A 57,671-nucleotide genomic window follows, 5' to 3' on the forward strand; every position below is an offset into this window, starting at 1 on the left:
GTTGTTTTGACCTGGACTTGCCATGCTCTCGCGTTACTTTAGCACTGCTCTTACCCTAACGAGTACTCGGACAGTACTCAGGCAGTACCCGGCCGATATAGATCTGTTATTTAGCTGTTTTGAATTTATTTACTAACAGCCCGCCCTTGTTTCCCCTGTTTAGCGTGTCAAAGATTTATGCTTAAAAAGAGCATCCTCCACAAGTTTATGACTTGATCCACCTGATCCTGATTAATGTGTATTTTGAAATATCCCCTAAACAAAAAAAGCTTGCAATCATGTGATCTGCAAGCTTTTACGTAATTTTGATACTATTCTCTGTGATCCCGCTGGGATTCGAACCTAGTGCGAAAAGCGGGGTTTGTTCGTTATCCGGGAGGTTTTTGGATTGGTACTCACCTAATGACTCACCTTTATTTTGTACGTTTTTGCTGTAAATGCTATATCATAAATATATTAAATTTAGTGGACTTTATTGCGATTCGTTCTTTATAAAGAGTTAATTTTGAAACAACAGGGAGTAATAGGTTCTCTAAAAATCATATAATATTATTTCTACTTTTTCCTGTGGGCATCTAAAATTTTATTAAGTGCGTCAACTACATCTTCTTGTTCTTGTTCTGATTGATCTGGTTTCAGCTCATCTAACTCAGAACTTGCAGCATCAAATTTCTGTTGTAGCTCAACGTTCTTATCTTTAAGCTCTTTGAAATTAATAAATAATGGTGATAAATAGTAACTATAATATATCCACAATATCAAAAGAAAAATAGCTATTCCACCTGTAATTACGAAATAGTTGTTTTCATCTCTCTTAGTAATGTGTTTTATTTCTTTAACTCCTTGATTATCTATATATTTTATAATCAAACTTCCAGGTTTTTCCCTGAACCAAAACTGACATAGTACGTCTGCTCCTTTAACTAGCCGGGGAGTTTTAATCTTCATTATTCCACCGTCGATTTTAATTTCAAAAGCATCTTCTATTGAGGATGCTTTTGAATTCATGATTTTAGCATTAGTGTTTACAAATATTTTCAAATCTGAAGCTGAGGTAGTTTTAATATTCATTATCGTAACTTCTCTGTAAAACTTGAAAGAAGAGTCCTGAAGTTCTTTTGATATCTTTCTAAAAGAATCCTTAGGATATTGGATTTCAACATCTTGGGAGCTATAAAATAGTTCTGCTTTTTGCCATCTTTCCAAAAAATTATTTCCAAATAGCATTGCAACTAATGATATAAAAATACCTATTAAAGTGAGATAATTAGCCTTGGTAAAATCCTTAAACATATCGCAGATTTTTTGTAGTATCAAATACAATTTCACTTTTTTCAAATCCAAAACTGCTATTTGAGAATTCTATATATTGAAGATCATACTCTTGTACCATATGATCTAAAAAAGTTCTGAATTGCAAATTTCTATGGTTATCAAAGTGTAATAATCCTGAATCATTTATTATCAGTCCGATCCCATTTGTTAAGTTAGAACTAGATTGGATAATAATTTCGAAAATTAGCGCTAGCAAGATTGTCTCTCCATAACTATTTCCTTTATAATTTCCCTCGAACAAGTCTTTCATCGAAGCTCTATCATCTATTATAAAGTTTCTTGCATACTTGGTGAAAATAGGTTCAAGGTGGTTCATTTTTTCTTGAAAAAGCCAGTCATTTTCTCTAATTATTTTTGCGAGAAATATTTTCGATTCATTATAAATTGCTGATAGATCAGTGAACTGCTCTTTATACTTTGTTAAAGTGCCATTCAGTATTTCCTGAATTGTATTTTTTTTCTCTGGAAATTCTCTGTCAAGAATAAAGGATATATCTTTTCGATATGCATCAATTTCGGCAAATGCTCCTTTTTTCTGTTTAATCTGTGCTTCAAGTTCCTTTATATAAATTTTAATTTTCTTAGGATAACTAGCATTGATCCCCATTAATAAGAGCTTATTTTCTTTTTGGGAACTGCTTTGCAAGTTTAGATTGTTATTATTATCACTGATAAAACTTTCTCTAAGTAATGATGCTAAATAACTTTTTTCAATCTCGAAATTATACTGAGGTTGAAAAATCTTAATAAGATAATTATCAAATGTAGAGCTTCCAACTATAAATAGTAGATCTTCTCCCATTGCAGAGATAATAATCTCTTGATCAATAAGATCTCTTTGAAAAATATAAGGGACATCATCAATGGTTATTTCAAGAGATACTTTGTCTTGTTTAATAAAAGAGCTAAAAAAACCTAAGTCCTTCCTAATTCCTAATATATGCTGAATAAGATTGAATATAGTCGTTTTGCCGCTAGCGTTGGCTCCTATAATGTAATTAATACCATTTTTGAAGTCTATTGTATGATTATCGAACTTTAGCCTTTTTAACTTGATTTTTTTCATATAAGTGTTTAGTATTATTACTAACGCAATTTTAAATTAATGTCCCTAAAAATTAGTAAAAGTACATATAATACTCCTTTAGAAACTTAGGATCTTCAGGCTATATTAGGTCATTCTTTTGTAGCTAATTCCGTAAATTTGTCTACTTTTTATCATCTTTTGGAATAGTTCTTTTGAGGTTTTTGCTCTTATGTTTCAAAGCCTCGGATTGAAACAAGTTTTCTATGATATCTAATACTCCCATGATTTCTTCCTTTTCAGCCTGGTAGCCCCTATGAATAGCCGCATGGCCATATTCAAGTGCAATTTCTAATAGTTCAATCGCTGAATCAGAAATAAACTTATCTTCTGCGAGTTTTTTTAGTTTGCGCTGAAAGGGCCCAATGTCACCGATCTTTTCTACCATAAACATATCTAATAATGTCCTTGCACCCATTAGTGGCAAACGAACATGTCCGGAATTAAAGGAACTGTAGATTTCAATAAAAAGTTCCATATAGCGTACGTTTAGATATGAGACCCAGTGCGGCATGTCCCTAATCTGTTTTTTGGGAAACTGATGCATTAGAATATCTGTTTGTTTGGGATCAAAACGTCTAATTACATTGAAATTAGTTTTTTCGCACCCTTGGCATTCCGAAATCTTCCATAACATAAATTCCACAGTCCATACACTCTGGCCACGGTTTCCCTCTTTATCGTAGCCGAAAATTTCAGGTATCATCACCTCATGTTTATCGAATAGTATTTTTTGTTTGGTTTCGCATTGACAGTTATAACAGAATATTTTTATAATTTCATCCATATTTGGGCGGTTAACAGGAGAGTAAATTTCACTTTATTTATTAATTATGGAGTATCTTGATTCTAAGATTGTAAAACAAATTATATGGCCAAACTATTTAACTGTTAATTATTTGTTTGCATTTGATGCTGTAAAACCGAATATCAGTGTAACCCTCCCTTTTTTCGAACCGTTTAGGAGGGGTTACAAGGAATAAGCAATTAGCGCATATTATAGGTAGGATTTTGATGTGAAAATAGGAACTCATTAATTGGTACAGATTAATCAAATATTTAAACTTTTAAAGTTTTATTACCTTGGTGATATTCAAAGCCTACACATAGTGAGGTGTTATTTAATTCATCAGAAACCATAGAAGTAGTGAAAATTATTTGATGAGTAGTTTCTATTCTTGCTGATATTTCAGCTATTACATTTTGAAAGTTTTGTGTACGTTCCTTTTCCATCCCTTTATCTTCCATATTATCGCATAGAATAAATTTTGGGTACCGCATAAATCCTAAATCTAGACTAGCAAAAAATATGGCAAAATGGATCGCATTTTTGAAGTATATGTTGGAGCTAGCAGAAAAACTATTGTTTCCATCAAGTGAAAATGTGTCTCTAGCAAAATCTATATCAACTTTTCTACTAGTTTTAAATTCTTCTTGCCTGTCAAGATCTCTTTTTAAAATTTCCAAAGTATAACTTTGTATTTTGTTAACAACAGAATTATAATTTTGTTGTTGTTTTTGCATTTTATTAGAAATATCTAATCTAAGGGTGTCAATTGACATTGATAAATCCGACAATTCTTTTCTTAAACTTTCAAGTAGGGCTACATTTTTAAGTTGTTGAGCCAAAAACTCTAATTTTTTAACTACTCCACCTTTCTCTACTAACATTTGATCAATCCTATCATCTCTTGTAGATTGTGTTTCAGCAATCGCAATATCTAGTTGTTTCTGAAGGCCACGTGCAATTTGAGTGCGTTCATCCAATTTCACTTTAAGTTCTTCAGCTTTTCTCTTTTTATTAACTAACAGACTTTTGGATTCCTTTGCTTGTAGAGCAAGTTCTTGTCTCATTCTTGACGCATAAGTTGCCTCAGATTCCTTTGAAAGAACTTGTTTACATAGACTACAGTTAGCCTCAGTATGAATATTATCTAAAAGACTGTGACACTGAGGACAGTGACTTAACTCTAGTTCGGAAAATATTTTTTTTGTTACAATAGCATTTTCTAACTCATATATTCTTTTTTCAAGCATTTCGATAAACTGACTGGAATCAAAAATATCATAATCTATATCTTCTATTTGGTTCTTCAGAACCTCTACTTCTTTTCTGGCCGGTATTAATTGATCTTGAATCCGTTCTGTCTCAAGTTGCGTATTTACTGAAGTTCGTACTCTAGCTTGTGCTTTTAATGTTTGAACTAAGGAGTCGATTTTTATAATATCTCCTTTAGACTTCTCAATTTCTTTATTTACACTAATTATACTTGTTTCATTTCCGGCATGACCATATACTTTACTTATTGCTTCAAATTGCTTTTTTTTCTCCTCATGAGTTTTGAGATTTTCACGAAGAGACATTCTGTCATTATAAAGTGAATCATCATAATATCCTAACAGGACTTCTGCGACTGTTAGTCTTGTTAATGGAATATCAAATCTTTCAAATCTAAATAGACTTTGAGCAGGTGAATCTTGATCAACGTAAATAAGACGTAATATTTGATGCATAGTAATATTACTATCGGTTTCAGTTTTTATCTCCGGAAAATTTAATGCATTAAATATTGCTCTTGTGAAACTGATTTTATTTTCGGTTTGTTTGTATGGAAATGTTTTCCAATTTAAATTGTCCGTTTTAGCTTTTTCATAGTCACCCCAATAAAGACTTAAGGGCTGTTGATTATTTTCGGATATTACTCTCTTGACAGTAATTGTAGCACCATTAATGTTTAATTCTGCATAGACATCACTACAAAATAAAGCTTGTTTAGTCCAATTGTTGAAATCTCCTCCTAAGGCGAAAAAAATGAAATTAGAAATAGTTGATTTACCAGAACTATTTTTCCCTCGTATAATATTAACTCCAGAATGAAATTTCTCATCATATGCAATAGCTCCTGTGTGTGTCACAAGTACTAATCTATTTACAAATAGGAATGGTTTACTTATAATCATATTTAAAATCAATCAATTTCGTTCTATACTTTAAGCCCCTGTCCCCATATAGAGGAAGATCTACAAATCCAGTAACTAGCTTTATAATATTTTGTCTTTCATCTTTTACATCATTAATTCTTTTCTTTAGTTCTTCAGGAATTTCTTTATCTGTCCGTTTTACGAAATTATTTTCTAAAGCTTCTGGTTCTATGAATCCATATGAGATGAGTGTTTTAATAGCCGTAATTTGAAAGGGTTTCATGCGCTCAAAAATTCTTCTGGAGTCTATTAGATCTTCGTAAGAATTAGGTTTGTCCTTGAAAATCTTTTTTAGTGCTAAAAGGTCAGAGGGAAAACTAATATGCCTTGCTTCATTTGGAAAGGTTAAATAGAAATCCCATATTCTTAGGCGTTCAATTTCAATCTCGTCATCTTTTAAGTTTGATAAGAGTTGAAGCAAACGAAATATACAATTGTAAAAATCAAAAGCAGGGTGATATATTAACATCTATTTTGTCCATTTAATATGGCAATTGCCAGTGAGAAAATAAAGCATTCCATTTATATCCTGCGCACTAAATCCTAGTGTATTATCTTCTAATTCAGAAAGTAAAGGTTGTACAATTCTTTCGCTAATTAAAGCATTAATAACTGTGGATTCTTTATTTTCACAGATTAAGGGATATACCTCGTTCATATAATATGACTGAACAAGCGCTAACAAATGTAGGTTTATCTTTTGTGCAGCTTCAGAAAATTGATGTTTATACAATTTTCTGTGATACCTGTCTTTTACATCTTTTGCGTATTCAATTAAATTAGTTCGGTTTCCAGCTATAAGTTTATTATCTAAACCAATGACAGTTTCATTCTGTTTTGGAGTATTAAAATAATCTAAATCGTCAATAAATTCAGTTAATTGTTTACTGCCGACTTGTTCTTCTTTAAGCTTATTAAGCAGGGTTTTCATTTGAGAAAACTTTTGCCCACTTAAATGTAAGTGACTGGATTTATCTATATCTCTTCCAGCAATATCACCACCTACTTCATTGTCTGAAATTCCTATCTTATCCATTAAGATTATTTTTTAATATCTCTACCCGCAATGTCTCCTTTCGCCTTGTTCTTTGAAATAGTTGTATTATTGGAATTATCATTGCCATTTGTTTTTTTTGAGTCTTTGTTTCTTATAATTTTTACGCCAAGGGTGATGCCTACGGCTGCAATTAGGGCAATAATAGCAAGAATAATTTGAGTGAAATTGTGACTTAAATTCATAAGATGAGCATTAATTAATGCGTAATATATAATTTAATTTCTATAATTAATAAGCCACCTATGATAATATATTTTGTTTAATAAATTACCATATATTAATAAATCGATATAGTTTTAATTATCAAATGATTTAAGGATTAAAATCTATATGAATACAGCATATTACTTATTGAAGGATTTACTATTAATTTTTAAAAAACTGATCACACTTAAAATATAAATAAATTTTACTACCAATTATATTAGTGCATTTTAAAATGGATTAATTAATGGAAACAAATACCATATAATAACGAATTGAAAATCACTTGAAATTATAATAATTTAATTAACTTTTGATATATTTGGACTATTAACGCACTCCAACAATGAGCCTTACCGAAAAACAAAGCGAAGCATTTGATAAAATAAAAGAGAAAAGTGACGATGATTATGAGAAAAACATAGTTTACATAGCTGCTGGTACTTTAGTATTATCAATGACATTTCTGGAAAAAATAATCAAGGTAGAGGTATCAACTGGAGTTTGGTTTTTAATTTTAAGTTGGATATTATTAGCATTAACCCTATTAGGAAACTTAGTTTCTCATCAGTTATCAAGTGTATTTCATGAAACTTGTAGAGATTTATATGAGCAGTGTGGTAAATTATCTGAAGATGCTTCAGAAGAAGATGAGAACGATTTTAAAACTAAATTGGATATAGCAGAAAAAAAGTTTAGCTGGTGTAATAATACGATGCGTAATTTAAATTGGGCTACTACTTTTTCACTTTTTATAGGTATATCCTTAATGGTAGTATTTTGCTCAGTTAATGCATTAAATGCCTCTAAAACTGTTGATAATACAAATAATCAAAAAAATACAATTATGTCAAAACAAATTAAACCTCAGACACAAAGTACTGATATCTCTAAAGGTAGAACTATGTCTTCTTCCGTAAAGCCAGGTACACAATCAGTAAATACTAATACTAGCAGTGCAACTCAAAATAATAATACAAATTCCGGCAGTAATCAATCAAGTAATAAATAGTCATGAATAATAAGCCTAAACCTAACAAAGAAAATACAAAAACTTTGAATGAAGGACGAACTATGTCAAAAGTAATAATACCAAAACCTAAGAAACAAAATAACAATGGCAACGGAAAAAACAAAACTGATGGTTGAAAAGCCATCTGATAAACAACCTGCAAAGCCAGGTCTGATAATAAAAACAGAAAAATTAGGGCGCACAATTAGTAAGCCAATTAACATTAACAAACCAAAGTAAACGTATTTCAGGAAGAGTCAATTTAGCGAGCGGAAGTTGGACAGTTGCCCTACTTTCTTAACCTATGCGCTGCAAATGGGGTTATAAGGATACTCCGGGTATCCTTTATGCCGCTGGCAATACTAAGATAAAGGAAACTGGTATACTGTTGGGTATACTCTAAGATATTGAGGGAGCAAGTTAATGTATTTGCTATACAAATACTCTTTTGTTTCTCCCGTTGGTCGGCTATATAGTTACTTTAATATATAGATGCATAGGCCTACGCGCATCTGCGGCCTGCGAAAACCTCCTGCCTGCTTTGGCCATTTGGTTTTCGCTTGGGTGTTTACGGAAAAGTTTCTGACTGTAAACACCGTCCTGTAGAGGAATACCCAATGCTGATATGTCCAACTTCATAGGCTGTCTGTCAGGTATTCTGCCCGTTTACTGAGTACTGCTTTATACCATTGCCTCATGATTTTTCTGGCTTCCTCTTCTTTTTTTACCACATCTTTCCGGTCAATTTCCAATAACCGTAGCAGTGTTTGTGTCAGGGTGCGTAAGTACTGCTCTTCCAGTTCTTCATCAACCTGGTAACAGGAATCATGCAGCTCTAAAAGGTTTACAAAAAATAAGGTTGCCCAGCGGTCATTTCCTGTGGTATTGCTATAATAAAAAGGAAAGGAGACTTTATCAACAAATAGCTGAACAAGGGTTTCAGGTTTGATCTGGTAAATGGTACAGAGGATGCTCAAATCCTCTGGTATATTGATGTTCATTTGCATTTCCATAATTCATAGGTTTAAGGTTGTTGGATCAGTTGATAATAATAGTCCAGATAAAACTCCCGAAGAATAGCTGTACGTTGGGCGAGGTCACGAATGGGGTAAAGTTCCAGTCGCATTTCCTGCATCCGGTCATAAAAATCCATTTCCAGATCAGTCAGTGTTGCAACGGTCGAAATGTCCCTTTCAAAACCATCTGCGATTAAAAAGTATAGTGCATAACAGGAATCTGGCTGTTCAATATTTAAGGCTTTCCGTGAATGGGCATCGGCCAGAGAAATTTTATTCATAAAGTATTCCAGATATTCTTTGGGATAACAGTTGTGTACCTCACATAAGACACAGAAATCTTTGGTCAATTCCAGTGGGGAATCTTCATCAAGGTAGAGTTTGTCTTTCGGGGCATATACCCGTTTCATGGTTTCAAAAAGCAGGGTAACCGGGGTACGGCATTGCCTTCTTTTAGTCAATGCTTGACCTGTTTTTTTTCTGCCCAGCCCGACAATCATGGAAAGGCAACTGGTCGCAGTGTCCTTACATTTGGCAAAAGCTTTGCTGGGTGCAGGATTGAGCTCTTTAGCCAGAATGTAATGGGTAATGGTAGTGACCGCTTCGGTATAACCCTGACTGTAAATCCTGCTAGTGGAATCAAAGACGGTAGCATGGTTGATAAAAATCTGTAAGACTTCCTGTACACTGATCATATAGATTCTACAGGCTACCTTAAATTCCAAGGGAACAGTGATGAGCTGGTGGTTGATCTTTTTCATCTGAGCAGGTTTAATCGACTAGGTTTAAATCTTGTTTCAACTCTTGATATACAGCTGCCTCAATACCCAGCTTTTCTATTTTATCATTGCACAGGGTTTTTGTCATCACTAAAAAGGAGGAAACTTTGGCAAAAAGCATAGTCGCATCTTTTTCAGCTACCGAAAAAGCAGAAGCGTAACGAGCGCCGGAGTAGCTTCTGAGCAATAGCTCAAAAAGCCTTTGATTTTCGGGATTACCAACCAGAAATAACTGATAAGGCTTTTCAGAAAAGGCACGACATAAACTCAGCATGCGTTTGAGGTTATGGATTTCAGAGCGGTAAGCCAGATGCACCCTAATTAAAGTAATGCAACATTGTTCTACCACCTGATGCAGCATAAAGGTAGAAACGGCAAATTGTCCTTTAGCTAAACATTCCCCGGCACCATTTAAAAACCCTTCTGCAAGCAGTATCCGGTGAGAGAAATGTTTGATTGCTTTGGTAGCCGCATGGGTAGGAATAAAAGGAGTGGAATAGTCCTGAACGGTCATTCCATCATGGCTATAGATCAATTGCCCTGTATTACAGGCGGTAATAAAAAACCGATTGTTGGCTTTGATAGCATGCAAGATGCTTTCTTTACCATGACAGAGAACAGTAATGCTGCCCTGCTGGTAATGGAAGTTAGAAAAGTCCTGCACCTCATGATCAATCCGGGTCAGGCTTTCCGTAATTAAAAGGAGGCAATAATTACAGTTATACTGTGTTTGATGATCTAAAAAGCACCCTTTAGTGTTAGCTAATACTGTGCCTTTAGAGATACAATAAATCTGTAAGGGCTGATATTTCAGTACAAGGGATTGAATGAATGTTTTAAAATAGCTGTTGTGGGCATCTACTGCCGAAAGAATCTGCATTTCCATATATTGATCTCATTTACTTTACAAAGTCAATGAGCCAAAAAGAATGTGGATAGCCCCCAAAGAGGGGGCTGGTCGCTCACAAACTAATTGCAAAAGAGGCTCTGGTAAGCCCACCTACACCTAAAATCAGATTTTAGTTTCAGCTTTACCGTTTCTTTCGAGACGGATAATCGTGCAAAAAATAAGCAAGCGCCAGCCCCACCTTTTATAGTACGGCCTACAAATGTAGTTATTTGGCGCTCCACTCACACTCGCACGATTAAAATTTACCAGATTCCTTTCGCGAGGCTCGTTATTCAAATTTGGATTTATCCTATAAATCCAATTATTTACGCATCCTATTTTTTATAATAACCTAATGTACGTATAGTTTCTTAATATTCCAAATTTGGAATATTTAATTCTGATTAAATACACTCTTTTTGTTGATATGGCAGAACAATACATTGACAAAGAATCTCTAAAAGCAATACGAACCAAGTTATGGGCAATTTCCAAAGAGAAACGTATTGGCTTAGAAGATATCGAAGACCGCACTGGATTTAGTTATAGTCAGGTTTATAGAATTGTCAGAGGGACAAACAATATATCGGTAAGCGGACTGATTGCTGTTTGTAAGGCTTTAGAGATACAGCCTGTAGAGGTATTTGATTTCAAAGTAACGATACCTAAGTATTCACCTACGAGGAAGAATTTTAAATAAAGCTTTTACATCCAGAATAAAAAAGGGCACAGCCAATCTCCGATCAGTTGTGCCCTTCTAATTAACGCTCTCAGTAACTAAAGCGTTGAAGAAAGCCAATTATTGTGTTACTGCATATTTTTTTCTTAGCAATGCCATATCTTCCCCAACTTTAATATCCAGTATTTTTGCATAGTGTTGCGTGGTTCTGATATTGGTATGTCCCAGCATCTTCGATACACTTTCAATCGGCACACCATTTAACAGTGTCACAGTGGTTGCAAAAGTATGTCTGGCAATATGAGAGGTCAGTTTTTTATCAATCCCGCAGAGATCAGCAATTTCCTTTAAATACTCATTTGTCTTCTGATTGCTGGGTACAGGCAGTAATGTTCCTTTATTCAGGCAAACTGGATGATTGGCATATCGTTCAATGATTTCACTAGCTGTAGGTAATAAAGGGATTGCGGAACGGGTTTTCGTTTTCTGGCGATGTGTATAAATCCATTGTTCTCCGTCATTGCCTTGACGGACATGCGAAGCTGTCAGTTTAAATACATCAACATACGCCAGTCCTGTAAAGCAGCAGAACAAAAATACATCCCTGACCTGTCCCAGTCGTTCAGTAACGAATACCTTATCTATTAATAACTGTATTTCCTGTTGACTGAGGTAATAACGGTCTACATTTTTTGATTTCCCCGTATAGCCTAAAAACGGGTCTGTTAAAATCCATCCATTGACCAGCGCAATATGAATGATCTTGCCTAAATTCTTTAGGTTTTTGACCACATAGTTATTTGCGCAGTTTTTATCGGAGCGCAGGTAGTAATCAAAATCACTAATAAAAGACTGGTCTACCTGCCTGATGTTCATATCCGATTGGCCATACTTGCAAAGCATAAAAGCACCAATGTGCCTTTCTAATACTAAATAACGGTTTAAAGTGCCCTGTACATAATCTTTACCGACCAGTACTTTCATCTTCTGATTGTGATCTTTAATCGCTTCTAGTAAAGAATGTGAAATAACCTCTTTACCCAGAAAACCGTTTTTAATGGCCTCGGCAGTGATATTTTCACCCGCAGCGCTTAGAGATTGTTGTGCCTGGTAAACCTGAGTTTGCAATCCATCAAGATAGGTGTTGAGTATTTTAAACTCTTCCCTTGAACCGATTGCCCTGCCAGCTCTGGCATTCCAGCGCAAAGGCTCACAATCCCTGCCGCTGGTTACCTCTGCACGTTTTCCATTAACTGTAATGCGCATGTAGATAGGGGCATTGCCGCTGATGTAGTTCTTTTGCTTTTTCAGATAGAAAAGCAAGCTAAAATTAGTTTTCATAATGTCAGGCATTAAGGGTGAAACAAAATTAGCATTGCAGAAAGACGTACACAAGATGTTCAATGACTGAACTTGTTGTATAACAATATGTTATACGTTATTCGGTGAGTCATTCAAATTTCAAAACTACTCACCGAATCGCTCACTTTTTATATGAGAAATCCTGCAAGTTTTGACACTCCCGTAAAAGTAAAAAGGCCGTTAATCATGCGATTAACAGCCTTTTGTACGTTTTGATATTGAATCTTGTGATCCCGCTGGGATTCGAACCCAGGACCACTACATTAAAAGTGTAATGCTCTACCAGCTGAGCTACGGAATCAATTCCCTTTTTGAAGGACTGCAAAGGTAGAAATTTAATATTAACATGCAAATCCTTATGAAAATAAAACGCCTCTAATTAGTCAACAAGCTGTTTTTCAATAGAATTAATTTTAACACCCTTACTTTAAAACTAAAGCAGGGCAGGGATAATCATACCCCTGCCCTGCTTTTTTTATCCTAATTAAATCTATTTTGCTGGTTTACTGCTCATATAAAACGTTAGTTTTCCACCCGCAGTGATCTCACCATGCTTAATCGTGTGTGTAGTTATCGCCTTACCATTCAGTAAAACCTTTTGTACATACACATTTTTATCACTCTGATTAATCGCATCCACAGTAAACGTTTTTCCATTCTCCAGTTTCAATACTGCAGATTTTACTGCAGGGCTGCCTAAAGAATATTCATCAGACCCAGGTGCTACTGGATAGAAACCCAGTGAAGAGAATATGTACCACGCACTCATCTGTCCGCAATCATCATTTCCACCCAGACCATCAGGTGCATTTTTATATTGCATTTTCAAGATCATTCTTATCCTGGATTGAGTTTTCCAAGGTTGATCAGTCCAATTATATAAATAAGCAACGTGATGTGCCGGCTCATTACCATGTACATAACCTCCAACAATCCCTTCTCTGGTAATATCTTCGGTATCGGCAAAAAACTCATCAGGTAAATGCATTGTAAACAACGTATCCAATCTGTTTGCAAATTTCTGCTTCCCTCCCATGCGTTCAATCAGCAATTTCGGATTCTGTGGAACAAAGAAACTATAGTTCCATGAATTACCTTCAATAAAACCCTGACCATGTGTACTCATCACATCAAATTTCTTCTGAAAAGTACCATCAGCCATTTTAGCGCGCATAAATCCTGTTGAAGAATCAAAATTATTCTCCCAGTTTCCAGAACGTTTCATGTATTCCTGGTAAATATCCTGTTTATTCAATTTCTTGGCTAATTGGGCGATACACCAATCATCATAAGCATATTCCAATGTATTTGAAATGGAAACACCACTCTTCTCAGCAGGAATATATCCTTTATCAATATAATCTCCTATCCCTTCATAATCCCTGTGGTTAGAAGTTACGATACAAGCCGCAAGTGCTGCTTCAGGGTCACCATTATAAACACCCTTAATAATCGCATCAGTAACTACAGATACACTATGATAACCACTCATACACCAGTTATCATTTGCATAATGCGACCAGATAGGCAACATCTTCAATGAATTCTGATCATAATGTGCCATCATAGACTTTACCATATCATTGTTACGTGAAGGCTGGATCAGGTTAAAAAATGGATGTAAAGCTCTATAGGTATCCCATAAAGAGAAAGTTGTATAATTCGTAAAACCTTTCGCTTCATGAATCCCCTGATCCAGTCCTTTATACTGACCATTTACATCTGTATAAACTGTTGGATTGATAAAAGCATGATACATCGCAGTATAAAAGTTCACTTTATCATCTTCTGATGTATTGACAGTAATCTTATTCAATTCTTTATTCCATTCCTCTTTTGCTTGTTTTTTAACCTGCTCAAAATCCCATCCCGGTATTTCAGCATGCATATTTTCCAAAGCATTTTCCTGACTTACCGGAGATAATGCAAACTTGATCTTCACTTTTTCCTGATCCTCAGTTTTGAAGTCAAAATACATTCTTATCTGTTTACCAGCAATTTCAGGGAAGTTCTTTGTCTGGTCAAACTTGCCCCAGAATCCTTTATATGCCTGTTTGCGGTCATAGTTTTTCTGGCCATATTTCACAAATGGCTTAGAGAATGACATCGCAAAATAAACTGTTCTCGTTCTTGCCCAGCCATTAGTCTGACGATAACCAGTCACTAAAGAATCATTGACTACGCGTACATAAGTCCATACATTCTTATCTTCATAGTTATAAATACCAGCTATCAGATCCAGAATAATATGTGACTGATCAGATTTTGGAAAAGTATACTGATGCATACCCACTCTTTTTGTAGCCGTCAGCTCTGCAAGAATGTTATCATCGTCTAATTTAACTTTGTAATACCCCGCTTCTGCAACTTCATTCTGATGTGAAAAAGCAGACCTGAATCCACCTTTAGGATCAGAAGCCACACCCGGATTTAACTGCAATTTCCCCTGCGTAGGCATAATCAGGAAATCCCCAAGATCTGAGTGACCGGATCCGCTGAAATGCGTATGACTAAATCCGACTATTGTTTTATCTTCATAACGGTAACCTGCACAATATTTATACACATCACCATTATATTTCCCGTTCAGTTCGTACGATAATGTATCCGTTTCCGGACTTAGCTGAACAGCACCGAAAGGCACTACTGCCCCCGGATAAGTATGCCCCATTTTCTGCGTTCCTATAATTGGCTTCACATATTTAGCCAGGTCTTGCTGCGCATTACCGATAAAGGGAATAAATAAAATACTGTAAAATAGAAATTTCTTCATCAATTAGTCTGTTTTGGTTTGTTTTTTATCAAAGCACTAATATATCACATAAGATTGTAAAACGCTGTATCATATGTGCTATATCGTTTAATCATAGTTTTCATTTACCTTTTTACAAGGATCTGACTCCTTAAAAAATGAATCTTTAACTAAAATCAGTTATTTTTGTCTCATATTAAAATACTAATGAGTAAAAGGGGTAGAATTCTGGTAGCCATGAGTGGCGGTGTAGATAGTTCAGTAGCAGCAGTAATGTTACACGAACAAGGGTATGAAGTTATCGGTTTAACGATGAAGACCTGGGACTATGCCACATCAGGAAGCAGTAGTAAAGAAACCGGTTGCTGTAGTCTGGACAGTATCAATGATGCCCGTACCTTAGCAGTAAACTATGGCTTTCCACATTATATATTAGACATCAGAGAAGAATTTGGTGATTATGTAATTGATAATTTTGTTGACGAATATCTTGCAGGCCGCACACCAAATCCGTGCGTGTTATGTAATACCCATATCAAATGGGAAGCATTGCTGAAACGTGCAAACAAACTGGATTGTGAATTTATAGCAACTGGTCACTATGCAAATGTCAGACAACATGAAAACGGCAGACATGTAATTTCTAAAGGACTGGATGAAAATAAAGATCAGTCTTATGTTTTATGGGGTGTTTCTCAGGAAAACCTTGCACGTACACAATTTCCGTTAGGATCTTTCGCCAAAGCTGATATCAGACAAATGGCATTGGATATGGGACAGGAAGAACTGGCGAAAAAAAGTGAGAGTTATGAAATCTGTTTCGTACCTGAAAACGATTACCGTTCTTTCTTAAAACATAAGGTAGAAGATCTGGAAGACCGTGTTGCAGGTGGAAATTTCATTACCAGCGATGGGATGATCGTTGGACAGCATAAAGGATATCCTTTTTATACTATCGGACAGCGTAAGGGATTAGGTATCGCTTTTGGTGAGCCTATGTTTGTAACGCAAATCCTCCCGGAAAGTAATACGGTTATGCTGGGCAGAGCCGAAGAACTGGAAAGAAGCGAAGCCATGGTACGTAACATTAACCTGATTAAATATGACAATATTTTTGAACCAATGGATAATGTGATTACCAAAATACGTTATAAAGATGCAGGGATGTTAAGTACCATTGTTCAGGAAAAAGATAGAATGCGTGTCGTATTTGACCACAATGTATCTGCGATTGCACCTGGACAATCGGCTGTTTTCTATGAAGGAAACGACCTTTTAGGAGGCGGCTTCCTTGTCTAAATTTAATTAGCTACCAGCTTGACATTAATAATTAGCTATCCAGCTGATCTGAAATCATATAGGGAGAAGAAGTTAACAATTTCTTCCCTCTGTATGCTTCAAAATAATAATCAATACGTCCTAAGTTTATTCCCGCAAAACCAACCTGATTGATCGTTGTGATCCTTCCGGCTCTGTTTTTCACATCCTGAGGTTTGTCCATAAAAGTATGCGTATGTCCTCCAATGATTAAATCAATATAATCATTATTCTCCGCTAAAGTCTGATCTGATACTTTATTCTCTGAATATTTATAACCTAAATGAGACAGACAAATAATTAAATCACATTTATAGTCATTTTTAAGTAGTGAAGCAGTTTCGTTAGCTTTTAAAACCGGATCCTGATAAATCGTGTTCCCATAGTTCTTCTCTCCCACCAATCCTTTCAACTCAATACCAATTCCAAAAACACCGATCTTCAAACCACCTTTATTAAAGATTTTAAAAGGCTGGGTAGATTTGTGCATAATGGTATCAGAGAAATCATAGTTACTGACCAGGATCGGGAAATTAGCATGTGGTAACTGCTTATAGAAACCTTCCACTCCATTGTCAAAATCATGATTTCCCATTGTCGCGGCATCATATCCCATCTCACTCATCAGTTTAATTTCAAGCTCTCCACCATATAAATTAAAATATGGAGTGCCCTGAAAAATATCACCAGCATCTAATAAAAGTACATGCTGTTGTTCTGCTCTTATCTTTTTAATCAAAGCTGATCTTCTCGCTACTCCACCTAAACCTTGATTCCGGCCACCATCCATGGCAAAAGGTTCGATCTGGCTATGTACATCGTTCGTGTGTAAAATAGTCAGATGTTTTAGTTCTCCATTTGCCAGCGCATCTAAAGAATGTATACTCAAAGCGGTTGCAGCTGCCGCAATACCACCAGTTTTTATAAATTTTCTACGATTAATCATTAGTCATCCTCCCATCTAATTTTGAACTGATTTTTACTCCTTTATTCTTAGTTTCCTTAATATATTGAATTAAAGCATCGCGGATTTTAAGTCCCAATACTTTGCTGGAAACCGGATTTTTGAAGCTGCTGATCCCATCAGCACCACCTGCAATATAATCAGAAGTCAATACGCTATAATTTTTTAAAGGATCAAAAGGCTTACCGCCAACTAATACGTCTGCCGGTTTCTTTTCTTTAATTTTCATCGTTAAACCACCTATGGGTTGTCCGCCAGTACGCGCAATATAATCCAGTAAAGTCTGAACATCTGAGCCTTTCAGTTCAAAAACAATCAATTCATTTTCAAACGGCATGAGCTGAAAAATATTAGACAAGGTAATCGCTCCTGAAGGTAAATCGTTACGTAACCCTCCATTTCCGCTAGGCATAGTGAAATCTATTTGCGGAATAGTTTTACGCGCTTCAAATAAAGAGGCATCAGCTAAGAAATTCCCTAAAGAAGATTCTCCGTTAACCATTTTTTTAGTAAGCTCATGCTCCGAATAACCTAAAACTTCATTCATCTGTGAATCGAGCTTTAATTTATAAGGTTGATAAGTACGGATAATTGCGCTATCGACCGAGGCCTCTTCCGATACTTTATATTCTCCCCGATTAGATTTAACGACCTGATAAGTACTGCTGCAGGAGCCTAAAAAAAAAGAGCCCAGGAGAAAACTGAGCATCCGGAGCTTTGGTGAATTTTGCATAGTTGAAATTAAGTTGCAAATGTAAATCAATCCCCCAATTTTCAGGTTAAAAAAAAGAGAAATCCCTGTTAAGGAATTTCTCTGATTCATGCTTTAATGCCTTTTAAATGCTTTGTATAGCAATTGTTACAAGTTCTTAGTCAGTTCAGGGCTCATTGGTGTAACCTTAGAACGGAAACGGTGAACCAGCTCTCCTTTTTCATTAATCAGGAATTTTTCGAAATTCCATTTGATATCTCCGGTAAAATCAGAATTACTGGCCGAAGTCAGGTATTTGAAAATCGGATTAATGTCATTTCCCTTTACGCTTACTTTTTCACTCAATAAAAAAGTAACGCCAAAATTCTTTTTACAGAAATCTTGTATCTCTGTATTTGTAGCCAGTTCCTGTCCACCGAAATTACCCGCCGGAAAACCAATCAGCACTACATCTTTACCATACTTCTGGTGTAATTTTTCCAGGTCTTCATACTGTGGCGTATACCCGCATTTTGAAGCTGTATTTACAATAAGGATTTTTTTACCCTTGAACTTTGAAAGCTTAATCTCTTTACCATCAATTGTTTTCATGGTAAAATCGTAAATGCTTTGCGGCGGGGTAAATAACAAGCTGAATAAAATAAGTAGGGTGTTCATAGTTTTAAATTTTATGTTACAACGAATATATGGACAAATTATTTACACGTATATAATAGGAAGGTAAACTTAATCGGTTCCTATTCATTATACGTATCAATTAAGGCTTCAGATTTAAGAAATGAGCAATAATTTCAACGTCCAAATCATAGTTTTTGAGATTTATTCTTAGTAGAATTTTGATTTTAGGCTTATTTATAGTTTTATTTGCAGAAAAACCTTCTAGATGGCCAAAAATTTATTAATAGTTGAATCACCTGCAAAAGCGAAAACAATAGAAGGGTATTTGGGTAAAGATTTCATTGTTAAATCGAGTTACGGACACATCCGCGATTTAATTAAAGGAGATATGGGAATTGATACGAATAATGATTTCGCCCAAACCTATGAAGTACCCGCCGATAAAAAGCAAGTGGTAGCTGAACTTAAGAAATTAGCAAAGGAAGCCGAGATGGTATGGCTCGCATCCGATGAGGACCGCGAAGGGGAAGCAATTTCCTGGCACCTGTTTGAGACGCTGGGATTGAAAGAAAACAAGACTAAACGTATTGTTTTCCACGAAATCACCAAGCCTGCAATTTTAAAAGCGATTGAATCTCCAAGAACAATTGATTATAACCTGGTTAATGCACAACAAGCAAGACGCGTGTTAGACCGCCTGGTAGGTTTCGAACTTTCTCCCGTTTTATGGAAAAAAGTGAAACCTTCTTTATCGGCTGGCCGTGTACAATCAGTAGCGGTACGTCTTATTGTAGACAGAGAACGTGAAGTAAATAAGTTTAACGCGGCCGCTGCCTATAAAATTACAGCGCGGTTCAGCACAGGAAAAGCAAGGGAGTTTGTGAAAGCAGAGTTACCTCAGCGATTTGAACAGGAAGCCGAAGCAGAGAAATTTGTCCGTGACTGTGTCAATGCCGGTTTTAAAATCAGCAGCCTGGAAACTAAACCAGCTAAACGTAATCCTGCAGCACCCTTTACGACTTCTACCCTGCAACAAGAAGCTTCCCGGAAACTGGGCTTCCCGGTATCACGTACCATGCAGGTTGCACAACGTTTATATGAAAGTGGAAAGATCACTTACATGAGAACGGATTCGGTAAACTTATCTGAAACAGCTTTAACAGCTGCAGCAAATGAGATCAATTCTGCCTATGGACAGAAATATCATCAGCTGAGAACTTATAAAACTAAATCCGCGGGGGCTCAGGAAGCGCATGAGGCCATCCGCCCTACTTACTTTGATCAGCATACCGTAACTGGCGATAGTTCTGAACAACGCTTGTATGAGCTAATTTGGAAACGTGCGATTGCTTCTCAAATGAGTGAAGCCCTGTTTGAAAAAACAACGGCGCAAATTGCAGTGAGTACACGCAGTGAAAGTCTGGTCGCTGAAGGTGAAGTCATGAAATTTGATGGTTTCCTGAAAGTTTACCTGGAATCCAGTGACGATGAAGATGCAGAAGACAAAGACAATGAAAATATCCTGCCTCCTTTAGCTAAAGGTCAGGATCTTTTATTGACTGTGATGAATGCAACAGAACGCTTCTCCCGTCCACCTGCAAGATATACAGAGGCAAGTTTGGTTAAGAAACTGGAAGAGCTTGGTATTGGCCGTCCATCTACTTATGCACCTACTATTTCTACGATCCAGAATCGTGGTTATGTAGTGAAAGAAGATCGTGATGGTCGCAGCCGTTCATTTGGTTCGATTATTCTTGAAAATGGCGAAGTAACTAAGGCCATTAAAACTGAAATTACCGGTGCGGAAAAATCTAAATTATTTCCAACTGATATAGGTGAAGTTGTCAATGACTTCTTAGTAGAACATTTTAAAGGTATTGTTGATTTTAACTTTACGGCCAAAGTAGAAAAGGAATTTGATGAGATTGCCCAGGGCTTACAGAACTGGACAAAGATGCTTCATGCTTTTTATACCCCTTTCCATAAAGAGGTTGAAGTGACTACTGAAACTGCCGACAGAGCAAATGGTGAGCGCCTATTGGGTATTGATCCTGTGAGTGGTAAAAACGTTTACGCAAAGGTTGGTAAATTTGGTCCTCTGGTACAAATCGGTCAGAATGACGATGAAGAGAAACCTAAATATGCGAGTCTGATGAAATCGCAATCAGTGGGTACGGTAACTCTTGAAGATGCTTTAGAGCAGTTCAGGTTACCCTTCCAGTTGGAAAACTATAAAGATAAAGAAGTTGCTGTAGGTGTTGGTCGTTTTGGACCTTATGTGAAATGGGGCGAAACTTACATCTCTATTCCTAAGAATGAAGATCCGCTAACTGTTGATCAGAGCCGCGCAATTGTAATTATTGAAGAGAAAATTACTGCTGATGCTCCTGTGGCACATTATGAAGGATTACCAGTGACTAAAGGTACCGGACGTTTCGGACCGTTTATCAAATGGAACGACTTATTTATCAATGTACCTAAAGCTTATAACTTTGATGAATTATCTGATAGCGATATCAAGGAACTGATTGGTAAAAAAGTAGAAAAAGAGGCTAACAGATTCATTCAGCAATGGACTGCCGATAAAATTGCTATCGAAAACGGCAGATGGGGACCTTTTATCCGTTTCGGAAAAGATATGCTCAAACTGGGTAAGAACCCGGCCACTAACGAAAAGTATACACCAGAAGAACTGGCTGTACTTTCTCTGGAAGAGGTTAAAAAGCTGATTGTTGAGCAAGTTCCGAATGCTTTTGAGCCAAAAGCAACGAAAAAGAAAGCAGCTGGTACTAAAGTTGCCGCTACAAAAAGTGCAGCAGCAAAAGCGCCTGCAAAGAAAAAAGCCCCAGTTAAAAAGAAATAAAAATATGAAGAAAGATCTGCCGGAAAATATTGTGGAAGACCTTGCCATGGCAGTCGTATTGATCAGTGAAACGCCAGAAGTAAAAAACTGGACCGTTTACCTGATCAATCTGAAAAATGTACAAATTGACAATGTGCTGATCAGCTCCAAAGGTTATGGGGAGAAGGATGGCAGACTCGTAAAAACTTCTGTTCTGCGTCACTTTTTAGGTGATGTCCCGGCTAATTCCTTTAAAGGAGTTGAAGCGATAGACACAGAAGTTTTCGGACTGACTAATGAATACTGGTTGAGTTATTATATTGACGGTACTATTTATGATAAGAAATTTATCTTTTTACCGGAAAGTATAGTGGATGATAATCTGATCAAAATCCCTCTGATGAATAAACCAGGCGTGATGATTAAATAAATTTCCAGTTCGATAATTTTTCGTATTTTCCCTGAGATATCTAGTGCAAGAAAAATATGAATACTGAGAACAGCGCCTTCTTCAAAAATAAAAAACCAATCTTAATTGGTTCAATTGCAGTTATTCTGATCGGAATAGCTGCTTTTTTCATTTTCAGAAAACACAAGCCGGCAGAAATGCAACAGGCTTATGCTAAATACATTGAAGGCTATACTTCTGGTACCGTTTCTAAAAAGAGCTTGATCAGGATCCAGCTGGCCAGCCAGGTGAAAACAATGGGTGAACTCGGTAAACCAGACGAGCGCAATTTGTTTAGCTTCTCCCCTGCTGTGAAAGGTAAAACCTACTGGATAGACGCACAAACTGTAGAATTCAGACCAGATGAGAAATTAGAATCCGGAAAAACATATACTGCCAGTTTCAAGCTCGGCAAAGTCACCGAAACAGAAAAAGGCCTCGAAGAGTTCGACTTTGAATTCAGCGTGATTAAACCTGGGTTAGTACTCAGCCAGAACGGCTTGATTTCCCAGAATAATACTTCCTTAACTTATATGAAGCTGACTGGAGAAATCAGTACAGCTGATGAAGAAGACCCTAAGCTGCTGGAAAAATGTCTGGAGCTTGAATTTGATCAGCATTTAAAGATAAAATGGCAGCATAATCCGCAGAAAAACGCTTCAACTTTCCTGATTGATAGTATCAAGAAAACATCAAAAGAAGAAAAACTGGTCCTTAAATGGTCTGGTGATGCGATAGATGCAAAAAATAAAGGGGAAGAGAATTTAGCGGTACCTGCAAATGGTGTATTCAAAGTACTTGCCACAAAAGCTATACAGAATCTTGAAGATTATGCATTGGTACAGTTTTCTGAACCTGTTGGCATTGGACAGGATTTAACGGGTTTAATCACCCTGGGAAAAGGCTCAGATTTAAGATATACCATTGACGGCAGCCAGGTCAAAATTTATACGCCAGAACCACTTCTGGGGAATTATACTTTAACAGTTAATAAGGGAGTTGTCAATAGTAATGAACGTGCGCTTGATGCAAGTGCGACAGCCAATATCGTATTTGAAAATAAACTCCCTTCGGTAACTATTGCCGGCAGCGGAACAATTCTTCCTAATTCAGGTAAACTCGTTCTGCCTTTTGAGGCCGTTAACCTGAAAGCTGTCGATGTAACCATTATCAAAGTATATGAAAATAATATCCCGCAGTTTTTTCAGAACAACAACTATAAAGAAGCTAATGAATTAAGACGTGTTGGTAAACCACTGCTACAAAAGAAGATCCGCCTGGATGAAGATAAAACTCTGAATCTTCATAAAAAGAACCGGTTTGTATTAGACCTTGATAAAATTATCAAAGCAGAACCTGGCGCAATGTACCGGGTAACTTTTAGTTTCCGCCAAACCTATAATATTTTAAACTGTGCAGAAGGTACTGGTGCTAAAGAAGCTTCACAAGATGACGACAATGAATATTACGGTGAAAAGATAGATGAGGATGATGACTTTTGGCGCACCTATAATAACTATTATAGCGCAGGCTATAACTGGAGTGATAAAGACAATCCTTGTACACCATCCTATTATACGAGTGATAAATTTGCCAGCCGGAACCTGCTGGTTTCAAATATCGGCCTGGTCGCTAAAAGAGGAAATGATAACAGCATGCTGATTATAGCCACCGATTTGCTGACTACAAAAGCACTAAGCGGGGTTACGCTGGAATTACTGGATTATCAACGTCAGGTAATTCATACGGTGAAAACTGACGGGGATGGAATGGCTTCTTTCGATTTGAAAAAAAAGCCTTTCCTTTTGGTTGCCAAAAATGGAGACGAACGCGGATACTTAAAGCTTGATGATGGAAATTCACTTCCGTTGAGTCGTTTTGACGTTGGCGGTGATGTGGTGCAGAATGGCTTAAAGGGTTTGATCTACGGAGAACGCGGAGTTTGGAGACCAGGGGATTCACTCTTCTTGTCTTTCATTCTGGAAGATAAACTGAAGAAACTTCCTGCAGCTTATCCGGTTACTTTTGAATTGTATAATCCACAAGGTCAGCTGGTAAAAAAGGCAATTAGCGGTGCATCCTTAAACGGATTTTACGCTTTCCGCACAGCTACTGAAAGTACCGCACCTACCGGAAACTGGGTAGCTAAAGTAAAAGCTGGTGGAGCTTCGTTTCAAAAAACATTAAAAATCGAGACGGTTATGCCTAACCGGTTAAAGATTGGCTTTGACATCGGCAACCGCAAATACTTAGGCACAGGCGCAACTGCAACTGCTGCTCTTTCTGCCAACTGGTTATTTGGTGCAGTCGGAAAAAACCTGAAAGCTAAAGTTGATGTGAATTTGAATACGATGCAAACCACATTTGCCGGCTTTGATGGTTATAACTTTGACAATCCAACCGTAAACTTTGTCTCCCAGGTTAAAACCATATTTGAAGGCAGACTGAATGAAAACGGAATGGCTGCTGTCAATACAAATCTGAACGAAAATGCAACTGCTCCGGGTGTATTAAAGGCTAATTTCACCACCAAAGTATTCGAAGCAGGTGGAAATTTCAGTATTGATAATTTCTCTGTCCCCTATCATGTGTTTACCAATTATTATGGAATCAAAGCACCAGAAGGAGAAAAACTAAGTGGAATGCTGGTGACCGGTAAAGATCATAATTTTAGTATCGTGAATGTAAACCGCGATGGTAAACTAATTGGCGGCTCTAAAAATGTGCAGGTGGAATTGTATAAAGTGCAATGGCGCTGGTGGTGGGAACAGGATACCCAAAACTCCTTCGCTAATTTCACGCAAAATGAATACAATAAGCTGATTCAAAAAGAAAATGTAACCTTACAAAATGGAAAAGGAAATTGGACTTTACACATTAATGAACCTGAATGGGGACGTTATCTGGTCTTAGTTCGTGATTTGAATGGCGGTCACGTAACCGGTAAAGCTGTTTATGTGGACTGGCCGGGATGGGCACAACGTGAACAATCAGCAAATCCTACTGAGGCTTCGATGCTTTCTTTCACTGCAAATAAAACTAAATTTAAAGTTGGTGAAGAGGTGGTCCTGACTATCCCTACTGGTGAAAATGGCAGAGCTTTAATCTCTATCGAAAATGGCAGCCGGGTTTTAAAAACATATTGGACTGATACCAAAAAAGGTCAGACCCAGTTTAAATTCAAGGCAGAAAAGAATATGGCGCCAAATGTTTTTGCGAACATCACGCTGTTACAACCGCATGCACAAACGGTCAATGATCTTCCAATCAGGATGTATGGAGCTATTCCATTAAGCATTGAAGATCCGGAAACAATATTAAAACCAGTCATTAAAATGGCTGACAAAATTAAACCTGAAACAGAAAATACCATTACTGTATCTGAGCAGAACGGAAAAGCAATGACTTATACCATTGCGCTTGTAGATGAAGGCTTACTGGATTTAACAAGATTTAAAACTCCAGATCCACATGCTGTATTTTATGCACGTGAAGGTTTGGGCGTTAAAACATGGGATCTTTTTGACTATGTATTAGGCGCATGGGGTGGCAATCTGGAACGTATTCTAAGTATTGGAGGTGATGGTAGTGCAAACCGTAACCTGAATCCTGCAAAAGCAAACCGCTTTACAGCTGTGGTTAAATACTTAGGGCCTTTTGCTTTAGGTAAAGGAGGTAGTCAGACGCATAAATTTAAGTTGCCGCAATATATTGGCGCAGTCAGGGCGATGGTTGTTGCCGGACAGGATGGTGCTTATGGAGCTGCAGAAAAATCTGTGCAGGTAAAAAAACCATTAATGGTATTGGCGACCTTGCCGAGGGTTATCGGGCCGGGGGAAAGTTTCACTTTACCAGTCACCGTATTTGCAACAGAAAAGAACCTCAAAAATGTAAACGTGCAACTGCAAACACAAAATCTACAAGTAGCAGGTGCTAAAACAAGGCAATTAACTTACGCACAACCGGGTGAACAAATGGCTTACTTTGAAGTCACTGTACCGCAAATGACCGGAATTGCCAAAGTGAAAATTGTAGCCCAAAGTGGTACTGAAAAAGCAGTTTACGATCTTGAACTGGATATCAGAAATCCAAATCCATATGTCACTAACGTAGTCTCTGCCATTATACAGCCTGGACAAAGCTGGACAACAAATTATCTGCCTTTAGGTATTGCAGGAAGTAATTCTGGCAGTGTAGAATTATCAGCTATCCCTCCTGTTAATCTTAAAAAGCGACTAAGTTATCTGATGCAATACCCTCATGGTTGTGTGGAACAGACAACTTCAGCTGTATTCCCGCAATTATTCCTGAATAAATTAAGTCCCCTGAATGAACAGCAGAAAGCACAAACCGATAGAAATATCAAGGCTGGAATTAACAGGCTGCGTTCTTTCCAAACTACAGAAGGAGGTCTGGCCTACTGGCCGGGTGAACCTGCGGCTGATGAATGGGGAACAAATTATGCCGGACACTTCCTGGTAGAAGCCCAAAATGGTGGTTATAATATCCCTGTTGGTATGCTGGATGAAGTTTTACGTTACCTGAAAGGAAAAGCAGGAAGCTGGGTGCCAAATAGCAACAATTTCTATGGTGGTGATCTGTCACAAGCCTACCGCTTATATGTGCTCGCCCTGGCACGTAAACCAGAAATGGCCGCCATGAACAGGTTGCGTGCTTTTGAATACTTGTCGGTTAGTGCTAAATGGAGACTGGCAGCAGCTTATCAGCTTGCCGGACAAGCTGCTGCAGCTAATGCATTGATTAAAGGGCTTGAGATAACCGTTAAACCTTATACACAATTAGGCGGAACTTATGGCTCTGAAAGTCGGGATGAGGCAATGATCCTGGAGACCTTAACCCTGATGGGGCAAAAAGGAAAAGCAGCACAGGTATTACAAACTGTGGCAGCTAAATTAGGTACGAATGACTGGTATAGCACGCAAACTACAGCTTACAGTTTATTGGCAGTAGCCAAATTCTGCGGACAAAACTCAGCTGCTGCCAAATTGAACTACACCTATCAGCTGGATGGTAAAAAAGGAACATTTAATGGAAATCAGTATTTAAGCAGTCTGCCAATCAACTTTAAAGGAAAAACAGCCGCAGTGACCAATCATGGACAAACTGTACTTTTTGCAAGATTAATATTAGATGGACAACCAGCAGCAGGTCAGAATAATTTCAAACCTAACAATGCTGACATTCTGGATATGTCGATCAGTTACAAATTACTGAACGGAAAACCAATTGATCCTTCAATATTAAAACAGGGTTTGGATTTTTACGCAGAAGTAGTCGTGAAAAATCCGGGTAAAATGGGGTTGTATGAACAAATGGCACTGACACAGATATTCCCTTCTGGCTGGGAGATTATCAATACAAGGGTAAATGATAACGAAAGTATCATTTCTTCTTCTCCTTACACTTACAGAGATATCAGAGATGATCGCGTATTTACTTATTTTAATTTGAGAGAGAATGAAACAGTAACGTATAAGGTATTGCTGAATGCATCTTATATTGGTAAATATTATCTTTCAGCAGTACAATGTGAAGCGATGTACAACAATACAATTAGTGCAACGCAAGATGGAAAATGGGTGCAGGTGATTAAATAGAGATGAGCATAAAAATAAAGCCGGTGTCAAAACTGCTGATTAGTGATGGAATTGTATTCCTGTTATTGTGTTGTTTTTTACTCTGCCTGCCTTCCAGACTATTTGTCTCTCCTACTTCTTATGTAGTAGAAGCTTCAAATGGAGAGCTATTAAATGCCGCTATTGCCTCAGACGGGCAATGGCGCTTTCCTGCTGCTGATTCTATTCCCGGCAAATTTACAAAATGCATTATCGCTTTTGAGGACAAACGGTTTTACAAACACCCGGGGATAGACATTTTAGCGATGGCAAGAGCGATGAAGCAAAACTATCGCGCCAAAGGAATTGTAAGTGGTGGCAGTACTTTGACCATGCAAACTATCCGGCTCAGCCGCAGGCAAGACCGTACTATAGCTCAAAAACTTTTCGAAATTCTTTTGGCAATCCGTTTGGAAGTCAGGAGTTCAAAACAGGAAATACTACGTTTGTATGCTGCGAATGCTCCATTTGGAAGCAATGTAGTTGGATTGGAAGCAGCTGCATGGAGGTATTTTGGCAGAAGTCCACAATCACTTTCCTGGGGAGAAATGGCAACTCTGGCAGTTTTACCGAACAGCCCAAGACTGGTACATCCGGGCCGGAATATTACCCGTTTAATTACCAAAAGGAATAACCTGCTTGACCAGCTCGTCAAATTAAAAATTATTGACCAGGCTACTGCCAACCTGTCAAAACTGGAGCCCGTACCTGGAAAACCAAGACCATTACCCCAAAATGCGCCACATTTACTGAATAGATTTAAAACAGAAAGAACCAGTTTAAAAATATCCACTACGCGGATCAGGTCGACTTTAGACGAATCCCTGCAATTAAAGATCAATTCCTTATTAAAAAGATATAATAACCGGTATCGTGCAAATGATATTGATAATATTGCTGCGCTGGTATTGAATGTGAAAAACGGTACAGTGATGGCTTATGCAGGGAACATTTATCAGCCAGAAAATGCAGCATTGGAAAGTCATGTAGATATGATCAAAGCTCCGCGCAGTCCGGGAAGTACCTTGAAACCACTGCTATATGCCAGCATGTTAAATGATGGATTGATCCTTCCAAAAACTCTGATTCCTGATATTCCTACTCAAATCGGCAATTACTCGCCGCAAAATTATGATCTGGGTTATGATGGAGCGATTGCCGCAGACCGTGCATTAAGCCGCTCGTTAAATATTCCAGCAGTTCGTTTATTACAGACTTATAAATATCCACGCTTTTATGATCAATTAAAGAAATTAGGTTTTTCAACGCTCAATCAACCAGCAGATCATTATGGCTTATCACTCATCCTTGGAGGTAGTGAAGTGACAATGTGGGATCTCGCCAAAACCTATATGGGAATGGCCAGGTCACTCAATCATTATAATGATTATAAAGGATATTATAATCCACATGATTATGACGCTCCGGATTATATACAGCATAAAAATGCAGAAAAATTAGAAGAGAATGAGCTTCAGCGCAATTCCTTTCTGGACAATGGATCTATCTGGAGCACATTTAATGCGATGGAAGAACTGATGCGCCCTGGTGATGAAGGGTTATGGGAGCAATTTTCCTCTGCACAACGCTTAGCCTGGAAAACCGGGACAAGCTTTGGTTTCAGAGATGCCTGGGCAATTGGCCTTACGCCTGACTATGTAGTTTGTGTGTGGGTAGGAAATGCGGATGGTGAAGGCAGACCCGGACTAACAGGAATCGATGTCGCAGCACCAGTGTTGTTTGATATTTTCAGGCAGCTCCCTAAGGGTAAATGGTTTGAAACCCCAAAAAACAAGTTAAGACAGCTGAGTATCTGCCGCCAAAGTGGCTATAAAGCCAGTGAATACTGTCCTGATCGTGTCACTGAACTCGTTCCTTTTGCAGGAGAGAAAACTGTAGTTTGTCCTTACCACAAAATAATACATTTGGACCAGACCAAAGCTTTCCGCGTAACAGATCAATGTATAAGTCCGGCAAATATGATCCACCAATCCTGGTTTATTTTACCTCCGGCAATGGAATATTATTATAAGATCAAACATAGCGATTATAAACCGCTCCCAACATTGATGAAAGGATGTGGTGATACTGGCAATAATTATGTGATGGATATGATTTATCCGAAGAACAATGCGGCTATTTATATTCCACTGGAGCTTGATGGAAAAAGAGGCAAAGTTGTTTTTACTGCGACTCATAAAAATGCTGATGCACAGATTTACTGGCATATAGATAACGAATATGTAGCGACAACCGCACACACACATCAGCTCAGTCTGAGTCCGGCACCAGGAAAACATACCTTAACACTAGTTGATAATCAAGGAGAAAGATTCGTCCAGCAGTTTACGATTCTGGACCGGGAAAAACACTAATCAGCTGTTAAAGGCCTAACCAATTTCCGCTCTGCTCCACCTATTACAATCAGGTATTGAGCGATCATATAAAAGATACTGATCAGCAAATCAGAAAACTCAAAAGGGCTGATAAAGTAAGTATGCGCCAGAAGTGCATCTGCCCCAATAAAAAACAGGACACCTGTAAGAATTAGCTTAAAGCTAGGTGGATTGACACGCTGATTTCTAAAGGCTGCCATCATAATGAGTAAAGCAACAATAAAAATACAAGCTAACACAGGTAACCTTAAGGTACCTAAATGTGGTCTGAGATAGAAATAAAAAGCAGTAAAAGTGATTGCACTGCTGAATATGGCGATCCTTGCCCCTTTTTTATCCAGCTCTTGTGCAGAACGGAAATCGAGGTAAAAAGCACCAATATAAAACAGATGGCAAATCAGAAAGGCTATGAGCCCATAAGAAAACCAGGACGGATCATACCCCCTCAGCAGAAACAAAGTACTGCCGGTAAGGGCGAAAACCAAACCTGTAAATAACCTTTGGTGGAAACGGCCGCTCAAATGTGTAGCCGAGCAGAAAAACACGATTAATACCAGCGTAATGCAGGGTATCAGACCGTAGTTTAAAAGCGTATATTGCTTGTATCCGGAGGCCAGCACTAATATAAATAGCAGTGCATAAGCCAGGTTAAATAGCAGGTATTTTTTCATCAACCACATATATTCAGGATAATTGTAAGAATCACCCGAAATAAGAACCAGGAGTTATTGTACTAAACCCTGGTTCTCTATGTGATGATAGAAAAATCGATCCAATAGAAAAAAGCTAATTAATAGCTTCTTTCTCTGTTGTTGTTGTTGCGTTTGAAACCACCGCCACCACCACCAGCACCGCCAGTATTAGGTTTTTCCTGTGCTTCAGCAACTTTGATACGGTTACCATTGTAATCACCACCGTTCATTCTCTTGATCGCTTCTTTAGCCTCTTCGTCTACTGGCATCTCTACGAAACCAAAACCACGACTCTGACCAGTTTCACGATCTTTGATAATTCTAAGTGATTTTACCTGACCGAAATCACCAAATACGGCTGTTAATTCATCTTCCCCTACTTCTAACGGAAGGCCTGTAATAAATATCTTCATTAATGTCTAAAAATTTCCTCAAAGGTACAAAAACCATACCTTTTATTTGCAATCAGATTGTAAGTAATCGATAAAATAATTATTTAATTGTTTAGAGTCCGTAAACATGGGCTATAAAACAGCGCCGCTTGATTCAATTGTTCTTTCCATGCAAAAGTCCCGGCCTTCATAATTCCATTCGAGCATTAACTTCCATATGCCTTCAGGAATGTCATCGATTGGAATATGCAGCAATCCCCACTCATCACTACGCAAGAATTTAATGTCTAGTTTAAGCTGAGGGTCCGAAATGCAATTGAAAAACACTTTTACGGCTACCGGATGATCGAAAGAAAAAGTTACCGTTTTCATCTGTTATCATTAAGCTATCATTCAAAATACCTGATATTATCTACACAACAACAAATTTATCTGCAATGTTTTAAAAAACTTGAACAACAGCCTCTCATTCTACCTTCCGGCCATTTTAATCAGTTTATGTGCGAGGTCTTTTCCCAGGTAATTATCAATAATATGATGCACCAGGTAAAGTATAGGGGTCATCAGAATAGCTACCAAAAACTTATAAGTATAATTCACCAACCCGATTGCTGCTACCATTTGCCAGCTCCAGTGATATTGGGGGTTCAGGTAAAAGGCAATAAATATGACTACAAAACTATCTATCAATTGAGATACCAGTGTAGAACCAGTAGACCTGAGCCATAAGGCACGCTCTCCGGTTATTTTTTTAATCTTATGAAAGATCAGTACGTCTGCAAACTGTCCCACCAGAAAGGCGACAATAGACCCGACAATAATCCACATTCCCTGCCCAAATATACCTGCAAACGCATTGTCCATGTTTACCTGCTGTCCATTGATTTGCTGATCTACCCAGAAATCTGAAGAGCTCAGGTTCATCGCGCCCCAGACAATAAAAAAAGCATAACCGATGAGAACCGCAGTCAACACCGAAAGAAAACGCACTTGCTTCATCCCGAAATACTCATTGATAATATCGGTCATGATAAATATCAATGGCCAGGTGAGCACACCAGCGGACATATGAAATGATAAATTGGGAACGCCTAATAAATTGATATTAAAATGTTTGATCCCAAGCGTGGCTTCCACACTAAATATTTTAACGCCAATAAACTCTGACAGAATAGTGTTAGCTACAAAAAAACTACCTAATACGAGTAATAATCTGCTCTCTTTTGTTTTAAAAGTCATACCTGCTAAAATTATAAATATAGATGAATTTTAAACGGGCTCTTAATTTATTTTATAATTTTGCCGTCACATGATAGCTACATACTCGAAACTTCCGGGAACATCCAACAGTATTTTTTCAGTGATGTCCCAGTTAGCGGCTGAACACAACGCCATTAACCTTTCTCAGGGATTCCCTGATTACGATTGCGACCCTAAATTAATTGAATTTGTTGCTGACGCCATGAAAAATGGACACAATCAGTATGCACCGATGGCCGGTATTCAATCTTTAAGAGAACTGGTTGCCGACAAAGTAAACCTTCAGTATGGATCAAACTACCACCCTGACACTGAAGTAACGATTACCGCTGGTGGCACACAAGCAATTTTCACCGCGCTAACGGCTTGTATCCAGGCTGGTGATGAGGTTATTATTTTTGAACCTGCTTATGACTGTTATGCACCCACTATAAAAATGCTGGGTGGCCTGGTTAAATCTTATGAAATGGCACCTCCCGATTATGCAATTGATTGGGAAATGGTTAAAAAACTATTTACTGCCAGCACAAAAATGATTATTCTGAATAGCCCGCATAATCCAACTGGAACGGTGCTTACAGATAAAGATATTAAAGCGCTGATTAAACTGACAAAAGGTACTGATGTATTGATATTGAGTGATGAGGTGTATGAACACCTGGTTTATGATGGCGTAAAGCATAACTCTTTAGCTTCTTACCCAGAGTTGCGCGACCGGACTTTTATCGCCGCGTCATTCGGCAAGTTATTACACACAACAGGCTGGAAAGCTGGCTATTGTATTGCACCTGAACAATTAATGAAAGAATTCAGGAAAATACATCAGTTCAATGTATTCAGTGTGAACACACCGATGCAAGTTGGAATTGCCAATTATTTAAAAGATCCGGCTGTTTACCTTGGATTAGCTGATTTTTTCCAGGAAAAGCGTGATTTTTTCCGTTCATTGCTGGAGCAAACCAAGTTTAAATTACTACCTTGTAAAGGTTCCTACTTTCAATGCGTGAGCTACGGTCATTTTAGTGACGAGGAAGATACTGTTTTAGCAAAAAGGTTAATTACAGATTTTGGTGTGGCATCCATCCCCGTTTCCGCATTTTATATCCGGAACACGGATCACCAGGTACTGCGCTTTTGTTTCGCTAAAAGGCAAGATACGCTTGAAAAATCCGTTGAAAGATTAATGAAACTATAATTTTCACGTGCCTATTACTTTATCAAGATATGGAGAACACAAACTATCTCAAAATAAATAATCTAAAAATCACCATTTTTCAAGCTTATTTATTTTGGGAAAATATAGATAAAAACCTGCAGAATATATCCCTGCGTTTGTCTTCAGGCGTAAAGGAAAAAACAGATCTTATTGTATTACCAGAAATGTTCAATACAGGTTTTAGCATGAATGCTAAAGAGCTTGCTGAAGAAATGGATGGTAAAACAATGACCTGGATGGCGGCTTCTGCAGCCAAATACGACTGTGTAGTGACAGGAAGTCTCATTATCAAAGAAAACAACAATTACTATAACAGGATGATCTGGATGCTGCCAACCGGCGAATATCAGCATTATGATAAAAGACACCTGTTTGGTATGGGCGAAGAAGACAAAACATATACCTCAGGAAAAGATAAAATTGTTGTAGAATTAAAAGGCTGGAAAATCAGGCTTGCTGTATGTTACGACCTTAGATTTCCAATCTGGTTAAGAAATAATGATCCTTCATATGATGTATTGCTGATTGTGGCAAGCTGGCCGGACAAACGTATTCCGCACTGGAAAGCGCTGATCCCGGCAAGAGCGATAGAAAACCAGAGTTATGTGGTAGCTGTTAACCGCGTGGGTCATGACGGTAAAGAAGTTTACCATAGCGGTCATTCCATGTGCATTGATGCTTTTGGAAATACGATCTATTATAAACCAGAAGATGAAGATCTTTATACTTTTAGTATCAATTATGACGATCTGGTTAAAATACGCAATGACTTCCCTTTCCTGAAGGATGCTGATCAATTTAAGCTGATCAATTAATCACTTACAATTTCTTATTTAAATCCGGCTCAGGCTGGATTTTTCTGTTTACAGACCTTTTACAAATAACATTTTTAATGTAATCTTGTAACTCAATCACCTAAACCGTTTTTATGTTTGACCGTAGAAAATTCATTAAATGTTCCGCATTATCAGCCTCTCTTCTGGCTATTGATAAAAGTGGAATGGCTAACATTCTTCCCCCCTCCGCTGTAACTGCTGCAGGAAAACCAATTGTTATTTCGACCTGGGATTTTGGGATTGCTGCTAACCATGCAGCATGGGAAGTATTATCAACAGGCGGCCGCGCACTTGATGCCGTAGAAAAAGGCGTGCAGGTTCCCGAAGCAGACCCTAAAAACCAAAGTGTAGGTTATGGTGGTTTACCAGACAGAGATGGAAAAGTAACTTTAGATGCTTGTATTATGGACGAGCTAGGGAACTGCGGTTCTGTAGCTGCCTTGGAACATATCATGCATCCTATCTCTGTAGCCAGACAGGTCATGGAAAAAACGCCTCATGTGATGCTCGCTGGCGATGGTGCCTTGCAATTTGCGTTAGAAAATGGTTTCAAAAAAATAAACCTGTTGACACCAGAAAGTGAAAAAGTATGGAAAGAATGGCTTAAAACTGAAAAGTATGAGCCGATCATGAATATTGAAAATAAACTATACGATAAAGCCTCACCAACCAGATTACCAGGAAATCAATATAACCATGATACCATCGGAATGCTTGCTCTTGATGCCAATGGTAATTTATCAGGTGCATGTACCACGAGTGGAATGGCCTTTAAATTACATGGCCGTGTAGGTGACAGTCCTATTATTGGCGCGGGCTTGTATGTAGACAATGAAGTTGGCGGAGCCACTTCGACTGGTGTAGGAGAAGAAGTGATCCGTAACGTGGGCAGTTTCCTTGTCGTAGAATTGATGCGTCAGGGTTATCCACCAGAAGAAGCTTGTAAAGAAGCAGTAATGCGCATTATTAAAAAGAAACCGGCAAAAGCTAAAGAAATTCAGGTGGGATTTTTAGCGTTGAATAAAAAAGGACAATACGGAGCTTATGCAATTCAAAAGGGATTCAGCTATGCAATTTGTAACGCTGAAAACAAAGACCTGTTAGTTCCTGGAAAAAGTTATTATTAAAATGGGCAGCTATGATTGAAATGGAAGTTTGCGCCAACTCGGTAAGTTCTGCACTGGAAGCACAAATTGGAGGGGCAAAACGGGTAGAGTTATGTGCCAGCCTGACTGAGGGCGGCACTACGCCTAGTTATGCAGAAATTAAGCTAGCCAAACAAATGCTTGCTATAGAAGTTTTTCCAATCATCAGGCCACGTGGCGGGGATTTTCTGTATTCAGCACTGGAATTTGAACTCATGAAAGAGGATATCAAAATCTGTAAGGAGCTGCAGTGTGAAGGCATCGTGACTGGTATCCTGACTGCAGAAGGCAAGATAGATAAGGAGCGCTGTACTGAGCTGATTGAATTGGCGAAACCGATGCGGGTAGCTTTCCACCGGGCATTTGATATGGTTATTGACAGGAAAGAAGCGCTAGAAGATCTGATTTCCCTTGGCGTGATCCGTGTACTGACTTCAGGAGGTAAAGCGACTGCCATGGCGGGTGCTGAGCAATTAACTGACCTCATAAAACAAGCTGCTGGCCGGATTACGATCATGCCCGGCGCTGGTGTCAGCAGTTCAAATATCAAACAGTTGATTTTTAAAACCGGGGCAAAAGTTTTCCATGCTTCGGCCCGAAAAAACCAGGTAAGTAAAATGCTGTTCAGGAACAGTGAATTAAGCATGGGAAATGAAGCAGATGAATATAGTTCTTCCTTTACAGACGCAGAACTGGTCAAAAAATTACTGGAACTGGCAAACAGTGCGGAATAATCAAGCTAATATTCTATATTTGCGGCACTGATGAAGCACATACGTAATTTTTGCATAATTGCACACATTGACCACGGTAAAAGTACCTTGGCCGACCGTTTACTTGAATACACGAATACAATCACCCAGAGAGAGTCTCAGGCTCAATTACTGGATGACATGGATTTGGAGCGCGAACGCGGTATTACCATTAAAAGTCATGCCATCCAGATGGACTATATCCAGGATGGACAACCTTATATATTAAATTTAATTGACACTCCCGGACACGTAGATTTTTCTTATGAAGTTTCCCGTTCAATTGCAGCCTGCGAAGGTGCTTTATTGATCGTTGATGCTTCACAGGGAATTCAGGCCCAGACTATTTCCAACCTTTATTTAGCACTGGAGCATGATTTAGAGATCATCCCTATCTTAAATAAAATGGACTTGCCTGGTGCAATGCCAGAAGAGGTTAAAGATCAGATTATTGAACTGATTGGCTGTAAGAGAGAAGAAATCATTCCTGCTTCAGGTAAAACTGGTCAGGGTGTTCACGATATACTTCGTGCGATCGTTGAACGTGTACCTGCACCTAAAGGAAATCCTGAAGGTGAATTACAAGCGTTGATCTTTGACTCTGTTTTTGATTCATTCCGTGGTATCGTTGCTTATTTCAAAGTATTGAACGGAGAAATCCGTAAAAAAGACAAAGTGAAATTTGTAGCTACCGGCAAGGAATATATTGCTGAGGAAGTAGGTACTTTAAAATTAAAACAATCTCCTAAAGATGTCATCAAAACTGGTGATGTGGGTTATATCATTTCTGGTATTAAAGAAGCCAGAGAGGTAAAAGTAGGTGATACAATTACACATAAAGACAGACCAAGTTCTGAGCCGATCAAAGGTTTTGAAGAGGTTAAACCAATGGTATTTGCCGGTATTTATCCGGTAGACACAGATGAGTTTGAAGACTTAAGGGAAGCAATGCACAAATTGCAGCTGAATGATGCTTCTATCGTATTTGAACCTGAATCTTCAGCAGCATTAGGCTTTGGTTTCCGTTGCGGATTCCTGGGCATGTTACACATGGAGATCATCCAGGAGCGTTTAGAGCGTGAATTTGACATGACAGTAATTACTACTGTTCCCAACGTGTCTTATCAGGCAATGACCACCAAAGGTGAGTTGATCATTGTAAATAATCCATCTGATCTTCCTGATCCAAGTAAAATGGAGTATGTTGAAGAACCTTATATCAAAGCAAATATCATTACCAAATCTGAGTTTGTTGGCCCGGTAATGTCTCTTTGTATTCAGAAAAGAGGAATTATCGTGAATCAGTCTTACCTGACTTCAGACCGTGTGGAGCTTGTTTTTGAGATTCCTATGGGAGAAATTGTATTTGATTTTTATGATCGTTTGAAAACTATCTCTAAGGGATACGCTTCTTTTGATTATCATCAGATCGGTTACCGCAAGTCTGATCTGGTTAGATTAGACATCCTGTTAAATGCAGAGCCAGTTGATGCTTTATCTTCGTTAATTCACCGCAGTAATTCTTACGATTTCGGAAAAAGAATTTGCGAGAAACTGAGAGAATTAATTCCACGTCAGCAGTTCGAGATTATTATCCAGGCTTCTATTGGTGCTAAAATTATCGCCAGAGAAACTGTGAAAGCTTTACGTAAGGATGTAACCGCTAAATGTTACGGTGGTGATATTTCACGTAAGCGTAAACTGTTGGAGAAACAGAAAAAAGGTAAAAAACGTATGCGCCAGGTAGGTAATGTGGAAATTCCACAAACTGCATTTATGGCGGTACTTAAATTAGATTAATCGTTTAACACACAAAACATAACGCTTGATATGCAGTTACTGGACGGAAAATTCGCATCAGAAAAGATTAAATTAGAAATAGCAGCAGAAGCGGCAGAATTTTTAGCACAAAGTGGACGTAAACCTCATTTATTAGCCATATTGGTTGGTAATGACGGTGGAAGTGAGACTTACGTGGCCAGTAAGATGAAAAATTGCGAAAAAGTAGGCTTTCAATCTTCACTGATCAGATATGACACAGATGTAACTGAAGAAGAGTTACTTCAAAAAATTCATGAGATTAATAGTGATGCAGGTGTAGATGGACTGATTGTTCAGCTTCCTCTTCCAAAACATATTGATCCGGAAAAAGTCACCGAAGCTATAGACCATCGTAAAGATGTAGACGGATTTCACCCGGTAAATTTAGGCCGTATGATGCGTAATTTGCCTTGTTTCATTCCTGCTACTCCTTATGGAATTTTACTCTTATTAAAAGCTTACGAAATTGATACCGCAGGAAAACATTGTGTTGTTGTAGGTCGAAGCAATATTGTAGGTAGCCCGATGAGTATTTTAATGGCCAGGAATGCAAATCCTGGAAATTGTACGGTAACTCTTACACATAGCAAAACTACGAATCTGAAAGAGATTGCTTTGCAGGCAGATATTATTGTTGCCGCTATCGGTAAAAAGAACTTTGTAACTGCGGACATGGTTAAACCTGGTGCAATCATTATTGACGTTGGTATTAACAGAGAAACTTCTGAGACTACAAAGTCTGGTTATAAATTATATGGTGATGTTGATTTTGAGAACGTAGCTCCTTTAGCTTCATGGATTACACCTGTTCCGGGTGGAGTTGGTTTGATGACTATCGTTGGCTTATTGAAAAATACATTGGCTTCAGCTAAAAAAGAAATCTATTCTTAACTGAGGAATAGGAAAAATAACATTAAAACTTAATTTTATTTTTAGTTCATTTAATAAAAACGGCTTGTAGAAATACAGTCCGTTTTCTTTTTAAACTTACTTTTTGCCGAAAAACCTGCTGAACAAACTTTGTTTAAATCCGGCATATAAACCGTCCGGCTCTTCCTTTACCGGATATAAATCTATGTAATCCCCTTGCCCCTCTGCTCCTCTTCCGTTTGACAAATCATAAGCATACCGGTGGATCGGACAGATTAGTTTTCCATGTTCACACCACCCGCCACTAAGTATCCCACCCGCATGCGGACAAGAGTTTTGCACCAGGTGAATTTCGTTCTGATGCCTGAGCAGACACAATTTTTTACCAGCCAGGCTAATTTGCCTGATAAAATCTCCGTCTGGGATTTCTTCCTCAATTTTATACCAGCGTAAATCAGCCATTGTTGCTGTTACTTATTCATAGATTAGTCATTTAAATGCGGTCAATATACATATATTCCTATTTTCCAGCCATATTTATTTAACTTTGCCAATTGATATATGGCACATAATATTCCAGCAGACGGCACATTGCTTCCATTAATGGAAGAGTTTTACACGATTCAGGGTGAAGGTTTTAACACAGGCAAAGCTGCCTATTTTATTCGTCTTGGAGGTTGCGATGTAGGTTGTCACTGGTGTGATGTGAAGGAAAGCTGGGATGCTGAACTTCACCCCTTAACTTCAGCTGATGATATTGCTGAAAAAGCAGATACATTTCCTGGTAAAGCAGTTGTGATTACCGGTGGTGAGCCATTGATCTATAACATGGATTACCTGACCAAAAAACTGCAGGAAAAAAACATCCTTACTTTTATTGAGACTTCAGGAGCTTATCCATTGTCAGGCAGCTGGGACTGGATCTGTTTATCTCCAAAAAAATTCAAGGCACCACGTCCGGACATTACTCCTTTCGCCAACGAATTAAAAGTGATTGTTTTTAATAAAAGTGATTTTGAATGGGCAGAGAAATATGCAGAAACGGTATCTCCTTCCTGCAAACTTTATCTTCAGCCGGAATGGTCTAAATCAAAAGAAATCACGCCGATGATTATTGATTATGTGATGGCCAATCCTAAATGGGAAATTTCCTTACAAACACATAAATACTTAAATATTCCTTAGGCAGTTAACTCCTGTTTTTTTATTAAGTGCATCTCTCTTGCTAAAGAGTCCTATAAATTTGTAATTTTAATTTATACGGCTCTCCATGCCCGATTTAATAGAAAAAACATGAAGAAGATTACAATAGCATTTTTTTATCTGTTATTTATAACTAATAGTTTTGTCCGGGCACAAGAGTCTGTTGTAAAAAAAGCACAACAGAATTTTGAGTATGCACAAAAATCGCTATTAGCCAAAGATTATGATGGGGCAACTAAATTTTTAGAAGATGCAATAGCTGCAGACCCATCTTTTCAGTTTGCTTTTGTTCAATTGGCAGATATTTACAAACTGAAAAGATCTTTTGAAAAAGCCAAAACTAATTATTTAAAAGCTATCGACATTCAAACATTTCCCGTAGTACCGAGAGTTTATTACTCTTTAGGTGAAGCAGAACTGAATAGTGGGCAATATGCTGATGCAGGGAAACACTTCTCCTTATTTAAGACAGCTTATAAAGGGAAAGACCGGGAAATGGTTTTGAAAGCGGAAAAATATATCCGGGATTGTGATTTTGCAGCTGTTGCAATCAAAACACCTGAAAAATATATTCCTGTTAATTTGGGCCCCGCAATAAATACCAAAGACAGAGAATATTTACCCACACTCACTGCAGATGGCTTAACACTCATCTTTAGCCGTACAGTTGATGGTAACGAGGATTTTTATATCTCCCGTAAAGTAAATAAAGAATGGAAAACCGCAATTCCGCTAAGTGATAAAATTAACACCAGGTTCAATGAAGGTGCCCAGTCAATTTCACCAGATGGAATGTATCTCTTTTTTACTGGTTGTAACCGACCGGATGGACTTGGAAGTTGTGATTTGTATGTGAGCCATAAAAATGGAAATCAATGGGATGCCCCTTTTAACCTTGGATCTGTAGTCAACTCCTCGGCCTGGGATTCCCAGCCTGCAGTTACACCGGATGGAAATACCCTTTATTTTGTAAGTAACCGGCCCGGAGGAATTGGTGGATATGATATTTGGAAAACCACTTTAAATAGTGAAGGTGAATGGAGTAAACCAGAAAACCTTGGACCTGGTATCAATACTATCTACGATGAGAATACCCCATTTATACATCCTGATGGAAAAACCTTATACTTCTCTTCTAATGGATGGCCAGGCATGGGCAGCATGGATATTTTTTACAGCCGCGCACAAGCAGATGGCAAATGGGGCAAACCTGTGAACATCGGTTATCCTATCAATACCTTCAATGAAGAAAGTGGATTAATGGTAAGCCCGGATGGTACTGAGGGATATTTCTCTTCTATACTTAAAGATGGTTTAGGTGATATGGATATTTACAGGTTTAAATTACCTGAAGCAGCAAGGCCACTACCGATTACTTATGTTAAAGGGATTGTCAGAGATAAAGAAACCCGTGGATATCTGGAAGCCAAAGTACAAGTAGTGAATCTGAAAACGAAAGAAACTAAATTTAATGACTTTACCTCAAAAGATAATGGCGAATTTCTGGCAGTGATGCCACTGGGCAGTACATATGCTTTTAATGCAGTGGCTGATGGTTACCTGTTTTATTCAGAGAATTTCGAATTGAATCAGGCGAAATCAGGTCAGCCTTATGTATTGGAAATTTATCTTGAAAAACTTAAACCTGGTGCAAATGTGGTTTTAAAGAATATATTCTTTGATACCAATAAAGCGGAACTGCTTCCGCCATCAATTACAGAGTTAACCAATCTTTTGCAATTACTCCAGGCTAACACTTCTGTAAGCATTGAAATTCAAGGTCACACTGACAATGAAGGCAATGCAGAAGCGAATCAGAAATTATCTTTACAGCGCTCCAAAGCAGTTTATGATTATTTGACTGCAAATAAAGTAAACCCGGAAAGATTGACATTTAAGGGATTCGGCGCGACTAAACCAGTTTCATCAAATGATACAGCTGCCGGCCGGCAGCAAAACCGCAGAACTTCATTTATTATTACTGGTATATAAAAAAACAGGCCGTGTCAACGACACAGCCTGTTTCTTATTTAAATAGGGCAATACTAAACTACCGCTTTTCTGATCTTAATTAACTTTACTAATAACTGCTCTAATAAATCAAGATGAAGCATATTCGCACCATCAGATTTTGCATGTGCAGGATCAGGGTGTGTCTCAATGAACAAACCATCTGCTCCAACAGCAATAGCTGCCTTCGCAATCGTCTCAATTAACTGAGGTTTACCACCTGTTACACCAGAGCTTTGATTCGGCTGCTGTAAAGAATGCGTCACATCCATTACCACAGGCACACCAAAAGACTGCATTTCAGGTAAGCCACGGTAATCGACAATTAAGTCCTGATAACCGAATGTATTCCCTCTATCCGTCAATATAACCCTTTTATTTCCAGCCTCGTAAACCTTATCAACTGCAAATCTCATAGATCCTGCAGAAAGGAACTGACCTTTCTTTACATTCACTACTTTTCCAGTTTTAGCAGCAGCAATCAGCAAATCCGTTTGTCTGCATAAAAATGCCGGAATTTGTAATACGTCTACATAAGCAGCAGCCATTGCAGCCTCAGCACTCTCATGAATATCAGTTACAGTTGGCACACCAAAAGTCTTTCCAACCTTCTCTAAGATCTTTAATGCTTTTTCGTCGCCAATACCAGTAAAAGAATCACCTTTAGAACGGTTTGCTTTCCTGTAAGAGCCTTTAAAAATAAAAGGGATCTCTAATCGATCAGTAAGTGTTACAATTTTTTCCGCAATTCTCATCGCGATTTCTTCTCCTTCAATTGCGCAAGGGCCGGCCATCAAAAAGAAATTACCGGAAGTAGTATGTTTTAATTTATCTAATTCAAAATTGACCATGCTGTAGCTTAATTTCCAAGTTCTGACATGAACTTGATTCTCATTAATTGTATCTCTTCACGCGTATAATCCGTTTCCCCCAAATCTTTCAAGGCTTCATCAATTGAATCATTCTCGGCCGCACGGAAGTAATCAAATACTTCGTCCTGACGATCGTCATCCAGCATTTCATCTACAAAGTAATTGAGGTTCAGCTTGGTTCCGGAGTTTACAATCGCTTCTATTTCTTTCAGGATTTCACCATAAGTGATTCCTTTAGATTTAGCAATATCTTCCAGTCCAATCTGTCTGTCTACATTTTGTATAATGGAAACTTTTAATTGTGATTTATTTGCCTGTGTTTTAATAATTAAATCTATAGGACGCTCAATATCATTGTCTGTCACGTATTTTTTGATCAGTTCAATGAAAGGTGTACCAAATTTCATGGCCTTACCATTTCCAACACCCGAAATCTGTTTCAGCTCATCCATAGCAATCGGATAATGTGTACACATTTCTTCCAGTGAAGGATCCTGGAAAACTACGAAAGGAGGAACATTTTTCTGTTTCGCGATCTTCTTTCTCAGATCTTTCAGCAATTGAAGTAATTGCGTATCCAGTGTTCCACTGCCATGTTTTACATCATCTTCATCATCATCTGCCGAACTTTCGATAGGCACATTCAGAATAAATTTAAGACTGTATGGGTTTTTGATAAAGTCATTTCCCGAATTGGTCAGTCTTAATAAACCATAGTTATCAATATCTTTTGATAAAAAGTTATTCAATACAGCCTGTCTGATTAAAGATTTCCAAAGATTTTCACCTTCTACTTTACCCAGTCCAAATTCCTGCAGTTTACTATGCTCATAAGCGATAGTCTGCGCGGTCTCCATTCCCAATAAAACACATAGGATATGTGCATCGTCAAACTTCTCTCCGATATTTTTTATCAGCGTCAGCGCAACCTTTAAGTGCTCTTCGGCTTCAAAATAAGTTTTAGGTTTTTTACAGTTATCGCACATACAGTTACAGCCTGTCTCATTGAAGTTTTCACCGAAATAATGCAGGATCTGCTTTCTGCGGCATACACCTGATTCCGCATAATCAATAACTTCTTTTAAGATTTGTGTACCAATTTCACGTTCAGCCACCGGCTTGTCTTTCATGAATTTAGCCAGCTTATCTACATCCTTCTGTGCATAAAAGGCAATACAAACACCTTCTCCGCCATCACGTCCGGCTCTTCCAGTTTCCTGGTAGTAACCTTCCATACTTTTAGGAATGTCGTGGTGAATTACAAAACGAACATCAGGTTTGTCAATTCCCATCCCGAAGGCAATGGTAGCCACAATAACCTCCACATCTTCCATCAGGAATTTGTCTTGTGTATCGGCTCTGACTTTAGGTTCTAATCCGGCATGGTAAGGTAAAGCTTTGATACCATTCAGGTTTAATGCTTCAGCAACTTCTTCCACCTTTTTCCTGCTCAGGCAGTAAATAATACCGGATTTACCAGTATTGTATTTAATGTACCTGATGATTTCTTTGATCACATCTCTTTTAGGGCGTATCTCATAAAATAAGTTGGGCCTGTTAAACGAGGACTTAAACAAGGTAGCATCAGCCATCTGCAAGTTCTTAATAATATCCTGCTGCACCTTAGGTGTCGCCGTTGCAGTTAATGCAATAATCGGGATGTCTGGTCCCAGGCCGCTAATCACCTGGCGGATCCTCCGGTACTCCGGACGAAAATCATGTCCCCATTCTGAAATACAATGGGCTTCATCAACCGCAACAAAAGAGATAGTAATAAGCTTCAGAAATTCAATATTATCCGGCTTGGATAATGATTCTGGTGCTACGTATAATAATTTAGTCTGACCACTTAACAAATCGCTTTTTACCTGGGCAATTTCCGATTTATTTAAAGAAGAATTCAGGAAATGTGCAATACTGTCACTTCCACCAAAAGCTCTCAGCTGATCCACCTGATTTTTCATCAGCGCAATAAGCGGTGATATCACGATGGCAGTACCTTCTGACATTAAAGCTGGTAATTGGTAACAGATAGATTTCCCTCCACCCGTTGGCATAATTACAAAGGTATTTTTCCGCTCAAGAACATTGGTAATAATTGATTCCTGATCCCCCTTAAAATTGTCGAAACCAAAAAAGGTTTGTAAGTTGTCAAACAACGACTTTTTCACATCCATTTTGTGTATAAAATATTCAGTGCTATTTTTGATTCAAAATAACATAATTTTGCACCAATTAAAGCATCAATATACTAAATATTTCTCTTTGAAAAGTAAAAAATCTATTATCACAGCGGGGATCAACACTTTACAAGCGGAAGCGCAGGCTATACTTGGGCTCGTAAAACATATAAATGACGATTTTGCAGAGATTGTGGAGCGAATTATAGCCGGAAACGGTCGTGTAATTGTTACTGGAATCGGTAAAAGCGCCATTATTGCGCAGAAAATTGTCGCTACTTTGAATTCTACCGGCACGCCATCGAGTTATATGCATGCCTCAGATGCAGTGCATGGAGACCTCGGAATGATACAGAAAACAGACATTGTAATCTGCATTTCCAAGAGCGGAAATACCCCCGAAATCAAGGTTCTTGCTCCCTTGTTAAAACAGTGCGGAGCGTTACTGATCGGGATGGTCGGTCAACTCGGATCTGAGCTTGCCAGACAAGCAGATCTGATTCTCAATACCACCGTAGAAAAAGAAGCTTGCCCTAATAATCTGGCGCCTACTACAAGTACAACTGCACAGCTGGCTATGGGAGATGCACTCGCAGTAAGCCTGCTTTTAGCCAGAGAATTCAGTGCACAGGATTTTGCCCGTTTCCATCCGGGAGGGTCTTTAGGAAAAAAATTGTACCTTAAAGTTTCTGATCTGGCAGAACGCAATGCTAAACCAAGTATTCTGGGTGATGCTACTGTAAAAGATGTCATAATTACAATTAGTAAAAACCGTTTAGGTGCTGTTGTTGTTGTTGATGGTAGCCAAATAATTGGTATCATTACAGACGGTGATATCAGAAGAATGCTGGAAAAATATTCAGACCTTACCGGTCTGACAGCAAAAGACATTATGAATAGCAAACCTAAAATGATAGATAAAGACACTTTAGCAGTAACCGCGTTCGAATTGATCAGAGAATCTAATATTACACAATTATTAATTACTGATGCCAATGGTTACTTTGGTATTGTACATTTGCACGACCTTCTTCATGAAGGTTTATTATAGTTTAATCCTAATATGAACAAAGATAATTACGCCCTAATTATGGCCGGTGGCGTTGGCAGCCGTTTTTGGCCTGTAAGCAGAATCGAGCATCCGAAACAGTTTATTGATTTTTTTGGTATAGGGAAAACGCTTATTCAAAGTACATATGATCGTTTTTTAAAGATATGTCCGCCCGAAAACATTTTCATTGTGACCAATGAAATTTATATAGATAAGGTAAAATCACAGCTTCCGGACCTTCCGGATAATCAGATCCTTGCAGAACCTGTTATGAGAAATACAGCACCTTGTATTGCTTATGGCTCTATGAAGATTGCTGAGATTAATCCCAATGCAACTATTGTTGTTGCTCCGTCAGACCACACCATATCCAATCTGGACGCGTTTATAGCCGCTATAGAGCAATCTTTAAAGGCTGCCAAAGAAAACAACTGCCTGATCACTTTAGGGATCAAGCCGAGCCGTCCTGACACAGGATATGGCTACATACAATATGTAGAAACCACTTTACCTACAGATCCGCAAATCAACAAAGTGAAGATTTTCACGGAGAAGCCTAACCTGGAACTGGCAAAGTCATTTTTACAAAGCGGTGATTTCTTATGGAATGCAGGTATTTTTATCTGGTCTGCCAAAGCAATCAATGATGCTTTCAGTAAACATCTGCCGGATATGTACGACATTTTCCACCTGGGCGCCTCTTTATACAATACACCAGAAGAAAAAGCATTTATTGGCAACGCGTATTTGCAATGCACCAATATTTCGATTGACTTCGCCATTATGGAAAAAGCGGATAATGTTTATGTGCTGCCTACCGATTTCGGATGGTCAGACCTTGGAACATGGGCGTCTATTTATGATATGGCAGAGAAAGATTATGTAGGCAACGCAGTGATCCCTTCTGAGCAGGTGATGATGTTTAACTCGTCAAACTGTATGGTCAATGTACCTGAGGACAAACTGGTTATCCTGCAGGGCTTACATGACTATATTGTAGTGGAATCCAACAATACACTGTTGATTTGTCCCAGATCTGAAGAACAGAGCGTGAAACAAATCGTAGCAGATGTAAAGTCTAATTTTGGACAGAAATTTATCTAGAACCTGTTATTTACAGGTTCTTAATTAGTACCGCGCTGTCTGATCGCTTCGTACAGGATAACGCCGGTAGAAACCGAAACATTTAGTGAACCGATCTCTCCAAACATAGGGATCTTCGCTAAATGGTTGGCCATACGCATAATATCATTTGATATTCCTTCGTCCTCCGCTCCCATTACAATTGCTGTTGGAGCAGTATAATCCGGTGCATAAATCAAATCATTTGTTTTTTCAGTACAGGCCACAATCTGCAAACCACATTCTTGCAGAAATAAGGCAGTTTTATGTAAATTTTGCTGACGGCATACCGGGATCGTAAACAATGCGCCAGCAGAAGTTTTAATCGCATCTGCATTAATTTGTGCAGAGTTTTTTGCTGGAACAACAATGGCATGTACGCCTGTACAAGCTGCTGTTCTCGCAATAGCCCCCATATTTCTTACATCAGTAATCCCATCCAGAATCAGAATTAAAGGAACTTCTCCTTTTTCATAGATCAAAGGAATGATATCTTCTATTTTTTGAAAAGTAATGGCAGAAATTACAGCAACCACTCCCTGGTGGTTCTTTTGTGTCATTCTGTTTAACTTTTCTACAGGAACATTGTGTACAGGAATATCAGTGTCTCTCAGTAAGCCTTTAAGCTCAGGAATGATTTCTCCTGTAAGACCACGTTGCATGTAAATGCTTTCTATATCTTTACCAGCTTTAATTGCTTCAATAACAGCACGTATACCGAAAACAAACTCGTTGTTTTCTTTAGGCCTGGGTGACCTTCTAAAGTTTTCCATTGATTATATTTTACCTGCAAAAATAGCTGAAATAATGAGAATTGAGGAATCGATTTCATCGGTTACTTATTGCTTTCAGCGGTCATGAAGCCTGCACGAAAAATTATACAGGTTTTTTCGCCTGATACACAGTCCCTTATCAACAATATTCTGTTAGTAAATAGCATAATTTTTATTCGTTGCGCAAAAAACTATGATATTCAGGTGTTAGAATGTTCATAAAGAAATCTTTACAGGAGTAAATTTTTCGCTATTTTTGGGCTATGAATACGGATAACGGAACACAAGGTCAGGACAGACAGAACTTTACCTCTTCCAGAAAAAACAGAGTCGGTACCCCAATGAGTAATATGGGTAAAATACCCCCGCAAGCTATAGATTTAGAAGAAGCAGTGCTTGGTGCACTCATGCTTGAAAAAGATGCCCTTTCTACCGTTATCGATATCCTGAAGCCTGATGTTTTTTATGCAGAAGCGCACAAAAAGATATTTGAAGCTATCGCTATTTTATTTCAGAAATCTAAACCAGTAGATATTTTAACCGTGACCTCCGAACTCAGAACATTGGGTACGCTGGAAATGGTTGGTGGTGCTTATTATATTACCAATCTGACTAACCGTGTTGCCTCAGCAGCAAACATTGAGTATCACGCCCGTATTATTTCACAAAAATACATTCAGCGTGAACTGATCAGGATTTCGTCAGAGATTATCCAAAACGCTTACGAAGATACCACTGATATATTTGACCTGCTGGATAATGCAGAGAAAGGTCTGTTTGATATCGCTCAGAACAACCTGCGCAGGGATACCCAGAAAATGGACGAGATTATTAAACAATCTCTGGCTACACTGGAAGAATTAAGGACGAAATCTGACGGTTTAACTGGTGTTCCATCTGGCTTTACCGCATTGGACAGAATTACCGGCGGGTGGCAGCCTTCAGATTTAGTGATTATTGCAGCACGTCCGGCGATGGGTAAAACCGCTTTCGTACTAACTTGTGCGAGAAATGCAGCTGTTGAATTTAAACGTCCTGTAGTGGTATTTTCCCTGGAGATGTCGTCTGTACAGTTAGTGAATCGTTTAATATCCGGAGAAACAGAAATTGAACAGGAAAAAATTCGTAAAGGAAATTTAGCAGAATGGGAATGGCAACAGCTCCACAGTAAAATTGGTACGCTGACAGAAGCTCCTCTTTTGATTGATGATACCCCTGCCCTGAATATTTTTGAATTCAGAGCAAAATGCAGAAGATTAAAATCACAATACGATATCCAGATGATCATCATCGATTATTTACAGTTGATGCATGGTAAAGGAGAAGGACAAAGTGGTGGAGGTAACCGTGAGCAGGAAATTGGTAGTATATCCAGAGCCCTGAAATCGGTTGCTAAAGAATTAAACGTTCCGGTTCTTGCACTTTCACAGTTAAGTCGTGCGGTAGAGACCAGACCGGGAGTAAATGGTAAACGTCCACTCTTATCCGATTTGAGGGAATCTGGCTCTATTGAGCAGGATGCGGATATGGTACTTTTCCTTTATCGTCCGGAGTATTACGGAATCACTGAAGATGAGAGCGGAAGATCTCAGGCTGGCGTTGGTGAAGTTATTATCGCGAAACACAGGAATGGTGAAACTGGTATTGTACCACTAAGATTTATCGGTAAGTATGTGAAGTTCACTGATCTTGAAGAAGACTTTATGCCACCTAACTCATTCTCTATGGATAGTCCGGCTGCAGGTATGCTGCCTTCGGCTGATTTTGACCGTCCGGCGGGTAATGTGATCATCAAACCATCCCGCATGGACGATTTCAATGACGACGACGCACCTTTCTAAAATATAATTGATTACCGGGCTACATAAAGTAGCCCAGTAATATTCCTGCCAATACAATCAGCGGAGGACTGATCCTGGTAAAATTAAGGATCAGGAAAGTAACCGCGATGATTACAATCGATAGCACATCAAAGCCAACTGGCTTCACCAGTAAGACAAATGCTGCGATAATAAAGCCTACACTTACTGCATTGATTCCAGACAAAGAATGTTTGATCCTGGTTATTTTTTTCAGATCTTCCCAAAACGGAACAATAAACAGCACCAGGATCAATCCAGGAAGGTTAATGCCCAGAACACCAACTATTCCGCCCATTACTTGTCCATAAGTACCATAACCAAAATTCTTCATACTCATAGACCCCAGGTAGCTCGTAAAAGAGAAGGTCGGCCCAGGTAGTGCTTGTTGTAAGGCAAAACCTGACAAGAATTCTGAAGATCCCAGATAATGCTTCATTTGTACAAATTCCGTGAACATGAGCGGGACTAATACTTGTCCGCCACCAAAAATAAAGATCCCGTTACGGTAAAAGTTTTCAAATAACCTGATCGGCAAACTAAAGGGAGAGGTACGGTTAATAATTGCACCCAAAGCAGCAAGGAAAAGCAATACGCCGAAAAAATAGGCCAACTTTTTCGGGTTAATGTTTGCAAATAGCTTTACTCTGATCTCACTTTCTTCTTTTGGAGTTTCCAAAGCAGAAGAAATCATTCCTCCAACCAGGATAGCGAGTGGAAAAACGTAGGCGTTTCTTAATACCAATGTCACAATAACAGCAGAAATAGCTAAAAAAACAGCCGTCTGTGTGATCAAAACTTTCCTGGAAAGCGTGTAAGCACCAAAGGCCACAATGCCAAGGGCAATAGGCTGAATATACTTTAAGATCAATACAAACTGCACTTTATGGTCAAGTTGCGCGAAACTAATCGCTGCAAAAGTCATAATCGCTGCCGATGGAATAATCCAGATCAGGAAAGTAATGAGGGCTAGTTTTAATCCGCCCACCTTATGCCCTATTCCAACCAGCGTTTGTGTAGAAGCCGGCCCTGGTAATATCTGGGCCAGCGCATTCAATTCCAGTAAATCTTCTTCTGAGATATAATGAGTTTGCTTAACAAAATACTTTAACAGCAGTGAGATATGTGCCTGAGCACCACCGAATGCTGTAAAAGTAAAAAGAAAGACATCTTTAACAAACAGGAGTTGTCGTTTTTCCATCCCTTTCATTAATCGTCTTCATAATCCAGACCTGCTGCCATATTATAAGCACCTTGTAATTCTGAAAAAGCATGTCCATCGCCTTTTTCTCTGGCCCTTTTCATGCCAAGCTGATAAATCTCAACGGCCTTATCGGTCTGCTCTTGTTTTTGATATAATTTACCTAAATGATAATAAGTTCCAACATAAGACGGGTGGTCTTCTACTAATTTATGATAATAATGAAAGGCTTGTTCAGTATCATTTAAGGAGTTATACTCTGTTGCCAGTGCATATAGGATAAATGGATCATTCGGTTCTGTTGCCAAAAAAGATAATAACTTGTTTAATCGGGTACTTTGCATTTTAAATCCCTGCTTTTTTAATTAGATTTGCAAAAAGACATTTTTTTGAAATCGTTATATTTAGACACTGATAAAAACCAATAACAGTTAGATAATGGCTTCATCAATTTAAAAAACAACTTATTCATATGAAAATATTAGTTTGTATCAGTAACGTGCCCGACACAACGACAAAAATAACTTTTACTAATGATAATACCCAATTCAATACTGCGGGAGTTACGTTTATCGTGAATCCGTATGATGAAATTGCATTGTCAAGAGCGATTGAACTTTGTGCTGGCGGAAAAGGAACAGTAACAGTAATTAATGTTGGCGAAAGTGCTACTGAACCAACTATCAGAAAAGCATTGGCCATTGGTGCTGATGATGCTGTCAGAATTGATGCAGCTCCGCGTGATGCTTATTTCACAGCTTTTCAAATCGCTGAATACGCTAAAGAAGGTGATTTTGATATAATCCTTACCGGTCGTGAATCAATTGATTATAACGGCGCGCAGGTAGCTGCAATGGTTGGTGGGTTTTTAGATATTCCATCCATTTCTATTATTAAAAAATTAGACTACGACGGAACTACTGCAACTCTTGAAAGAGAAATTGAAGGTGGTAAAGAAGTAGTAACGGTAACGGGTAAATTTGTAGCCAGCTGTGCAGAAGGCGTTGCGGTTCCAACTATCCCAACCATGAGAGGTATTATGTCAGCAAGGTCAAAACCATTAGTTGTGGTTGCTGCACAGCCAATCGAAGAAGTAATTAAAGTAGTACAGTTTGAAACTCCTCCTGCACGCGGAACCGTTAAATTGATTCCTGCAGAAGAAGCGGCTAACCTGATCAGCCTGCTGCATACCGAAGCTAAAGTAATCTAAGGTCTGTTTTAAAAAATTAATTATAAAAATCTAAGCGAAAAAATATGTCAGTTTTAGTATATGTAGAACAAGTCGAAGGTAAGTTTAAGAAATCCGTATTTGAAGCGGTTTCTTATGCAAAAGCCATCGCAGATAAAACAGGGACTAGCCTTACCGCTGTATCTATCGGTAACGTTGCAGATAACGAATTACAAGAATTAGGTAAATATGGTGCTGCTAAAGTATTAAATGTAGCCAGCGCAGAATTAAAGAATTTCGTAAACCAGGCATATGCTGCAGTAATCGCAGAAGCTGCTCAGAAAGAAGGTGCTGAAATTGTTGTGCTTTCTAACTCCTTTTCAGGAAAAGGCCTTGCTCCGCGTGTAGCGGTTAAATTAAAAGCAGGTCTAGTTGATGGTGCTATTGAGCTTCCACAATTAGATGGCGGTAAATTTTTGGTAAAAAAGGGTGCTTTCTCCGGAAAAGCATTTGCTGTTACTGAGCTGATTTCAGCAAATAAAGTAATCGCATTGAACCCGAACGCTTTTGGCGTGAAAGAATCAGCAGTTACGGCAACAATCGAGGCCTTCTCTCCTGCTGTTCAACCTGCTGACCTTACTGCAATAGTTAAAGAAATCGTGAGAGCTACTGATAAAGTTTCTTTACCAGATGCTGAATTGGTTGTTTCTGCAGGAAGAGGTCTTAAAGGACCTGAAAACTGGGGTATGATCGAAGAATTAGCTGGATTATTAGGTGCAGCTACAGCTTGCTCTAAACCAGTTTCGGATGCAGACTGGAGACCACACTCAGAACACGTTGGTCAGACAGGTATTGCGATCAGTCCAAATTTGTATATTGCTATAGGTATATCAGGAGCTATCCAGCATTTAGCCGGAGTAAGTTCATCTAAAGTAATTGTAGTCATCAATAAAGATCCGGAAGCTCCTTTCTTTAAAGTTGCTGATTATGGAATCGTTGGAGATGCCTTTGAGGTTGTTCCTAAATTAATTGAGGCTCTAAAAGCACATCAAGCTTAATATTAATATCAGGCGGAGATGAAAGTTTCCGCCGGATATTCATAAATATGAAAAAAGTAAAACTAGATATTGTTGGCTTATCCTATAGCCAAACCCAATCCGGAGCCTACGCACTGGTACTTGGAGAAGTAAACGGCAGAAGACGTTTGCCTATCATCATAGGTGCATTCGAAGCTCAGGCTATTGCAATTGAGATTGAAAAAATGACCCCAAGCAGGCCGTTGACACATGATCTATTCAAAACATTTGCGCAGACTTATAAAATTGAGATCAAAGAAATTTTAATCTACAATCTTGTAGATGGTGTCTTCTTCGCTAAGCTGATCTGTACAGACGGTGAAAGAACAGAAGAAATCGATGCCAGGACATCAGATGCAATTGCACTGGCTGTTCGTTTCAACTCATCAATTTACACCTACGAATTTATTTTATCCTCTGCAGGTATCGTTATCGAAGGTAACGACTTTGTTTTTCTCGAAAACATGGACAACCTGAACAAGGAACAAGGACAGGACGATATTGATACTTCAATTCCCGGAACTGGCTTTGGAAGCCTTAGTGTTGAGGAGCTTAATCAAAAACTTCAGGAAGCTATTGCTGAGGAGGCCTATGAAAAAGCGGCCCGTATCAGAGATGAACTCAACAAAAGAAATTCATCCCAATAGTTATTATTTGCAAGTTTATACACATCTTTATTTTTTCTACCCAAATTTTTTTATTTGAATATTTTTTATGGAGCGTTTTCACGGAGTAATTGGCGTCATTTTTATACTGGGCCTAGCTTATCTTTGTTCTAACAACAAGAAGAAGATTAATTTTAGACTTGTAGCAAGTGGGCTTACGCTCCAGATAGTCATTGCAATTCTTGTGTTAAGAGTTGCCCCCGTTCAACACTTCTTTGAATTCCTTGGTAAAGGAATGCAGAAAATCGAGCAATTTGCTAAAGTAGGTGTTGATTTCGTTTATGGTGGTGTTGCTGTTATTGGTTTCGATGGTAAAACACATGCTTATGCCGCCCCTGAAAGTTTCATTTTTGCCTTTAATGTAACGGCCACAATCATCCTGGTTTGTGTGCTGGTTGCTATATTTTACCATTTTGGTATTATGCAGCGTATTGTATCTGTCATTGCTAAAGGAATGAACTTTATTATGCGTGTGAGTGGTGCTGAAGCCCTGAGTAACGTAGCCAGTGCTTTTGTTGGCCAGGTTGAAGCTCAGGTGATGATCAAACCTTATCTTAAGGGAATGACAAAAAGTGAACTGCTGGCTTCTATGAGCGGTAGTTTAGCTTGTATTGCTGGCGGTATCCTGATTGTTTATGCAAACATGGGTGCTCAGGCCGGAATGAATCTTGCCCCGAAACTAATTATGGCCAGTTTAATGGCAGCTCCGGGAGCACTGATAATTTCTAAGATAGTTTTCCCTGAAACAGAAGTTTCACAAACTATGGGTAAAGTAAAGCTTGAAGTTAAAAGTGAATATACAAACCTGATCGATGCGATTTCTCATGGTGCAGGAGAAGGTTTTAAAATAGCCATGAACGTAATTGCAATGTTAATCGGCTTTATTGCCTTAATCGCTTTAGTAGATTATACTTTAGTTAACATCGGACACCTTTTCAATCCAAACTTTAATTTATCCCTGGACTGGATTTTTGGCAGACTATTCTATCCATTTGCCTGGTCAATGGGTATTCCTGATGTGGATGTGAGTAATGCAGCTACTTTACTTGGTCAGAAATTAACTGTAAATGAGTTTCTTGCCTTCAAAAACCTGACGACTAAAGCTGTTCCGATTGTGACTGAAAAAGGCGTATTGATTATCAGTATTGCGATTTGCGGTTTTGCTAACTTCAGCAGCGTTGGTATGCAGATTGGTGGAATTGGAGAGTTGGCACCAGAACGCCGTGCAGACCTGGCTAAACTAGGCTTGAAAGCGTTAATGTGCGGAACATTAGCTTCTTATCTTTCTGCTTCTATTGCAGGTGTATTAATGTAATCTTATTGATATTATATCCTGCTTTTTTGAGCAGGATATAATATTCCTATAACAACCGTGACCTCCCCGGTCACCTGTTCATCATCCCGTCATCTTTCCATTTCTTTATTAGGATTTATAGCTGTTAACCTGTAATTTGCCTGTCTTGTGAATTATTAATATATCAGTTAAAATTTTAACAGAAAATGAAAACAACAGAATTTGCTATAATCGGATTAGGTGGTGTTGGTGGTTATTTTGGGTTTAAACTAGCTCAGAAATACGCGACAGACAGCGCAGCCAATATTACTTTTATTGCCCGTGAAAAAACTTACGAAATTGTCAAAGAAAAAGGCCTTACGCTGCTTTCTGCCGAAAACGAAAATCCAATTGCCAGACCCCATCAAATTTTAAAAGCATTAGCTGAACTAGGTCATACCGATGTATTCGTAATCTGTGTAAAAGAGTACGATCTGGAAAACATCTGTAATCAATTAAAAGATAAAATCAAAAGTGATACTGTCATTCTTCCATTAATGAATGGAGTTGATATTTATGAAAGAATACGGAAAATAATCACCAATGGAATTGTACTGCCTTCCTGCGTTTATGTAGCCTCACATATCAAAGAAAAAGGGATTGTTGAGCACAAAGGAAATCCTGGTAAAATCATTGCAGGCAAAGATCCTGAGCATCAGGAATTCGATCCTCAGGGTATTGTTGACCTGTTTATGAATGCTTCAATCGATATCGATTACAAAGAAGATTCATTTCCGGCTATCTGGTCCAAATACTTCTTCATTGCAAGTTTTGGACTGGTTTCTGCCAGATATAACAAATCAATTGGACAAGTTAACGAGGAGGAAGAATTACACCAGAGAGCTTTAGCAGTAATGCAGGAAATACAGGCAATCGCAGTCAGAAAAAAGATAGCTCTTCCTGAAAACATTATTGAACAGACTTTTCAGAAAGCAGCCACTTTCCCTTTCCAAACACCGACTTCTTTACAGCTGGATGTACAATCAGGAAAAGAAAATACGGAACTTGAACTATTTGCCGGCGCAATTATAGCCTATGGAAAAGAGCTGGGCATCCCTGTTCCGGAAACTACTGACATTTATAATGAAATCAAAAACGGAATGCTGGTTTAGCTTTTATTTTTGAAATAATTCAGGCCAAATAAGGTTAGTGAGCAACCTATTAAACCAGAAAGTACGGTAGATGAAAAGCCTTTGGTTAATAAAAGCCAGGCATCACCAAGGATAAGAATAAGTAGTAAAATTGAGACGATTTTAATTCCATTCTTTTTAAAGAAATCTGCCATAGTTATTTTTAAAAAAGTATAAGTTTAATATTTTTTTCACCAGCCTGGTGGTGAAATTCAAAAGGAAGATAGTGAAATTCAAAAAAGAAGAGATTTCCTGTTGGAATCTCTTCTTTTTAGGCCAGCATTTCCTGCAGCATATCAAATAGCGTCAGATTTTTGGCACAACCAAAATAATTATGATCCAAAATCAGGTAAATCGTCTTTTTCGAAATTCCATCATTGGTTACAATTCTAAGTGGCTGGCATAACAAACCCAGGTTTTTCACAAAATTACGCTGATAACTTTCATCAAAACCTACATAAACTTCTGCTATATCTCCCAGTGAGATCTTCAAATCTATATCCTGATCATCACCCTGAACCAATAATCCTTGTTCGGTTAAAACTAAAACCCCGGTGTGATCATGTACCGGAGGAACACCTGTAAACTGGGCAGCAATATTATTAATTCCTGTTTTTGATTCCAGTTCATAATCATAACTCCATAGTACTCTTGCGTCTAATAAATTCATTGGTTAAAATTGAGATGCTCGTTAGGGTTGCAAAATTAGCATTTTATTGATTAATTAAACCTACCTTCACCAACATGCTGGCGATTTGCCATATATTTTCCCACCCCGCTCCTTGCAAAACACCTTCAACACGCTAATCGATAGTTTTATAGACAATAAGGTAGGCATTACAGAAAATTTCTTAAGCGTGGTTTTAGCCGCACAACTCAAAGAAAATCTGTATGGCCTTTATCAGGATAAATTGCTACTATCCGCAGGGACAGGAAACGAAACTATTGTTTCGCATGATC

At 38.3% G+C, this 57,671-nt stretch carries 51 protein-coding genes and 1 tRNA gene (1 of these 52 running past the window's edge); 25 read left to right on the top strand and 27 right to left on the bottom strand.

Annotated elements, in window-relative coordinates:
• Positions 1 to 555: 555 nt before the first annotated feature.
• From ABIB30_RS24670 to ABIB30_RS24700, 7 genes are all read right to left on the bottom strand, one after another.
• Positions 556 to 1,293, bottom strand: a complete 738-nt coding sequence (locus ABIB30_RS24670) for a hypothetical protein (protein WP_354305686.1) — start codon at positions 1,291 to 1,293, stop codon at positions 556 to 558.
• The gene (locus tag ABIB30_RS24675) at positions 1,286 to 2,401 is read right to left on the bottom strand and encodes an AAA family ATPase (RefSeq protein WP_354305687.1); all 1,116 of its coding nucleotides are present in this window, start codon (positions 2,399 to 2,401) and stop codon (positions 1,286 to 1,288) included. The genes ABIB30_RS24670 and ABIB30_RS24675 overlap by 8 nt, the downstream gene beginning before the upstream one ends.
• A 142-nt stretch (positions 2,402 to 2,543) precedes the next feature.
• A complete protein-coding gene (locus ABIB30_RS24680) occupies positions 2,544 to 3,206 on the bottom strand; it encodes a DUF4145 domain-containing protein (RefSeq protein ID WP_354305688.1) in 663 nt (220 codons plus the stop codon).
• 272 nt (positions 3,207 to 3,478) lie between these two features.
• On the bottom strand, positions 3,479 to 5,380 hold the full coding sequence (locus tag ABIB30_RS24685) for an AAA family ATPase (RefSeq protein WP_354305689.1): 1,902 nt from the start codon (positions 5,378 to 5,380) through the stop codon (positions 3,479 to 3,481).
• On the bottom strand, positions 5,367 to 5,870 hold the full coding sequence (locus ABIB30_RS24690; protein ID WP_354305690.1) for an ABC-three component system middle component 5: 504 nt from the start codon (positions 5,868 to 5,870) through the stop codon (positions 5,367 to 5,369). Before ABIB30_RS24690 ends, ABIB30_RS24685 begins: the two co-directional genes overlap by 14 nt.
• Positions 5,871 to 6,437, bottom strand: coding sequence for an ABC-three component system protein (locus tag ABIB30_RS24695; protein ID WP_354305691.1), 567 nt, complete (start codon positions 6,435 to 6,437; stop codon positions 5,871 to 5,873).
• Between the two features lie 5 nt (positions 6,438 to 6,442).
• Positions 6,443 to 6,640 (bottom strand): hypothetical protein, encoded by a 198-nt coding sequence (locus tag ABIB30_RS24700; protein ID WP_354305692.1) that lies wholly within the window; start codon positions 6,638 to 6,640, stop codon positions 6,443 to 6,445.
• Between the two features lie 368 nt (positions 6,641 to 7,008).
• Here ABIB30_RS24700 and ABIB30_RS24705 point away from each other — a divergent pair, with 368 nt between their 5' ends.
• The gene (locus ABIB30_RS24705) at positions 7,009 to 7,674 is read left to right on the top strand and encodes a hypothetical protein (RefSeq protein WP_354305693.1); all 666 of its coding nucleotides are present in this window, start codon (positions 7,009 to 7,011) and stop codon (positions 7,672 to 7,674) included.
• A 105-nt stretch (positions 7,675 to 7,779) separates the two neighbouring features.
• A complete protein-coding gene (locus ABIB30_RS24710; protein WP_354305694.1) occupies positions 7,780 to 7,914 on the top strand; it encodes a hypothetical protein in 135 nt (44 codons plus the stop codon).
• Positions 7,915 to 8,309: 395 nt separating this feature from the next.
• Here the strand turns inward: ABIB30_RS24710 and ABIB30_RS24715 are convergent, their stop codons facing one another.
• Genes ABIB30_RS24715 through ABIB30_RS24725 form a run of 3 tightly spaced genes read right to left on the bottom strand, consistent with a single transcriptional unit; the run spans position 8,310 to position 10,355 of the window.
• The gene (locus tag ABIB30_RS24715; RefSeq protein ID WP_354305695.1) at positions 8,310 to 8,687 is read right to left on the bottom strand and encodes a hypothetical protein; all 378 of its coding nucleotides are present in this window, start codon (positions 8,685 to 8,687) and stop codon (positions 8,310 to 8,312) included.
• 11 nt (positions 8,688 to 8,698) lie between these two features.
• Entirely contained in the window at positions 8,699 to 9,451 is a 753-nt protein-coding gene (locus ABIB30_RS24720) for a hypothetical protein (RefSeq protein ID WP_354305696.1), read from the bottom strand.
• 10 nt (positions 9,452 to 9,461) lie between these two features.
• Positions 9,462 to 10,355, bottom strand: coding sequence for a HEPN domain-containing protein (locus tag ABIB30_RS24725; RefSeq protein WP_354305697.1), 894 nt, complete (start codon positions 10,353 to 10,355; stop codon positions 9,462 to 9,464).
• Between the two features lie 388 nt (positions 10,356 to 10,743).
• Between ABIB30_RS24725 and ABIB30_RS24730 the strand changes: the two genes are divergently transcribed.
• Positions 10,744 to 11,058 carry a helix-turn-helix domain-containing protein gene (locus tag ABIB30_RS24730; protein ID WP_354305698.1) on the top strand — a complete coding sequence of 105 codons (315 nt, stop codon included), beginning with the start codon at positions 10,744 to 10,746 and terminating at the stop codon, positions 11,056 to 11,058.
• A 99-nt stretch (positions 11,059 to 11,157) separates the two neighbouring features.
• On the opposite strand, the gene ABIB30_RS24735 is transcribed toward ABIB30_RS24730, so the two are convergent.
• The 3 genes from ABIB30_RS24735 to ABIB30_RS24745 form a co-directional block, all read right to left on the bottom strand.
• Positions 11,158 to 12,378, bottom strand: coding sequence for a site-specific integrase (locus ABIB30_RS24735; protein ID WP_354305699.1), 1,221 nt, complete (start codon positions 12,376 to 12,378; stop codon positions 11,158 to 11,160).
• Positions 12,379 to 12,627: 249 nt separating this feature from the next.
• Positions 12,628 to 12,700, bottom strand: a tRNA-Lys gene (locus tag ABIB30_RS24740).
• 189 nt (positions 12,701 to 12,889) lie between these two features.
• Entirely contained in the window at positions 12,890 to 15,172 is a 2,283-nt protein-coding gene (locus tag ABIB30_RS24745) for a GH92 family glycosyl hydrolase (RefSeq protein WP_354305700.1), read from the bottom strand.
• Between the two features lie 186 nt (positions 15,173 to 15,358).
• On the opposite strand from ABIB30_RS24745, the gene mnmA reads away from it, so the two are divergent.
• Positions 15,359 to 16,450: a tRNA 2-thiouridine(34) synthase MnmA gene (gene mnmA / locus ABIB30_RS24750; RefSeq protein ID WP_183867041.1), complete on the top strand. Its 1,092-nt coding sequence runs from the start codon at positions 15,359 to 15,361 to the stop codon at positions 16,448 to 16,450.
• Positions 16,451 to 16,481: 31 nt separating this feature from the next.
• Here mnmA and ABIB30_RS24755 read toward each other — a convergent pair whose 3' ends face one another.
• The 3 genes from ABIB30_RS24755 to ABIB30_RS24765 form a co-directional block, all read right to left on the bottom strand.
• Positions 16,482 to 17,414, bottom strand: coding sequence for a bifunctional metallophosphatase/5'-nucleotidase (locus ABIB30_RS24755; RefSeq protein WP_354305701.1), 933 nt, complete (start codon positions 17,412 to 17,414; stop codon positions 16,482 to 16,484).
• Positions 17,407 to 18,165: a 5'-nucleotidase C-terminal domain-containing protein gene (locus ABIB30_RS24760; RefSeq protein ID WP_354305702.1), complete on the bottom strand. Its 759-nt coding sequence runs from the start codon at positions 18,163 to 18,165 to the stop codon at positions 17,407 to 17,409. Before ABIB30_RS24760 ends, ABIB30_RS24755 begins: the two co-directional genes overlap by 8 nt.
• Positions 18,166 to 18,291: 126 nt before the next feature.
• Positions 18,292 to 18,801 (bottom strand): glutathione peroxidase, encoded by a 510-nt coding sequence (locus ABIB30_RS24765; RefSeq protein WP_354305703.1) that lies wholly within the window; start codon positions 18,799 to 18,801, stop codon positions 18,292 to 18,294.
• 226 nt (positions 18,802 to 19,027) lie between these two features.
• Here ABIB30_RS24765 and topA point away from each other — a divergent pair, with 226 nt between their 5' ends.
• Genes topA through pbpC form a run of 4 tightly spaced genes read left to right on the top strand, consistent with a single transcriptional unit; the run spans position 19,028 to position 30,063 of the window.
• Entirely contained in the window at positions 19,028 to 21,625 is a 2,598-nt protein-coding gene (topA, locus tag ABIB30_RS24770) for a type I DNA topoisomerase (protein WP_354305704.1), read from the top strand.
• Positions 21,626 to 21,629: 4 nt separating this feature from the next.
• Positions 21,630 to 22,034, top strand: coding sequence for a hypothetical protein (locus ABIB30_RS24775; protein ID WP_183867036.1), 405 nt, complete (start codon positions 21,630 to 21,632; stop codon positions 22,032 to 22,034).
• A gap of 56 nt (positions 22,035 to 22,090) precedes the next feature.
• On the top strand, positions 22,091 to 27,670 hold the full coding sequence (locus ABIB30_RS24780) for an alpha-2-macroglobulin family protein (protein WP_354305705.1): 5,580 nt from the start codon (positions 22,091 to 22,093) through the stop codon (positions 27,668 to 27,670).
• A gap of 2 nt (positions 27,671 to 27,672) precedes the next feature.
• Positions 27,673 to 30,063 carry a penicillin-binding protein 1C gene (gene pbpC / locus ABIB30_RS24785; RefSeq protein ID WP_354305706.1) on the top strand — a complete coding sequence of 797 codons (2,391 nt, stop codon included), beginning with the start codon at positions 27,673 to 27,675 and terminating at the stop codon, positions 30,061 to 30,063.
• On the opposite strand, the gene ABIB30_RS24790 is transcribed toward pbpC, so the two are convergent.
• The 4 genes from ABIB30_RS24790 to ABIB30_RS24805 form a co-directional block, all read right to left on the bottom strand.
• Positions 30,060 to 30,755, bottom strand: a complete 696-nt coding sequence (locus tag ABIB30_RS24790) for a lysoplasmalogenase (RefSeq protein ID WP_354305707.1) — start codon at positions 30,753 to 30,755, stop codon at positions 30,060 to 30,062. The two genes, pbpC and ABIB30_RS24790, sit on opposite strands and share 4 nt — an antisense overlap.
• 119 nt (positions 30,756 to 30,874) lie before the next feature.
• A complete protein-coding gene (locus ABIB30_RS24795; RefSeq protein WP_068398171.1) occupies positions 30,875 to 31,189 on the bottom strand; it encodes an RNA recognition motif domain-containing protein in 315 nt (104 codons plus the stop codon).
• A 111-nt stretch (positions 31,190 to 31,300) separates the two neighbouring features.
• Positions 31,301 to 31,540 carry a hypothetical protein gene (locus tag ABIB30_RS24800; protein ID WP_354305708.1) on the bottom strand — a complete coding sequence of 80 codons (240 nt, stop codon included), beginning with the start codon at positions 31,538 to 31,540 and terminating at the stop codon, positions 31,301 to 31,303.
• A 99-nt stretch (positions 31,541 to 31,639) separates the two neighbouring features.
• Positions 31,640 to 32,407 carry a queuosine precursor transporter gene (locus tag ABIB30_RS24805; protein WP_354305709.1) on the bottom strand — a complete coding sequence of 256 codons (768 nt, stop codon included), beginning with the start codon at positions 32,405 to 32,407 and terminating at the stop codon, positions 31,640 to 31,642.
• 70 nt (positions 32,408 to 32,477) lie between these two features.
• Between ABIB30_RS24805 and ABIB30_RS24810 the strand changes: the two genes are divergently transcribed.
• The 6 genes from ABIB30_RS24810 (at position 32,478) to ABIB30_RS24835 (ending at position 39,089) form a co-directional block, all read left to right on the top strand.
• On the top strand, positions 32,478 to 33,623 hold the full coding sequence (locus ABIB30_RS24810) for a methionine aminotransferase (RefSeq protein ID WP_354305711.1): 1,146 nt from the start codon (positions 32,478 to 32,480) through the stop codon (positions 33,621 to 33,623).
• 29 nt (positions 33,624 to 33,652) lie between these two features.
• Complete coding sequence (locus ABIB30_RS24815) at positions 33,653 to 34,459, top strand: nitrilase family protein (RefSeq protein ID WP_354305712.1); 807 nt, start codon at positions 33,653 to 33,655, stop codon at positions 34,457 to 34,459.
• 113 nt (positions 34,460 to 34,572) lie between these two features.
• Positions 34,573 to 35,607: a glycosylasparaginase gene (locus ABIB30_RS24820; RefSeq protein ID WP_354305713.1), complete on the top strand. Its 1,035-nt coding sequence runs from the start codon at positions 34,573 to 34,575 to the stop codon at positions 35,605 to 35,607.
• 11 nt (positions 35,608 to 35,618) lie between these two features.
• Positions 35,619 to 36,359, top strand: coding sequence for a copper homeostasis protein CutC (locus ABIB30_RS24825; RefSeq protein WP_354305714.1), 741 nt, complete (start codon positions 35,619 to 35,621; stop codon positions 36,357 to 36,359).
• Positions 36,360 to 36,389: 30 nt separating this feature from the next.
• Positions 36,390 to 38,177, top strand: a complete 1,788-nt coding sequence (gene lepA / locus ABIB30_RS24830; protein ID WP_111635660.1) for a translation elongation factor 4 — start codon at positions 36,390 to 36,392, stop codon at positions 38,175 to 38,177.
• Between the two features lie 30 nt (positions 38,178 to 38,207).
• Positions 38,208 to 39,089, top strand: a complete 882-nt coding sequence (locus ABIB30_RS24835) for a bifunctional 5,10-methylenetetrahydrofolate dehydrogenase/5,10-methenyltetrahydrofolate cyclohydrolase (RefSeq protein ID WP_354305715.1) — start codon at positions 38,208 to 38,210, stop codon at positions 39,087 to 39,089.
• Between the two features lie 96 nt (positions 39,090 to 39,185).
• On the opposite strand, the gene ABIB30_RS24840 is transcribed toward ABIB30_RS24835, so the two are convergent.
• On the bottom strand, positions 39,186 to 39,530 hold the full coding sequence (locus ABIB30_RS24840) for a Rieske (2Fe-2S) protein (RefSeq protein WP_354305716.1): 345 nt from the start codon (positions 39,528 to 39,530) through the stop codon (positions 39,186 to 39,188).
• 99 nt (positions 39,531 to 39,629) lie between these two features.
• On the opposite strand from ABIB30_RS24840, the gene ABIB30_RS24845 reads away from it, so the two are divergent.
• Positions 39,630 to 40,253, top strand: a complete 624-nt coding sequence (locus ABIB30_RS24845; protein WP_183867024.1) for a 7-carboxy-7-deazaguanine synthase QueE — start codon at positions 39,630 to 39,632, stop codon at positions 40,251 to 40,253.
• A 108-nt stretch (positions 40,254 to 40,361) separates the two neighbouring features.
• Positions 40,362 to 42,263, top strand: coding sequence for an OmpA family protein (locus tag ABIB30_RS24850; RefSeq protein WP_354305717.1), 1,902 nt, complete (start codon positions 40,362 to 40,364; stop codon positions 42,261 to 42,263).
• A 53-nt stretch (positions 42,264 to 42,316) separates the two neighbouring features.
• On the opposite strand, the gene kdsA is transcribed toward ABIB30_RS24850, so the two are convergent.
• Together kdsA and recQ are read right to left on the bottom strand one after the other, a co-directional pair.
• Positions 42,317 to 43,132 carry a 3-deoxy-8-phosphooctulonate synthase gene (gene kdsA, locus ABIB30_RS24855; protein WP_354305718.1) on the bottom strand — a complete coding sequence of 272 codons (816 nt, stop codon included), beginning with the start codon at positions 43,130 to 43,132 and terminating at the stop codon, positions 42,317 to 42,319.
• An 8-nt stretch (positions 43,133 to 43,140) separates the two neighbouring features.
• Complete coding sequence (gene recQ, locus ABIB30_RS24860) at positions 43,141 to 45,330, bottom strand: DNA helicase RecQ (protein ID WP_354305719.1); 2,190 nt, start codon at positions 45,328 to 45,330, stop codon at positions 43,141 to 43,143.
• An 88-nt stretch (positions 45,331 to 45,418) separates the two neighbouring features.
• Here recQ and ABIB30_RS24865 point away from each other — a divergent pair, with 88 nt between their 5' ends.
• Together ABIB30_RS24865 and ABIB30_RS24870 are read left to right on the top strand one after the other, a co-directional pair.
• Complete coding sequence (locus tag ABIB30_RS24865; RefSeq protein WP_354305720.1) at positions 45,419 to 46,384, top strand: KpsF/GutQ family sugar-phosphate isomerase; 966 nt, start codon at positions 45,419 to 45,421, stop codon at positions 46,382 to 46,384.
• 12 nt (positions 46,385 to 46,396) lie between these two features.
• Entirely contained in the window at positions 46,397 to 47,488 is a 1,092-nt protein-coding gene (locus ABIB30_RS24870) for a mannose-1-phosphate guanylyltransferase (protein WP_354305721.1), read from the top strand.
• A gap of 20 nt (positions 47,489 to 47,508) precedes the next feature.
• Here ABIB30_RS24870 and rlmB read toward each other — a convergent pair whose 3' ends face one another.
• Entirely contained in the window at positions 47,509 to 48,279 is a 771-nt protein-coding gene (gene rlmB / locus ABIB30_RS24875; protein ID WP_068398125.1) for a 23S rRNA (guanosine(2251)-2'-O)-methyltransferase RlmB, read from the bottom strand.
• A 263-nt stretch (positions 48,280 to 48,542) separates the two neighbouring features.
• Between rlmB and dnaB the strand changes: the two genes are divergently transcribed.
• Positions 48,543 to 50,120, top strand: coding sequence for a replicative DNA helicase (dnaB, locus tag ABIB30_RS24880; protein WP_354305722.1), 1,578 nt, complete (start codon positions 48,543 to 48,545; stop codon positions 50,118 to 50,120).
• A 19-nt stretch (positions 50,121 to 50,139) separates the two neighbouring features.
• On the opposite strand, the gene chrA is transcribed toward dnaB, so the two are convergent.
• Positions 50,140 to 51,339, bottom strand: coding sequence for a chromate efflux transporter (gene chrA, locus ABIB30_RS24885; RefSeq protein ID WP_354305723.1), 1,200 nt, complete (start codon positions 51,337 to 51,339; stop codon positions 50,140 to 50,142).
• A gap of 8 nt (positions 51,340 to 51,347) precedes the next feature.
• Entirely contained in the window at positions 51,348 to 51,683 is a 336-nt protein-coding gene (locus ABIB30_RS24890; RefSeq protein WP_183867015.1) for a tetratricopeptide repeat protein, read from the bottom strand.
• A 128-nt stretch (positions 51,684 to 51,811) separates the two neighbouring features.
• On the opposite strand from ABIB30_RS24890, the gene ABIB30_RS24895 reads away from it, so the two are divergent.
• The 5 genes from ABIB30_RS24895 to ABIB30_RS24915 all read left to right on the top strand — a co-directional run bounded on the left by ABIB30_RS24895 (position 51,812) and on the right by ABIB30_RS24915 (position 56,693).
• Positions 51,812 to 52,549, top strand: a complete 738-nt coding sequence (locus tag ABIB30_RS24895) for an electron transfer flavoprotein subunit beta/FixA family protein (RefSeq protein ID WP_354305724.1) — start codon at positions 51,812 to 51,814, stop codon at positions 52,547 to 52,549.
• A 44-nt stretch (positions 52,550 to 52,593) separates the two neighbouring features.
• Positions 52,594 to 53,565 (top strand): electron transfer flavoprotein subunit alpha/FixB family protein, encoded by a 972-nt coding sequence (locus tag ABIB30_RS24900; protein ID WP_354305725.1) that lies wholly within the window; start codon positions 52,594 to 52,596, stop codon positions 53,563 to 53,565.
• A gap of 47 nt (positions 53,566 to 53,612) precedes the next feature.
• The gene (locus tag ABIB30_RS24905) at positions 53,613 to 54,230 is read left to right on the top strand and encodes a bifunctional nuclease family protein (protein ID WP_068398106.1); all 618 of its coding nucleotides are present in this window, start codon (positions 53,613 to 53,615) and stop codon (positions 54,228 to 54,230) included.
• A 67-nt stretch (positions 54,231 to 54,297) separates the two neighbouring features.
• A complete protein-coding gene (locus ABIB30_RS24910) occupies positions 54,298 to 55,563 on the top strand; it encodes a NupC/NupG family nucleoside CNT transporter (RefSeq protein ID WP_354305726.1) in 1,266 nt (421 codons plus the stop codon).
• Positions 55,564 to 55,748: 185 nt separating this feature from the next.
• Positions 55,749 to 56,693, top strand: coding sequence for a ketopantoate reductase family protein (locus ABIB30_RS24915; protein WP_354305727.1), 945 nt, complete (start codon positions 55,749 to 55,751; stop codon positions 56,691 to 56,693).
• A 289-nt stretch (positions 56,694 to 56,982) separates the two neighbouring features.
• Here the strand turns inward: ABIB30_RS24915 and ABIB30_RS24920 are convergent, their stop codons facing one another.
• The gene (locus tag ABIB30_RS24920) at positions 56,983 to 57,381 is read right to left on the bottom strand and encodes a hypothetical protein (protein WP_354305728.1); all 399 of its coding nucleotides are present in this window, start codon (positions 57,379 to 57,381) and stop codon (positions 56,983 to 56,985) included.
• A gap of 112 nt (positions 57,382 to 57,493) precedes the next feature.
• On the opposite strand from ABIB30_RS24920, the gene ABIB30_RS24925 reads away from it, so the two are divergent.
• Positions 57,494 to 57,671 carry the 5' end (the start) of a 2OG-Fe(II) oxygenase gene (locus ABIB30_RS24925; protein ID WP_354305730.1) on the top strand. The gene runs 416 nt beyond the window's last position, so only the first 178 of its 594 coding nucleotides appear in the window; the start codon lies at positions 57,494 to 57,496; its stop codon lies beyond the right edge, outside the window.

The sequence above is a fragment of the Pedobacter sp. UYP1 genome (assembly GCF_040547305.1).
Classification (GTDB): Bacteria; Bacteroidota; Bacteroidia; order Sphingobacteriales; family Sphingobacteriaceae; genus Pedobacter.

Coding starts and splice junctions, on each gene's coding strand:
- ABIB30_RS24670 (WP_354305686.1), bottom strand. CDS start 1,293: ATGTTTAAGGATTTTACCAAGGCTAATTATCTCACTTTAATAGGTATT.
- ABIB30_RS24675 (WP_354305687.1), bottom strand. CDS start 2,401: ATGAAAAAAATCAAGTTAAAAAGGCTAAAGTTCGATAATCATACAATA.
- ABIB30_RS24680 (WP_354305688.1), bottom strand. CDS start 3,206: ATGGATGAAATTATAAAAATATTCTGTTATAACTGTCAATGCGAAACC.
- ABIB30_RS24685 (WP_354305689.1), bottom strand. CDS start 5,380: ATGATTATAAGTAAACCATTCCTATTTGTAAATAGATTAGTACTTGTG.
- ABIB30_RS24690 (WP_354305690.1), bottom strand. CDS start 5,870: ATGTTAATATATCACCCTGCTTTTGATTTTTACAATTGTATATTTCGT.
- ABIB30_RS24695 (WP_354305691.1), bottom strand. CDS start 6,437: ATGGATAAGATAGGAATTTCAGACAATGAAGTAGGTGGTGATATTGCT.
- ABIB30_RS24700 (WP_354305692.1), bottom strand. CDS start 6,640: ATGAATTTAAGTCACAATTTCACTCAAATTATTCTTGCTATTATTGCC.
- ABIB30_RS24705 (WP_354305693.1), top strand. CDS start 7,009: ATGAGCCTTACCGAAAAACAAAGCGAAGCATTTGATAAAATAAAAGAG.
- ABIB30_RS24710 (WP_354305694.1), top strand. CDS start 7,780: ATGGCAACGGAAAAAACAAAACTGATGGTTGAAAAGCCATCTGATAAA.
- ABIB30_RS24715 (WP_354305695.1), bottom strand. CDS start 8,687: ATGGAAATGCAAATGAACATCAATATACCAGAGGATTTGAGCATCCTC.
- ABIB30_RS24720 (WP_354305696.1), bottom strand. CDS start 9,451: ATGAAAAAGATCAACCACCAGCTCATCACTGTTCCCTTGGAATTTAAG.
- ABIB30_RS24725 (WP_354305697.1), bottom strand. CDS start 10,355: ATGGAAATGCAGATTCTTTCGGCAGTAGATGCCCACAACAGCTATTTT.
- ABIB30_RS24735 (WP_354305699.1), bottom strand. CDS start 12,378: ATGAAAACTAATTTTAGCTTGCTTTTCTATCTGAAAAAGCAAAAGAAC.
- ABIB30_RS24745 (WP_354305700.1), bottom strand. CDS start 15,172: ATGAAGAAATTTCTATTTTACAGTATTTTATTTATTCCCTTTATCGGT.
- mnmA (WP_183867041.1), top strand. CDS start 15,359: ATGAGTAAAAGGGGTAGAATTCTGGTAGCCATGAGTGGCGGTGTAGAT.
- ABIB30_RS24755 (WP_354305701.1), bottom strand. CDS start 17,414: ATGATTAATCGTAGAAAATTTATAAAAACTGGTGGTATTGCGGCAGCT.
- ABIB30_RS24760 (WP_354305702.1), bottom strand. CDS start 18,165: ATGCAAAATTCACCAAAGCTCCGGATGCTCAGTTTTCTCCTGGGCTCT.
- ABIB30_RS24765 (WP_354305703.1), bottom strand. CDS start 18,801: ATGAACACCCTACTTATTTTATTCAGCTTGTTATTTACCCCGCCGCAA.
- topA (WP_354305704.1), top strand. CDS start 19,028: ATGGCCAAAAATTTATTAATAGTTGAATCACCTGCAAAAGCGAAAACA.
- ABIB30_RS24775 (WP_183867036.1), top strand. CDS start 21,630: ATGAAGAAAGATCTGCCGGAAAATATTGTGGAAGACCTTGCCATGGCA.
- ABIB30_RS24780 (WP_354305705.1), top strand. CDS start 22,091: ATGAATACTGAGAACAGCGCCTTCTTCAAAAATAAAAAACCAATCTTA.
- pbpC (WP_354305706.1), top strand. CDS start 27,673: ATGAGCATAAAAATAAAGCCGGTGTCAAAACTGCTGATTAGTGATGGA.
- ABIB30_RS24790 (WP_354305707.1), bottom strand. CDS start 30,755: ATGAAAAAATACCTGCTATTTAACCTGGCTTATGCACTGCTATTTATA.
- ABIB30_RS24795 (WP_068398171.1), bottom strand. CDS start 31,189: ATGAAGATATTTATTACAGGCCTTCCGTTAGAAGTAGGGGAAGATGAA.
- ABIB30_RS24800 (WP_354305708.1), bottom strand. CDS start 31,540: ATGAAAACGGTAACTTTTTCTTTCGATCATCCGGTAGCCGTAAAAGTG.
- ABIB30_RS24805 (WP_354305709.1), bottom strand. CDS start 32,407: ATGACTTTTAAAACAAAAGAGAGCAGATTATTACTCGTATTAGGTAGT.
- ABIB30_RS24810 (WP_354305711.1), top strand. CDS start 32,478: ATGATAGCTACATACTCGAAACTTCCGGGAACATCCAACAGTATTTTT.
- ABIB30_RS24815 (WP_354305712.1), top strand. CDS start 33,653: ATGGAGAACACAAACTATCTCAAAATAAATAATCTAAAAATCACCATT.
- ABIB30_RS24820 (WP_354305713.1), top strand. CDS start 34,573: ATGTTTGACCGTAGAAAATTCATTAAATGTTCCGCATTATCAGCCTCT.
- ABIB30_RS24825 (WP_354305714.1), top strand. CDS start 35,619: ATGATTGAAATGGAAGTTTGCGCCAACTCGGTAAGTTCTGCACTGGAA.
- lepA (WP_111635660.1), top strand. CDS start 36,390: ATGAAGCACATACGTAATTTTTGCATAATTGCACACATTGACCACGGT.
- ABIB30_RS24835 (WP_354305715.1), top strand. CDS start 38,208: ATGCAGTTACTGGACGGAAAATTCGCATCAGAAAAGATTAAATTAGAA.
- ABIB30_RS24840 (WP_354305716.1), bottom strand. CDS start 39,530: ATGGCTGATTTACGCTGGTATAAAATTGAGGAAGAAATCCCAGACGGA.
- ABIB30_RS24845 (WP_183867024.1), top strand. CDS start 39,630: ATGGCACATAATATTCCAGCAGACGGCACATTGCTTCCATTAATGGAA.
- ABIB30_RS24850 (WP_354305717.1), top strand. CDS start 40,362: ATGAAGAAGATTACAATAGCATTTTTTTATCTGTTATTTATAACTAAT.
- kdsA (WP_354305718.1), bottom strand. CDS start 43,132: ATGGTCAATTTTGAATTAGATAAATTAAAACATACTACTTCCGGTAAT.
- recQ (WP_354305719.1), bottom strand. CDS start 45,330: ATGGATGTGAAAAAGTCGTTGTTTGACAACTTACAAACCTTTTTTGGT.
- ABIB30_RS24870 (WP_354305721.1), top strand. CDS start 46,397: ATGAACAAAGATAATTACGCCCTAATTATGGCCGGTGGCGTTGGCAGC.
- rlmB (WP_068398125.1), bottom strand. CDS start 48,279: ATGGAAAACTTTAGAAGGTCACCCAGGCCTAAAGAAAACAACGAGTTT.
- dnaB (WP_354305722.1), top strand. CDS start 48,543: ATGAATACGGATAACGGAACACAAGGTCAGGACAGACAGAACTTTACC.
- chrA (WP_354305723.1), bottom strand. CDS start 51,339: ATGGAAAAACGACAACTCCTGTTTGTTAAAGATGTCTTTCTTTTTACT.
- ABIB30_RS24890 (WP_183867015.1), bottom strand. CDS start 51,683: ATGCAAAGTACCCGATTAAACAAGTTATTATCTTTTTTGGCAACAGAA.
- ABIB30_RS24895 (WP_354305724.1), top strand. CDS start 51,812: ATGAAAATATTAGTTTGTATCAGTAACGTGCCCGACACAACGACAAAA.
- ABIB30_RS24900 (WP_354305725.1), top strand. CDS start 52,594: ATGTCAGTTTTAGTATATGTAGAACAAGTCGAAGGTAAGTTTAAGAAA.
- ABIB30_RS24905 (WP_068398106.1), top strand. CDS start 53,613: ATGAAAAAAGTAAAACTAGATATTGTTGGCTTATCCTATAGCCAAACC.
- ABIB30_RS24910 (WP_354305726.1), top strand. CDS start 54,298: ATGGAGCGTTTTCACGGAGTAATTGGCGTCATTTTTATACTGGGCCTA.
- ABIB30_RS24915 (WP_354305727.1), top strand. CDS start 55,749: ATGAAAACAACAGAATTTGCTATAATCGGATTAGGTGGTGTTGGTGGT.
- ABIB30_RS24920 (WP_354305728.1), bottom strand. CDS start 57,381: ATGAATTTATTAGACGCAAGAGTACTATGGAGTTATGATTATGAACTG.